This is a genomic window from Parasedimentitalea huanghaiensis (assembly GCF_009753675.1).
GTDB lineage: Bacteria > Pseudomonadota > Alphaproteobacteria > Rhodobacterales > Rhodobacteraceae > Parasedimentitalea > Parasedimentitalea huanghaiensis.
On sequence record NZ_WQLV01000001.1, the window covers coordinates 286062 to 343732 of the forward strand.

Genomic DNA, 57671 nt, shown 5'->3' on the forward strand with positions numbered 1-57671 from the left:
GGCGGGAAAGCTGGCAACAGTCGGCGTCATGGATATCTCCTTAGAATACTATCAAACTGGGTGGCATGGATTACTGCGTGTTAACAAGTGCACAATCGTCGCGATCTTCTGAATATTCAGACCAGACCTTGTGCAGGCGGGCGGGGCAGTGGATACATGCCAACACTTGACTTAGCGTGGCGTAGGGAGCGCAGCCTTGGATTTAGTTGATACTTTGGTTGAGCTGATTGACCTGCGATCGTTTTCCAATCTCTGGTTTTGGATTGCCCTTGCAGTCATGTGGTCTTCTGCCAGTCATTGGGTGCTTGGGGTACCCATTGACATGGTCTATCGCGCCAAGCGGCATGGTGGTCAGGCCGAACAGGATTTGGAAGATGTGGTTCGAGGCAATGTAAACCGTCTTATGTACATTATGCAGGTGTCTGGTGCTTGGTTGCTAGCTCTGGTTTGTTTTGTCTTGTCCGGATTGCTGGTGTTGGGGTTCTTCTACCATGTAGAATTTGCGCAGGCGGCCTTTTTACTGGCTTTCCCATTGAGTCTGGTTGGTGTTCTTACCCGAGCAACTGCGGGGCGAATTGTACGGGACGGCATTTCGGGAACCGAGTTACAACAGGTTTTGGTTCGGTGCAGGCTGTATATTCAGATGATTGGCACAGTATCGATCTTTGTTACCGCAATGTGGGGCATGTATCAAAACCTGCAACTTGGCTTCCTAGGTTAGCAGGCCATGAAAGAGGAGAAGCGCACAATGGTGCAGCGTGTTATCACCATGGGCGGTGCGCCGGAAGGGTTTGATGCCCGTTTGATCCTCAAGGAGGTGAGCAAATCTGGCGAACCCGTGCTCCATGTGGCACGCGATGACAAACGTATGGAGGCGATGCGGGCTGCGCTTGCGTTCTTTGCCCCAGACATGCCGGTGTTTGTGTTTCCTGGTTGGGACTGTTTACCATACGATCGGGTGTCGCCGAATGCTGACATTGCGGCCGCGAGAATGGCAACCTTGGCGGCGCTAGTCCACCAAATGCCGAGCGAATTTGTACTATTGACGACATTGAATGCAGCAACCCAACGGGTGCCGGCTCGCACCGTGTTGCGCGAAGCTGCGTTTTCGGCACAGGTGAACAAGCGTATTGATGAAACGGCATTACGTAATTTTCTGGTTCGGATGGGGTTCACACAAAGCCCAACAGTGATGGAACCGGGAGACTATGCAATCCGAGGTGGTATCATAGACATCTTCCCCCCAGGTCAAACTGGTCCGGTACGGCTGGATTTATTTGGAGATGTGTTGGATGGCGCTCGTCGCTTTGATCCAGTTAATCAGCGGACGATTGAAAAACTGGATCTGATTGAACTAGCTCCGGTTTCCGAAGTGATTCTTGATGAAGCGGCGATCACCCGGTTCAGGCAGAACTATCGGATAGAATTTGGCGCTGCTGGGACAGATGACCCATTGTATGAGGCTGTGAGTGCAGGGCGTAAGCATCAGGGTATTGAGCATTGGTTGCCGTTCTTTCATGAAAAGATGGAAACGCTCTTTGATTATATGCCGAAGGCAACAGTGACACTAGACGATCAGGTGACACCAGCTCGGTTAGCCCGCTGGGAAACTATTGAAGATCAGTATGAAAATCGAAAAATTGCGATGCAGTCCAAGGGGCGGATCGACACGGTTTACAAACCGACCCCACCAGGATTGCTATATTTGGATGACGCCACTTGGGAGAAGGTTATTTCTGACCAGAGGGTGATCCAATTGCATCCGCTCCCTCAGGCCACTGGGCCGGGTGTCCTGGATGCAGGTGGTCGAATAGGCCGGAACTTCTCTCCAGAACGACAGCAAGAAAGTATCAGTCTTTTTGGGGCCTTGGCAGACCATATTCGGGCGCGACTGATTGAAGGACCTGTTGTGGTTGCATCTTATTCCGAAGGTGCACGAGAACGATTGACTGGGTTAATCGAGGATGAAGGGCTTGCTGAAGTTATCCCGGTAATGAATGGCACCCGGATTGGGAAGTCCGGACTACATCTTGCTGTCTGGGCGCTGGAACATGGGTTTGTGACCCAGGACATGACGGTCATTTCTGAACAGGATGTCTTGGGCGACAGATTGATCCGGGCGCCGCGAAAACGGCGCAAGGCGGAAAATTTCCTGACAGAAACTCAGTCGCTTAGTCCGGGTGACTTGGTGGTGCATGTTGACCATGGCATCGGTCGGTTCCTTGGGTTGGAAGTTGTAACTGCAGCTGGCGCTGCACATGAATGCATCCTTCTTCAATACGCAGAAGCCGCCAAACTGTACTTGCCAGTTGAAAACATCGAGCTGTTGTCAAAATACGGTCACGACGAAGGCTTGTTGGACAGGCTGGGCGGTGGTGCCTGGCAAGCTAAAAAAGCCAAGCTGAAGGAACGTATCCGCGAAGTAGCTGACCGGTTGATCCGGGTGGCCGCTGAACGCGCCCTGCGGCGTGCACCTGTACTTGATCCGCCACCTGGCAGCTGGGACGCTTTTTCTGCGCGTTTTCCATATCAAGAGACAGACGATCAATTGCGTTCTATTGGGGATGTCATTGATGATCTTACATCTGGTCGCCCAATGGACAGGCTCGTCTGTGGTGACGTTGGTTTTGGCAAAACTGAAGTCGCAATGAGGGCTGCGTTTGTCGCAGCAATGTCAGGTGTGCAGGTTGCAATCGTCGCACCGACGACGTTGCTGGCGCGACAGCATTACGCAAGCTTTGCTGAGAGATTTCGGGGTTTTCCTTTAGAAGTCAGGCAGTTATCAAGATTTGTTACGGCAAAAGATGCTCAGGCGGCACGAGATGGAATTTCGCGTGGCACGGTAGATATTGTTGTTGGTACCCACGCGCTCTTGGCAAAGAGCATCCGGTTTAAAGACCTTGGCCTTTTGATAATCGACGAAGAACAACACTTTGGGGTTGGTCACAAGGAACAGTTAAAGCAGATGCGTAGTGATATTCATGTGCTGACACTGACGGCGACGCCAATCCCGCGCACCCTTCAATTGTCACTTTCAGGGGTGCGGGACCTGTCAATCATTGGAACGCCGCCTGTCGATAGATTGGCGATCCGAACCTATGTGAGCGAATTTGATACTGTTACCATCCGCGAAGCCTTGCTCCGCGAACATTACCGTGGTGGGCAAAGCTTTTACGTGGTGCCGCGCGTCAGCGATCTTCCGGATATCGAAGCCTTCCTGAAAGACCAAATGCCCGAACTCACCTATGTGATTGCACATGGTCAGTTGGCTGCAGGTGACCTGGATGAGCGCATGAATGCGTTCTATGATGGAAAATACGATGTTCTGCTTGCCACAACCATTGTCGAAAGTGGGCTGGATATTCCTACCGCAAATACAATGGTGGTGCATCGGGCTGATATGTTCGGTCTATCACAGCTGTACCAAATCCGTGGACGGGTGGGGCGTTCCAAAACCCGCGCTTATGCCTATTTGACCACCAAACCCAGAACCAAACTGACACCCGCTGCAGAAAAGCGGCTGAGGGTTCTGGGGTCATTGGATACTTTGGGCGCCGGCTTTACCCTTGCCTCGCAAGATCTTGATATCAGGGGTGCAGGAAATCTTTTGGGTGAAGAACAATCGGGCCAGATGCGCGACGTCGGGTATGAGTTATACCAATCCATGTTAGAAGAAGCGATCAGTAAAATCCGATCTGGTCAGATGGAAGGTTTGACTGAGAGCGATGACCAATGGGCACCGCAGATTAACCTAGGTGTTCCAGTCCTGATCCCAGAAAAATATGTACCTGACCTGGATGTTCGACTGGGCCTGTATCGACGCTTGTCATCACTCACCACCAAAGTAGAACTCGAAGGGTTTGCTGCCGAGCTTATTGATCGCTTTGGAAAATTACCCAAAGAGGTCAATACATTGATGTTGGTTGTACGGATCAAAGCGATGTGTAAGCGGGCTGGAATTGCGAAACTTGATGGCGGTCCAAAGGGGGCGACCATTCAGTTCCACAACGATAAATTTGCTTCACCTACAGGGTTGGTCGAATTTATTCAGGCCCAGGATGGGCAAGCCAAAGTACGCGACAACAAAATAGTTGTAAGCCGTGACTGGCGCAGTGATGGTGACAAAATCAAGGGCGCCTTTGCAATTGCCCGTGACCTCGCTGAAAAAGTGGTTGCTGCCAAAAAGAAGAAAAAGACCGCTTAACGGTGGAGCATCAATCCCCTGCAACGAACGAGCAGAGCTGCCAGTCTCCGTTGGCAGTTTTTGTCAAAGACGCCCGATAACCGACTATTGGCCAAAGGTAATCCCTGTGCATGTAACCTGTGCGACTGTCGCCAATTGTCACGTGTTGATACAGAGCGTTTTCGTCAAACTTAGCTATTGTCACAACTTCATGAGAAATCTGCTCTAGGATCGTCGCTTTGCTATCAGCCGACTGCCGAAGGGCAACATGGCGACCGTTTACAAAATAGGCTTCAAAAATGTCGATCTCGTCGGGCAGATCGATTTGCCAGTGAAATGGCATCAAGAATTCAGCACTGTCAGCGAAGTATCCTGGTTGCTGAAGTGTTTTTTGCAGGTTTTTCCAATATGCTTCACGCAGGGCGTCAGCCTGAGGCCTGTATTCTTCACTCAGACTTTCTTCGGGCAGTGTCAAATTGTGCCGGAATTCATCGTGGCCCCCATTGCCGCCGTGGCTAAGGTAAATCTGATTACAAGAGGCCGCAACGACTGCCTCAGTATCACGAGCAATGATGTCGGTGAGCAATTGGGTCCGAAAAATTGTAAGAGTTGGATCTTTTTCAGCCTGGTCGACCGGAGAGAGATGGATACGTTGGGCAACCAGTGGGCTTCCGAGGCCCACAAAACAAACGATAAGCGCCCTGATCATTCGTTTTCCTTCATTGCAACCTGTGCGCAGGCGCATGAGGCTGCGACCCGGTCTGCACGTGCCATAGCCAGGTCCAGGTTGTGCTTTACATGTTTGATCTCAGTGGTTTCTCCCCGAGCCTTAAGACAATCATGCAGTCCCTTGAGGCTCCAGACATTGCTGGGGTGTATTGATGCTCGTGATAAGGAGCCACCAAGCCCTAAATCCTCACGGTAAACAGCCTCGGCCTGTGCAACGTGACCCTGTTCAAACAGTAAGGCCCCCAGTGCATGACGTGTAGGCTGCATCCAACCCCAAGGTTCGTCGTAAGGTAAGTTGTCGTCCAACTCGACGGATCGTCTTAAATGTGCAAAAGCGACGTCATAGTTTTCTTTACGATATTCAATCTCACCACGTAACATTTCTGCTGCAATTTCAATTAGATCTATCACACGGTTGTTATGCATCAATCGCGTTTCTGGGATCCTAGCTTTTGCAGCTTGGAACAAAACCTCTTCTGTTTCTGCTTCAATAACACGTCCGGTCGCGGCAAATCCGATTGCGCGAGCGTAGTGAGTTGTGGCGGTCAGAGTGCGGTACAGATCCGGGTCCTTGGGCAACTCCAACGCCATCGCTTCGTCCCAGCGACCAAATCGGATCAGAATATGAGGGCCCATTGCCATGTAGCTTTCAAAATAGTCGGCCATCGGCGGGCTTTCTATGCGTAACATGTCTTCTGGAACCGTTTCCCACATGCCTAGATTGGCGCGCCGCGCAGGCTCGTATTGTCCCAGGAACATCGCGCCATAAATGATAAAGTGATAGTTATGTTGGCGGTATCCAGTGTAGATATTATAGGCGCCTTCGCGGTGGTAATATTTTATATCAGCTTCAACCGCTTTTTCGTTCCAGTGAACAACGTCTTTGTAATCGCCACACAGGACATCAATGTGAGTGGGCATATGGACCAGATGCCCGGCGTCTGGAACCAATGTGCGAAGGACGTCTCCGGCTTTCAGCGCCTTTTCTGGGCACGGCGACATTTCCATCAAATGTACGTAGAGGTGCAATAGACCTGGGTGTTGCATAGCTCCGGGTGCATGACTCATCGCCCATTCCAACACCTCTTGCGTCTCAAGCGTGGCGGCACCCTCTGCAGGCTGTCCGGTTTTCAAATCCCACATTTTCCATGGCGTTAGGTTGAGCAGGCTTTCCGCATAGATTGTTCGAAGATCTAGGTGATCGGGGCATTCGGCAAATGCAGCGCGCATGGCATCTGCAAAACTAAAATCCCATGCGTGCATGTCGTCGATCAGCTCGCGCTGCGGGTAACGAGCGGCTAGAGCATTTATTAGAGCAGCCTCTGGCTTGGTAACACCATCCACATGCGATACCGCCAGTTGCGCGGCATCAAAAGCAGTGCTTAGCGCTTTTTCTCGGCCTGGAACATCATGCAATTCCCAGGGCATATTGTAATTCGGACCAGAGGCAAAGGCGACTCCCCAATGTGCCATCGCGCAGTTGGGGTCATGTTCTAATGCCCGCTGAAAACAAACCACCGCTTCTTGATGATTATAGGCATAGGTCCAGACCAAGCCGCGATCAAACCAGAGCTGAGCATGGTTGGAGGTGCTGGTGATGGGGCAGGTATAGTTGCCCAAATCATAGTAGTCGCTCATTCAAAACTCCTCCCCGAGAATGCGGAGAGGTTAGGGTTTTCAATGTACTACGGCAAGAAGGTCGTAGGGACTATTCTGCTGGGAGGCGTGTTTCAACGCGCCCCATATGCAACATGAGCAAGTAAGCGGCGATGATCATTGTTAAAATGCCAGATGTCAGTGGTAGCAATGAGCCATCAAAGAACAACCCAATTGGCGCGGCAATGGCAGCCGCAAGCACCGTTGAAATGGCACCAATAACCGAAGCCGCCATGCCAGCAATGTGGCCCATGGGCTCCATCGCCATGGCATTCAAATTACCCAAGGTCAAACCCACCATAAAAAATAGGCTGGTTTGCCAGGCTACAAACAGGCCAAATTGGAATGTGTCCGGTAGACTGGTGTTACTGAGAAACAGCACGGCAGTAGAAAACAGGATCTGGCTCGCAAGCGACCAGGTGACCATACGGCGCATTCCTACTTTGACCACAACAGCAGCGTTTATCAGGCTCGCGCTTCCAGACATTAGCGCGACAAAACCAAACCAAAAAGGAAAGCTGTCGGCGCGACCAAAAATCACGTCATATACAGGCTGCACCATGGTCAGCATTGTGAACAGCGCGGCCATACAAAGGGTCTGAACAAAAATCGAAATACGTACCGTAGGATGGGCAAACATCTCGCGGATGGCACCGATCATCAAATGAAGCTGAAACGGGCGGCGATCTTCGCGCGCGAGCGGTTCTGGCAGGCGAATACCCATCCAGATCACTATAGTGATTGCAAATAAGGCAAAGGCGATGAAGATTGCACGCCAGCCCGCAAAGGCGATGATGACTGTCCCGAGCATGGGGGCAATAGCAGGTACCAAGGTGAAAATCATCATTGCGATTGACATGAGTTTTGCCATCTCACGACCAGAATAAAGATCACGCACGATGGCCAATGCCACTACGCGTGGTCCTGCGGCTCCGAGACCCATTGTGACGCGGGCAAACAGGAGTAGTTCCAGAGAGGAACTGGCCCAGGCTACCGCAGCGGATACAACATACAGTGATGCCCCGGCGATAATCACTGGTTTGCGGCCAAACGCGTCAGACAATGGGCCGGTGAAAAAGGTGCCGACCCCCATACCAAAGACAAAAGCAGTCAGAATGAGCTGCGCACGGTTGATATCGTCCGCGCTGAGAGCAGCACCAATTTCTGGTAAAGCGGGCAGCATTGCATCGATGGAAAAAGCGATGGTGGCAAACATCATCGCAATCAACGAGATAAACTCGACCCTGGACATTTGATGGGCGGCTGGGTTGGACATATATTACCTCAGGCGGCACTTCAGTAGGACCCGGAAATCGGATGCAATCTGGGAACCGCTAATTTTTGGCGCTATCATAGAATTTGGCGCGCATCCAGAAACTGCGTCGCACAGATGGGTGTGCATTGATGTTGACGTTACCTGAAATGGACGTGCATCCTTTTCAGGTATTGAATGTAGTTGCTTTAAAATGGGTCTATGAGTTGCTAGTTTCGACCTGATCCATGATCTCGGCTATGACCTTAAGCCAAAGCTCAGGAGGTTGGGCGCCGGGAACCGCATGTTTATTGTCGACAATAAATGTTGGTACAGAACTAACACCCATCTCTCGGCTATGGGCGTCGCGTGCTTTGATATCACCGGTGTCGTTGTCGGTAGAGAGTAGTTTTTGCACGACAGCAGCATCCATACCGATGCTGTCGGCAATATCTCCCAGTACCTCGGAGTCACCAATGTCGCGGGCATCGACGAAATAAGCCTGAAACAAGGCGTCCACAGCCTGTGTCTGTTTGTCTTCAATGCCGGCCCAATGGATCAGCCGGTGAGCATCCAACGTATTGGGGGTCCGCTTCATCGCTTCGAAGTTGATTGTGAGGCCCGCCTGTTGGGCGTGTTCGACGACAGGGGCGTATGCTTTTACAGCCCCATTTTGTCCACCAAATTTGGTCTCGAGATATTCTCGGCGGTCCATGCCTTTGGCGGGCATATCGGGATTTAACTGAAAAGGGTGCCATTCGATTACAAAAGGATGACTTGGCATTTGAGCCAGTGCTTTATCCAAATGGGCTTTGCCAATGTAGCACCACGGGCAGATCGGATCCGAAAGAATATCGAGTTTTACGGTCATGTTAGGTTGTAACCTTGAAGTAAGCGGGTAGGGCGCGGCGCAGCAGTTTGCCATTGGCCCCCTGCGGCAATGTGTTCAAATGAATGTAGACACGGGGTTGTTTGTAGCGGGCCAAGTGCTTGTTGGCAAAATCCCTTAGGTCGTCCTCGTTCAACTTTTGGGGACCGGTATAGAACGCAGCGATAACAAAGGTGTCGGGTTTGACCTCGACGGTTGCGGCGCCTACCTGGGTGATCCCAGGATGGACAGAGAGTGCACCTTCAACCTCTAGCGGGGAAACACGGAAGCCTCCGGCATTCATCATGTCGTCGGCGCGACCTAGATAACTGATCTGGCCTTCGGCAGTCATTGCCCCTTGGTCACCGGTCAAGAACCAGTCACCATGGTAGCGAGCTGCTGTTTCGTTTTCTGCATTCAGATAGCCAAGCATCAGCCCCGGATCGGACCGGTGGATGGCGATTGTACCTTCGTTTCCGATTGGAACAGGACCGTCGCTATCAACGATGGCAACGCGACGACCGATCTGAGGTTGCCCTAGCGCACCGTTTTTTGCGGGATGCTTAGGGCTGGAAGAAATGAAAGTAGAGCATTCCGACATCCCATAGGCCTCATACAGCTTAGTTTGTGTAACTTTGGTCCACTCCTGTTGTAGGTCTTCCGAGAGCTTTTCGCCGGCGCAAAGCCCGTGGCGAAGGTTTGGAAGGTCCGGAGGTGCATTACCTTGTAAAATTTTGCGGTAGACGCCAGGCGCAGCAGCAAAAATGCTGGCGCGATGGTCCCGCAGCAGTTCGGGGAGGTCAGAAATCGCTGTGCCTGGCGCTGGGATTAAGGCGGTTGCGCCCATGGTCCATGGGTCCATCAAGCCCGTGCCCAAGGTATAGGTCCAGTTAAAGGCACCAGCATGTAACAGCAGGTCATCCGAGTGCAGATCATACCAGCCTGAAATCATCATCTGTCTCGCCCATATGGCGCGGTGGGCATGTGCAACGGCGCGCGGATTTCCGCTGGTTCCCGAAGTGTAGACTAAATAGGCTAACCGCTCTGGGTCGCCCAAAGCGTACTGGCACGGGGGAAGGTCACGCATCGATAGAAGTGAGTCGGTTGTGATTTGATTCGGGTGTGAGCCGCAAGCCACATCGGGATCCCGCAGGATTGCCGCTGGCGCTAGGTCGGCAATCATCTTGACCGTTTCGGGGGCCGTCAATTGAGATGATGTTGGAACGGGAACCAATCCGGCTGCGATGGCTCCGAGATAGGCAATGGGAAACTCGACCGTGTTGCCCAATCTCATCAGAACGACATCACCTGCGACCAGCCCAGATTGCAGCAGTCCTGTTCCGGTTCCGCGCACTGCTGCCTCAAGTGCCCGGTAAGTCCAGTTCTGTGTCGCTGTTGGTGAAAGGACGGACAAAGCAAGTTTGTCCGGTGCGGTCGGGGCATGCCGCAATACATGGGCAGCCAAGTTAAAGGGCGCGGGGCAGGGTGCGAACGCGCCATGGTCAAAAATCGACAACATGGGGTGTGGCTATCGTGAGTGGTGCTGCGTTGCAAGCTGACTTGGGGCCGCTTATAGAGAGCGTATGACAAAACGAGATCCAAAATCGCTAATTTCCATTGCACGCAACAGCGGCGTCCAGAGCGAGGCCGAACCGCTGGATTTGGGAATGAGGGTACGTGAATTACGTAAGGCCCGTGACTGGACGTTGGAGCATGCTGCCAATCAGGCGGGACTGGCACGTTCGACCTTGTCGAAGATCGAAAATGGCCAAATGTCACCAACTTACGATGCATTAAAGAAGCTGGCTGTTGGGCTGGAGATTTCGGTCCCTCAACTTTTTACCCCCCCGCAACGTGGTCAGGTGAATGGTCGTTTAACCGTGACCAAAACGGGTGAAGGTGCCGCGCACGCAACCACGACTTATGAGCACGAGTTACTCGCAGATGGTTTGTCCAGAAAACAGATGTTGCCCTATCGGGCCCGCGTACGCGCTCGGTCGATGGAAGAGTTTGACGGCTGGGTGCGCCACGATGGCGAAGAGTTTCTGTACGTGCTGACCGGGGTGGTTTGGTTGTATACTGAATTTTACGAGCCAATTGAGATGCGACGTGGTGACAGCGCATATTATGATGCTGCGATGGGGCATAACGTTATCTCGTCAAGTGACGAGGATGCAACGATCCTATGGGTCACGTCTCTGGCTTGAATCAGCTACAGCGGTCAGCCTTCGACCTCGCGTAGCAACCCTTCTACGAATAGGAAGTCATCCACTTCTTCTTTAGCTTCCGTTAGGGTCAAATGATGGGTCTGAGCCAGATAAACCACAAACGCCTCCGGATCCTGTAACAACGAAGGCGCTAAGGCTGGTTGCAAATAGGGGAAACGGTTTTGGATACGCGGCAGGCAATTGGCCCAGTCCTTGGAAGCGTTCAAAACGGTCATAGCCAGTCCTCCCACCGGGCAACAACGGTTCTTTTGTCAGTTTAGTGTAACTAGGATTAATCAAAAAAGATACGGTCAAAAATTTGAAGGCTGTATCATGTTCCAATGTTTGGCTTAGAGGCCGTTTAGCTGGAGCACATAAACAGGCCTAGACCTGACAAGTTTGAAATTCAGGATGGCAATTGACTTGGTAACTTGGAGTGGAGTTTTCATTCGAAATAGGGGGGACAGTGCAAAGTGCTTGGGCCCTAACCAGCCGGTGTAACTATCTGCCCTTATACTCAGTGAAGTAGAAAGGCAGATACAGTAAGCATATCCCAAACGGGATAGAGGCGGCTCAGTTTGGCTGATACCACCAAACATCGGGCATAAAGCCGAGACGGTCACCATAAAGCGGTAATCTATCAGGAAATTGTAACTCTTTGGCATGGGCAATTCGACCCTTATCGAACTGCCAGATTGGAATCACATACCGTCCGGTTGTCAGTGCCCGATCTAGAGCCCGAACAGCCGAAATGAAATGCTCAGCACTGAATGCATTTAACATCTCAGGGATCAGAGCCTCTACGGCAGGGCTATCGACGCCCATTAAATTACGTGTCCCGGTTTGGGTTACACCACTACGGCCCCAGTAAAGGTACTGCTCATTTCCGGGACTTAATGACAGATCACGGCGATAGCGCGTCATATCAAAATCATAGTCGTTTTGCCTGGCGACATATTGTGCGTTATCAACCGTTTCTGTAGTGACAGTGATACCTAGACGTTCAAGAGAACGGGCATACATTTCGACAATAGTCTGCATTTCGCCATCGCCCTGGCGCAAAAGAACTGAGAATTCGAACGCCTCACCAGTTGAATTTTGCAAAACACCATCTTGCACTTCCCAGCCTGCATCGCTTAACAATTTTGTTGCCGTACGGAGGTTTTTACGATTGCGTTCAGTACCATCACTTACTGGCAAACTGTAGCCGTCCAAAGCACCTGGCAGCAGCGTATCCGCATAAGGTTCTAGTAGATCTCGTACACGACCTTTGGCTGGGCCGGGGTTCATGCCGAGAGCGGAATTGGAATAATAGGAAGTAATACGAGGCTGTGTCCCACCGGTTACTGTGCCGTTAATGTATTCGAAGTTGAATGCATAAAGGAGAGCTTCTCGTACCCGCCAGTCGTCAAAAGGTGCGCGACGGGTATTCATTGCCAAACCCGTGATACCCGAAGGGCGCTGGTGAGGTATTTCGGACTTCACCACATCTCCACTTTGAACTGCGGGAAAGTTATAGCCTTGGTCCCACTTGCCAGCATTGTACTCGCGCACAGCAGTCAATTCGCCAACCTTGAAAGCTTCAAACAGCACAGTTTGATCGCCAAAAAACTCAACTCGCATTTCGTCAAAGTTCTGTGTGCCCTTCCGAAACGGTAAATTCTCCCCCCAATAGTTGGGATCACGCTGCAAACTCACATAGCGGCCAGGGTCAGAGGCGGCGACGACATAGGCACCTGTACCGATGGGGGCTTCGCTAGGGCCACTGGTTGTGAAATCTTTACCTTCCCATTGTCCTTTTTTCAGGATGGGGCGCAGTCCTGCAATCAAGGCCAATTCCCGATCTTCGGTGTTGAAGACAATCCTAACTTTGCGAGGGCCGGTTTGCGTTATGCTCTCAATTTTTGACCAAAAGCCGCGGTACCTAAGGTGGCCAATTGTGCCCAAAGTCTCATATGACCAGATTACGTCGTCGACGGTAACTGGCGAGCCATCGGAAAACCGAGCTTCAGGGCGAAGGGTGAATTCAACCCATGAGCGATCGTCAGGGGTTTCGATTGATTCAGCAAGCAACCCATATAGCGAAAACGGTTCGTCCCATGATCGTCCCATCAAGCTTTCGTAACCCCAGAACCGAAGTTGCCATGGGGCAGTGCCTTTTTGTACAAATGGATTGAGCGTATCAAAGCCACCAGTATTACCAAACACCACTCGCCCACCTTTGGGGGCATCGGGGTTGGCATAAGGGAGGGATGTAAAATCCTCTGGCAGATCGGGTTGTCCGTACATGGCTATCCCATGTGCTGATTCTGCCGTAGCGTGATTAACGCTTAGAAGCAGGGTGATACCTGCCAGCGTTGAGGTGATTTTTGAGAAAAAGTTTGATCTCATTTGGGCAACAATCCTGCTCTGCCTATATTTCCTTGTGTTATCAAGCTAACCTTGCCGTCACGCCTTTTCAAACTTTTAGCTTGGATAACGTCAGATAATTGCGTATAACAGTGTTACTGCTCGATAGGTTTCTTGCCTGTATGAAACCTGCCTCAATAACTTGACGCCCGCTTCGCGCGGGCGTTTTTTTTGGTTTGGCTGTTTTTTGTTGTGGTGAGCCGTTCATATTTGAACGGCCAAGCGGTGAAAATTCGAGCTCACTGAAGCTTTTCACAAGTAGCCGAAGTTAAAGATATCTACAATGTTCGGCCAGCCAGATAAATTGTAAGAACAACAGGTGACGAGCGTTTTCTTTGCAGTTGCAGCATGCCACTATGCGCAAAATTCACATCCTAGCCATATCGTATAAAGGGAAGAGATTTATGTCTTTGCGAGGGAAAACTGCTGTTGTCACCGGATCCAATTCGGGAATTGGACTAGGCGTTGCACGAGAGCTGGCGCGTGCAGGCGCAGATCTGGTTTTGAACTCGTTTACAGATCGAGACGAAGACCATGCATTGGCAGAGGCCATATCAACGGAGTTTGGTGTGGTTGCCAAGTATGTCAAAGCGGATATGTCCGTGGGAGAGGAATGCCGTAGCCTAATAGAAGCTGCTGGCTCTTGCGACATTTTGGTTAATAACGCCGGCATCCAGCACGTCGCTCCTATTGATGAGTTTCCTAGAGATAAGTGGGATGCGATCATTGCCATCAATCTCAATTCCGTGTTCCACACTACTGCTGCTGCGTTACCGATGATGCGTGCGGCCGGGTGGGGACGGATTGTCAATGTCGCTTCGGCACATGGTTTGACGGCCTCACCTTATAAATCTGCTTATGTCGCGGCCAAGCATGGTGTAGTGGGAATGACCAAAGCAGTTGCATTAGAAACGGCACAAGAGCCGATCACCTGTAATGCAGTCTGCCCAGGATATGTGCTGACGCCGTTGGTTGAAGCACAGATACCCGACACTATGAAGGAGTACGGCATGGACCGCGAAACAGTCATCAAAGACGTAATGTTGGCGCGGCAACCATCCAAAGAGTTTGCAACTGTAGAGCAGCTAGGTGGCACGGTTGCGTTTTTGTGCTCTTCGGCTGCAACGCAGATTACTGGTACGACGCTAAGTGTCGACGGCGGATGGACTGCTCTATAAAAAGTGCAGGAGCGGGGCCTTGCCCCGCTTCCTTTGGATATTCGTTATATGAAGCTAACTTAGTCCGCTTCTATTTCAGCTGGTTGGCTTGGATCTTTGGAATTTGGGTAGACCAGCCCGGCTGAGATCACCAGCTTAGCGGCATCTTCAACACTCATCTCCAGCTCAATCACGTCTTCTTCCGGAAGGAACAACAGAAACCCAGAGGTCGGGTTTGGAGTAGTTGGTATAAAAATACTCATCAACTTCCCACTGGTTTTGGTATGCGCATAAACTTCGCCTTTGGCGGTGGTCGAGACAAAACCGATGGCCCAGATACCAGGGCGAGGATATTGAATGATGCAGGCTTTTTCGAAGCTGCGTTCGGACTGAGCAAATACGGTTTCCGAAATCTGTTTGATTCCAGAATAGATTGACCGCACCACTGGCATACGCTGGACAAGGCTTTCGGCGAAAGAAATCAGAGAACGACCCAAAATCCCTTTGGCGATCCAGCCAATGACGATGGTGAACAACAAAAAGATGATCAACCCGATGCCGCGCAGATTGATACCGATGTACTTTTCCGGAAGGATTGTTGAAGGGACTAGCGGCAACACCACACTATCAACCCAGCCCATGACTGACCATAAAAGCCAAATAGTCAGCCCAACCGGGGCGATCACCACGATCCCAGTCAGAAATGATGAGCGCAGGCGGGCAAACAGGCCCGGACGGCGCTGGGGTTCTTGGTCAAATGGCGTTGTCATGGTTCTTTTCGCTGTTGGTTCTGTGCAACCTAGGAAGTTTGAGAAGGCGCGGCAATGGCGCCTCTCTAATCTGTGTCTGTTAACTGCGAAGAGTGATCAGTTCTTTGGCAACATTGGAAGCTAGTCGGGCATTATTACGGACCAGTGCAATGTTTGCAGTGAGGGACTTGCCCTCAGTCAGTTCAAATATTCGCTGTAACAGGAATGGAGTGACGGACTTACCACTGATTCCTTTGATGTCGGCCTCTGTCTGAGCTTGGGCGATGATCGGTGCCAGGATTTCGGCAGCAATTTGATCCGCGTCTGGAATTGGGTTGGCAACCAGTTGGCCGCCCGGCAATCCAATGGCCTGACGTAGAACATGAGCACTGGCGATCTGCGCTGCGCTATCCAACCGTAACGGTGCAGCAAGGTCAGATTGTGCGGACCAAAAGGCCGGAAAACTATCTTGGCCATAAACTATGACAGGCACGCCATGCGTCTCAAGGACTTCAAGGGTTTTAGGGACATCCAAAATAGCTTTGGCACCGGCTGCAACAACTGTCACTGGGGTTGCAGCCAGTTCCAACAGGTCGGCAGAAATATCGAATGTTTGTTCAGCACCTTTATGGACGCCACCGATGCCGCCTGTTGCGAAAACTTCTATTTCAGAGAGTTTCGCCGCAATCATAGTCGCCGCAACGGTGGTTGCGCCGGTTCCGCCAGTCGCAAGGCAGGCTGCAAAATCTGCCCGTGACAGTTTAGCAACATTTTTTGCCTGGCCCAATGACAGCAATTGATCTGCTTCAAGACCAATATGCAAACAACCGTCAAGTACAGCGATCGTGGCGGGCGTGGCGCCAGATTCGCGGATGTCTTGTTCAACCTGTGCCGCTACTTCTACGTTCTGCGGGTAAGGCATTCCGTGCGTAATGATGGTGCTTTCCAATGCAACAATCGCAGTGTTGTTGGACCTGGCGGCCTGGACCTCGGCAGAGTACTTGATGTTGATCACAGTGGTGGTTCTCCTGAAACATAGGTAGCCGCAGCTTTAAGCGCTGATGCGAGGGCGATCTCGCGGGGCTCTCCGCGGGCCTCGGCGGCGATATGGGCTGCCATAAAGGTATCTCCGGCTCCGGTCACTCGGGCGACGGTTACGCGGGGCGGGGAAAGGGTGATTGGCGCGTCTGGACCTGCTTCGGTGGCTGAACTGCCGCCGTCAGTCACCAGAACACGGGAGGCGCCTCGATCAAGCATAGCCTGTGCGGCGGTTAGGCTGTCAGAGAATTCCGCCTGACACATCAAGCCGGCTTCTTCTAAATTGACGTAAAGCGTACCACGATTTCGGTTCAGGAATGGGCGTAAACGTTCGGCTTTACCTGGCGAGGCTGGTGCAACACGAAGATCAGCAGCGGAAAATTCTGGGGCGGCGGCGATGTCGTCGAGCAGGGACAAAGTCAGATTGCCATCTAACGCTACAAGACCAGAGTAGGGATGCCTCGATGAACCAAGGCTACCATCACGTAAGGGGCGCAGAATTTTGTCGCCGGCAGCTTCAAGTGAGTGGGCGTCAGCAATAGCTGCGATCAGTCCATTTGCGCCTTCTACAGCCATGTAACGATCGGTGGGCAGGTCTTCAGAACGGTAAATGTGGTCAGTCAACAAACCAAGTCGGAGGCAGGCATTGACCAACTCGTTGCCTTCTTCATCTCGGCCGATTGCGCTGAGCAGGGCAGGCTTTAGGCCAAAACGGGCCAAGGTCATTGCAATGTTCATGGCGACGCCGCCCGGTAGCCGGGTGATCCGGCCTGGCATATCAGAGCCGCGCTGCATTTCCATGCGCGATCGACCTATAATGTCCCAAAGCACTGAACCTATGCAAAGGATATTGATTTTGTCTGATTTGGAGTTCTGTATCATACGCCAGTACTGCCTATTTTTGAACCAGCTCGCAAGGCGCAACCGTTATTCGGGCACTGCAAATGTTAGGGCCGCCCAAAGGGTTTCCCAAACCTGTTCAACGTCGTCAGTTGCCGGTCGCAGAACAACCGCATCAACAAGATAAGTGAAACCAGGTTTTGTTGGAATGTTTGCCAGCCCTTGGGCATCTGTATGAAGTATGGAGACAGTGACGGCATTATCGCTGGCGCGTTCATACATTTCGATCTGCGCATGTGGTCGCACATTGCCCTGATAAAACAGCTGAACCATAAAGCCCTGTTCTAAATTGTCAGTGTATGGGTTGGCGTATGCAAGAAACTCGGTTTCGAGGCCCAACAAACGGTCACTGCCAATACCGGAGCCAATTGAAACCAATGCTTTAGCATGGCGTGAGTAAGACTCGGTAAATCCTTGTCTGGGCAAGCCTCTTGATTGATGTTTTTGGCCTATATCAGCAAAGCCTTTGTGGTCTGCAAACGTCTCAAATTTCTCCCAGGTATCGTACGTTAGCATTTCAGGTACAGTTTCATGGCTGATAATCAGCAAACCATCATCCATCTGATCAATTTGCAATGCTGGAAGGTCTCCCATCCGACCCTGATAAGCGGTACTGTGATCACCCAGGGTAACGTCAAAGCTGTGGGTGCGCCTTGCAAAGTAGACTAGCTTAGGTCCCACGAAGTTCTGCCCGCTGCGCAGGTCTGCGATTACCGGCATGTCTGATTCAACTTGATATTTCTGTGGTTCGATCCAAAACTCGTGAGAAAGCGCGGGTAGGGCGGTTAGAGACAGCCCGACAATAACAAAGACGAGACGGCGGTACAGGCAAGTGAACATAGACATGACCTTATTGAGGATAAGCCATAGGCTTGCATCTGTGTTTTTGATGTCAAGTCTTGCCTTGTTTGCTCTCGTTTCTACGGCGCGCGCCCATGAGGTTACGCCTACTATTGCAGATTTCCGCGTTGAAAATGACCAGATCGCCTTTGATCTACGGCTAAACATCGAGGCGTTTGTCGCCGGTATCAATCTCGATGGTATGAATGATACCAATGACGCGGCACAGGCCACGGATTACGATAGCCTGCGTGCGTTGGACCAAGCTGAGCTTGAACCAATGGTGCGCCAGTTCGCTGAAGAATGGCTGGAAACGCTTGAACTAACCGCGACTGGCAGCGTTCAGCTCAGTGTCACCGAAGTGGTAATCCCTGAAGTTGGGAATGTGGATCTTCCTAGGGCAACCTATCTGTTGCTGAATGGGAGTATTCCGTCCAGCGCGCGAAGTTTGACGATGACCTGGCCGAAAGGGTCAGGCAGTGTGGTGTTGCGGCAGAATGGGGTTGATGAACCCTATACAGGGTTCCTGCAAGGTGGTGAGACAACGCCACCAATTCCTTTGACTGGCGGGGCAGCATTGACACCATTGGAAGCCTTTGTGGATTATCTGCCCGTAGGCTTCGAGCATATCCTGCCCAGAGGCCTAGACCATATTCTGTTTGTGCTTGGGTTGTTCTTCCTCAGTTCTCGGCTGCGTCCACTAATTTGGCAAGTCAGCGCTTTTACTCTGGCGCATACAATCACACTGGCGCTGGGCGCCTTGGGGGTGGTGACTGTTAGCCCTGATATCGTTGAACCACTCATCGCAGCGTCAATAGTATATGTCGCGGTCGAGAATATCTTTACAAGACACCTTAGCCCATGGCGCCCATTGGTAATCTTTGGTTTTGGCCTCTTGCACGGGCTAGGATTTGCCTCGGTCTTAGGTGAGTTTGGATTGCCAAGGGACCAATTTATTGCTGCACTTGTTGGCTTTAATGTTGGCGTCGAGCTGGGGCAGCTATACGTAATTGCAGTAGCCTTTGCAGTTGTGGGTGTTTGGTTCAGATCTCACCCTAAGTACCGCGGTAGAATTGCAATACCGGCGTCGATTACCATTGCAGTGATCGGAGCTTATTGGTTTGTCGAACGGATGTTTCTATAGGACGGATGTCTCAGCCCATTGCAGTGGTCAAACGCTGCAATGCTGCAACGGGATCATCACCACGCCATATTTCATCACCGATCCCGAAAAAATCTGTGTAAGGCGCAATGTTTCGGATCAGGTCTTCTGTCAAACCACCTTCTGCAACCATCGGAACTTCGATCATTTCTGACCACCACTGAAACAGTTCTGTTTCTGCGGTGCCGCCATCGCCCAGACCCGAAATCCCCACAGGGCCAAAACAGACGTAGTCGGCACCGGCCTCAGCAGCTGTGATGCCGTCATGGTTTGAGGTCCCACAAAAACTTCCAACGATGGCATCCGCGCCCATCGCTTTACGGGTAGCACGCACTGAGCGAGCCGAGTCAGTTAAATGGACCCCGTCAAGACCGAGGCGCTCGGCCAGGATTTGGTGATCGGAAATTACAATAGCTACATCCCGTGCATGGGTGACTTCCCGAAGGGCATCACCAGCGCGGCTTAAGGTATCCTCGTCACGGCTGGCCATATCCAACCTTAGACAGGCAACGTCGACAGTATCTAGCACTCTGGCCAGTTGATCGGGAAACCGGCCCAGCTCAAAACTCGGTGGCGTGATCAGGTAGATCTGCGGTTTCTCGGGGCTATCCATGAGTTCGATCCTTGTGCTGTCATGCGGCTGTTTAGCGAATAAAGCCGCATACGCAAGTTTTATAGGCATGAAGCAGGGTAATTGAGACTCAGAGATAGTACCAGATCTTGCTCTGACGGCGATTGCGGACTAAATCGAGGAGAATTCTTCAGAAAGAGCAACATGCCCAGCCAGACCCCTCAACCTGCTTTTGTATTGGTGCGCCCACAGATGGGTGAAAATATTGGCGCCGCAGCGCGTGCAATGTGGAACTTTGGTCTGGATCGAATGCGTATTGTGGCGCCTCGGGATGGCTGGCCCAACCCTAAAGCTGTCGCTATGGCATCTGGTGCTGGGCGCTTACTGGATGAGGCACTGTTGAGCCCAGATGTCTCTGATGCGCTCGCCGATTGTTCGTTTGTCTTTGCAACCACTGCACGGCAACGCGGATTGACCAAACCAGTGTTCAGTCCAGAAGCAGCCATGAAATTGGCTGCAGAGAAAATTACGGCAGGTGAGAAGGTCGCTGTGATGTTTGGTCCCGAACGTGCGGGACTGGAAAATGAAGACATAGCCAAGGCCAATGCCATTATTTCGGTTCCGGTGAACCCGGCTTATGGATCGCTGAACCTAGGTCAATGCGTGTTGCTGACCGCCTATGAATGGCAGCGTCAGGTCGGAGAAATCGAACACGAAACGGTCGACATGGGCAAAGCCAGTTGGGCAACAGGTGTTGAAATCGAAAAACTATCCGAACATTACGAAGAGCGTCTAGAACAGGCCGGCTTCTTTTTCCCACCTGATAAAGCGCCAAATATGAAGGTGAATCTACGAAACCTGTGGAGCCGTATGGCGCTGACCAATGCGGATGTGCAGATGCTCCACGGAGTGATGCGCCAGATGGTCCGTTGGAAGCAGCGCGGTGAAGATTAAGCCGTCTGGACCTCTGCTCAACAGGGAACTAGCGTGGCCACAGATGAAGACGAGGCAAGCATGAGCAAGCGCAATATTTTTGAAGACGTGGAAGGCGATCGTTCTGTCGCTCCGAAAGTCCAGTCCGGACTGATTGAGCGTAACAAGAGCGGTGCACGTAGAGCAATCCGCGCCTGGCTGATGGTTCTGTTTGCGCTTGTAGTTGCAATGATCGTCGTAGGTGGACTGACGCGGCTGACTGACAGTGGATTGTCCATTACTGAATGGAAGCCAGTAACAGGTGCGGTGCCGCCGCTAAGCGAGGCTGATTGGCAGGCCGAATTCGACAAATACCAACAGATTGATCAGTGGCGTATCGAAAACCAGTGGATGCAGCTTGAAGATTTCAAAGCGATCTATTGGTGGGAATGGAGCCACAGACAATTGGGCCGGGTCATGGGGGTGATCTGGGCGCTGGGGTTTCTTGGTTTTTTGCTGGCCCGCAAAGTTCCAATTGGCTGGACCAATAGGCTTGCCTTGCCCGGTGTGCTAGGCGGATTGCAAGGAGGGATCGGCTGGTGGATGGTTGCGTCTGGTGTCACCCAGGGTGAGGGTATGGTCTCGGTCGCATCCTACCGTCTGGCTGTTCATCTAGGATTGGCCTTTATCATTCTGGGTTTCATAGCTTGGTATATTCTAATGCTATCGCGTGAAGATCGCGTTCTGATGCAGGCCCGCCGGGCAAAAGAAAAGAAGCTCTTCAGCCTTTCGACGGGTTTGATGCACTTTGCGTTTTTGCAAATTATTCTTGGCGCATTGGTCGCCGGGATAGATGCAGGCCGTACGTATACCGATTGGCCATTGATGGGCGGGCAGATAATTCCGCAAAACCCTCTTATGCTTGAACCAATGTGGAAGAATTTCTTTGAAAATCCTGGTCTTGTCCAGTTTATTCACCGTATCACTGGGTATGTTTTATTGGGTTTTGGAGTGATTGTTTGGCTCCGTGGTCGACATAGCGCACATCCAATTACGCAAAGTGCTTTTCATGTCGTGTTTGCAATTTTGCTGCTGCAAGTTGTTCTTGGCATCACTACCGTCATCTATGGCGCCCCTTGGCAAATTGCCATTCTACACCAGCTTTTGGCAGTCGTTCTTTGGTCAGCAGTGCTGCGCGCAAGGTTCTTGTCTGCCTACCCCATAACAACTTCGATCAAGGACATCTGATATGAGCGCATTTGACAAACTTATGGCATTCCAGCGCGACACTCAGGCGCTAGGGCAGATTGCCGGGCGATTGGGATGGGATCAGGAAACTATGATGCCCCGAGGTGCGGCCTCCCAGCGTGGCGATGAAATGGCTGCTCTTGAAGCTGTATTGCATGCCCGCCGTATGGCTCCTCAGGTCGGGGATTGGCTGGAACAAGCCACAGCCACCGATGAGGCTGGTGCTGCCCAATTGCGTGAGATCCGACGGAGTTACGAGCGGGCGAAGAAGGTGCCGGCGGACTTAGCCAAAAAACTGGCACAGGTCACGTCCGGAGCACAAGGAAAGTGGGCAGCTGCACGGGCAGATGAAGATGTCTCTGCCTTTATCCCAGTTCTTCGGGAAGTCGTGGACCTGAAGCGGGAAGAGGGGGCTGCACTTGCCGCTGGTGGTAACTTGTACGATGCTATGGTTCAAGACTATGAACACGGCACCACCAGCGCTCAGATTGCGGAAATTTTCGACGCAATGCGGCCCCGATTGGTTGATTTGCGGGCTACAGTTCTGGAACGTCCCACCCCGAAACGGTTGGAAGGGGTGTTCGACGAAGCCAAGCAGATGAAGTTGACCCGTAAGTTAGCCAAGACGTTTGGCTACGATATGAACCATGGCCGCGTAGACAAGGCCGTGCATCCGTTTAGCTCCGGCAGTGGACAAGATGTGCGCATCACAACGCGTACCAGTACAAGCGATCCATTTAGCTGTATCTATTCTACCATCCATGAGGTTGGTCATGCCTGTTATGAGCAAAACATTGACAATGACTATCTGTTAACACCGCTAGGCTGTGGTGTATCAATGGGCGTGCATGAAAGCCAAAGCAGGATTTATGAGAACCAATTGGGGCGTAGCCGTGCCTTTACCAGTTGGTTGTTTGAACAGATGGTTGAGGTCTTCGGGGATATTGGTGTTCCAGACGCCGATTCATTTTATGCTGCCGTCAATACTGTACACAATGGCTATATCCGTACCGAAGCTGACGAAATCCAGTACAATCTTCACGTCATGCTAAGGTTCGATCTGGAACGAGCCTTGATGTCTGATGAACTGCAAGTTGTTGATCTTGAGGCGGCCTGGAATGACCGCTTCAAAGCAGACTTTGGCTACGACGTCGATAAGCCATCAAATGGTTGTTTGCAGGATGTCCATTGGTCTGTGGGACTATTCGGTTATTTCCCTACCTATTCATTGGGCAATGTATATGCAGGGTGTTTACATCAGGCATTGCGGCAATCTGTGCCAGATCTGGATCAGCAGCTTTCAGTTGGCGACACCACTGCTGCAGTGAGTTGGCTTAAGAATAACCTGCAGCAATATGGCGGACTGCGGTCTCCTCTGGAGACTATTGCCCACGCAGCGGGTGCCCAGCCGACCCATGAGCCCTTATTGGAATACCTGGAAACCAAATTTGGCGATATCTACGGTCTCTGAAGTCGTCACTAGACAGAACTTAAATCCTCTGCCGGGAACGGCAGAGGGGTAAGCTGAGCCAGTTTAGATCAACTGGTCTCCAATGCTGTGCGCCTCTCGCTACTTCTTGGCAAACAGCACCCGTGTTGCCCTGTTCCCATTGAAGTCAAGGTTTTCTGGGAACGTTCTTTGTTATGTGGTCACTCAGAAGCAAATGAATTGCTATCCTACAAAGATTTGGCAGAACGCTCTTCAAGTGACGATCTAAGATCATTTTCTGATCTCTCATTTTCTACTCGATGTCCAAGCCCTCTAATGCTGCTGACCCAATGTTTATTGGATCAGCAGTCAGAAAAAAGCTCAGCTTCTAGAAACACACTGACAACCGTTAGGTCTCGTTTTCCTCGTCACCATTTTGCTCAGCGATCCAGGCAACCGAAACCACATCCTCGCCTTTACCCGTGTTGAACACTTTGACACCGCCGGCGCTGCGAGATCGGAAGGAGATTCCCTGAACTGGGACCCTGATCGACTGACCTTTAGACGTTGCCAGCATAATTTGATCAGCCAGCTCGACGGGGAATGTCGCAACAATCTCGTTGCCTTTCATCGCGGCGACCCCTTGTCCGCCACGCCCACTTACTCGGTAGTCATGCGAGGAAGTCAGATTGCCTGCACCACTTTTGTTGATGGTGACCAAAAGTTCATTTGCAGCCAGCATTTCTTGATAACGGTCCTCGGGCAATGCGCCTTCGATCTCGTCACCGTTCTCATCTTCGGTAACATCGCCACCAAGTTCCGTCCGGAACCGCTTGATAAAGGCACTTCGTTCAGATGGTTCTGCCTCAAAATGACGAATTACCGACATAGACACTACGCGGTTGTCATCATTCAAGCGGATGCCTCGCACACCAGTGGATTTACGACCCTTGAAGACCCGGACGTCGGTTGTTGAAAACCGGATAGCGCGGCCTGCATCAGATACAAGCATGACATCGTCGTCTTCCGAACAGATCCGCGCATTGACCATCTCAACCCCTTCGGGCAAGTCCATGGCAATCTTACCGTTGCGTTTGACGTTGACGAAATCGGACAATGCATTTCGACGGACATCGCCAGCCGTGGTGGCAAAGATGATCTGCAGATTGGCCCAATCATCCTCGGGAACGTCTACCGGCATAATAGCGGCAATCGATACTCCGGGTGGAATTGGCAGTATATTGACCACCGCCTTCCCCTTGGAGGTCCGGCCACCCTGAGGTAGGCGCCAGGTCTTCAGTTTGTAGACCATGCCATCGGTGGTAAAGAACAACAGCTGGGTATGGGTATTTGCAACAAAGAGGGTGGTGATGACATCCTCTTCTTTAGTCTGCATTCCGGACACACCTTTGCCACCGCGTTTTTGCGCGCGGAAGTCGGCCAGGGGCGTACGTTTGATATATCCACCTGAGGTCACGGTCACCACCATGTCTTCGCGCTCGATCAGATCCTCATCGTCCATATCACCGGACCAGTCGACGATTTCGGTGCGACGTGGAACCGCAAACTGTTCGCGAACTTCGGTCAGTTCATCCGCAATGATGCCCATGATGCGTTCACGGGAACCAAGAATTTCTAGATACTCTTTGATCTTTCCTGCAAGTTCTTCCAACTCGTCAGTGACTTCTTTGACGCCGATCTGGGTCAGACGCTGAAGGCGCAGTTCCAAAATAGCGCGGGCCTGGGTTTCCGACAGGTTGTAGGTGCCATCGTCATTGGCAGTGTGGGTCGGATCATCGATCAGGGCAATATACTGCAGGATCGGTTGGGCTGGCCACCGCCGGGTCATCAGTTTCTCGCGTGCCTCAGCGGCATCTGCAGATGAACGGATGGTGGCGACGATTTCGTCGATATTGGTTACGGCAACGGCCAGACCACATAGGATGTGACTGCGTTCGCGCGCCTTGCGCAGCAAATAAGCTGTTCGCCGTGCCACCACGTCTTCGCGGAAGTCGATGAACGAGGTCAGAAACCGGCGTAGTGTCAGAGTTTCCGGTCGACCACCATTCAGCGCAAGCATATTGCAGCCAAAATAGGTTTGCATGGGGGTGAACCGGAACAATTGGTTCATCACCACTTCGGCAGTCGCGTCCCGTTTCAACTCGATCACGACACGGACGCCGTTGCGGTCAGATTCATCCTGAACGTGGGCCACGCCCTCAATCTTTTTCTCGCGGACCTGCTCGGCGATCTTTTCGATCATAGCCGCTTTGTTCACCTGATATGGAATCTCGTCGATAATGATTGCGTAGCGATCTCGGCGGATCTCTTCGACACGGGTTTTGGAGCGAATGATGACGGAACCACGACCTTCAAGGTAGGCCTTGCGGGCGCCAGTCCGGCCCAACATTACACCACCAGTCGGGAAGTCGGGGCCGGGGACGTAGTCGATCAGCTGTTCGCTGGTCAGATCTGGATCCTCGATCAGCGCAAGGGTCGCGTCGATCACTTCGCCCAGGTTGTGTGGCGGGATATTGGTGGCCATGCCGACGGCAATACCGCCAGCCCCATTGACCAGCATATTCGGGAATCGAGCCGGCAGAACAGTTGGCTCTTGATCCTTGCCGTCATAGTTATCTTGAAAATCGACAGTGTCTTTGTCGATGTCACTTAGCAAAAATGCAGCCGGCTTGTCCATCCGGACTTCGGTGTAGCGCATCGCTGCAGCGTTATCGCCATCCATCGAGCCGAAGTTGCCCTGGCCATCCAGAAGTGGCAGCGACATTGAAAAGTCCTGCGCCATCCGAACCAGAGCGTCGTAGATAGCACTGTCACCATGCGGGTGGTATTTACCCATGACATCACCAACAGGTCGGGCCGATTTACGATACGACTTTTCGTGACTATTGTTGGTTTCGTGCATCGCATAAAGAATGCGGCGGTGCACCGGTTTCAACCCGTCCCGTAGGTCAGGAATGGCCCGGCTAACGATGACAGACATCGCATAGTCGAGATAAGAGGTCCGCATCTCGGATTCGATAGAGACGGAAGGACCATCAAAAATCGGCCGCGAAGGGGGTGTTTCATCCATATTTTCAGGAGTTTCCGGCGTATCGCTCACGTGTGCTGCCCGTTGTTATTGATGGGTCTATATCTTGTGTATGCACCCTAACAGAGAGGGTATATGGGGCGCAAGCAAGCAGAGTTTTTCAGTGCTATTTACACGTTAATAATTTCGTAACCTGCTGTTTTTGAGATAAATTAACATCTTTCGCGCTACCATTGTTTTGTACACTCTAATTATGGAGGTTTTTGATGGAGCGTAGCGAAACTGAATTGATGCTAAAGGGCTATGGCTTGACCACTGCGGAATTCACTTACCACATGCCTGATTATACCCATGTGTTGAACACTTATGTCTGGCAAGATTATGATTTGCTGCCAGATCATCCCAAACTGTTTGAGTTCGTAGAATTCTGGCAGCGGGAGATTGAGGGGCCCCTACATTCGGTGCGTTTTAGTCATCGAAAAATGATCAGTCCTGGTGAATGGCGTAATGTTAAAGGTGTGTTGACTTTACATTAAAATTGCCCGTCCAACTGGGAGGATGGAGCTAGGCAGAACAGCGGGCTCCACCTAGTACACAAAACTTTGCGCAGTGAGGGTGGTTCAAAGAAACATCCTGTTCTGCGCTAGCCAAAGTCTCACCTAGTTCAAATTCGGCTGTATAGGGCAACAAGGTGCAAGCAAGAACAGTCGGTCGTCTGGCACCTTTTCGTTTCACAACCATGCGAGAGGTTGAACACATGACATCTTTGGGTGACTTACCAAGAATATCCCAGCACGCAGTGGTGATTTCTGGAACTTCGATAGTATCATCCATTTCTGGAAATAGAACGGTTTGGCTGGGGTTCTGGGCGTCTATACAAAACCCATACTCAGCGAATAATTCTTCAAATCCGGCCCGAGAGGCCGTATCGTTTTTGCCCCATTGGCTACGCGCAGCAACGGCAATTTCGAAGCCATTTTCCTGCAACCAGCGCATACCCAGCAATGACTTTGCAAAACTGCCATGGCCACGCTCTGCGTCGTGTATGTCTTCACTAAAATGATCCAGTGAAATACGTAACACCATCTGTCCTGGGAAATCGATAAGTAGCTGTATCAATCCTGCCTGCATGGATTTTCGCATCATAGGTTGCATTGCGTTGGTCAGAATCAACACTTTATATCCACGCTCTAACGCAAAACGGATCATGCCAACGATCTGAGGGTTCATAAAGGGCTCACCACCGGTAAAACCAATTTCTTTGACCGGCCAATTTCTTGCTTCAATCTGATCAAGGTAGTCTTGGACTTCATCAGCGGTAAGATAGACCAGAGCATCGTTGCTTGGTGAACTGAGAATGTAGCAATTTGCACATTCAATATTGCAAAGGGTTCCAGTATTGAACCAAAGTGTTTCGGGATTACTGAGTGCTACGCTCGCTCGTTCGTCTCCGTTGGACGTTAGATAGCTATCTTGAAATTTTCCTTGGTTGGCCGCAGGTTGAGGCAAGTCTTTCATCAGGTAATCCCGGGTGGTTTTTTCATTTGGGTCTAGCCTATACTCATAGGCGAGTTAAAGTCTGTGAACAAATATATGATCAGGTCGTGATCCAGAGACATACTAAAATTGGAATGCGTTATACGACGCGGTAGGTAAGGGCAAAGTATGGTTTCGCGCGTCATCCCAGTGGATTTGTTCGATCTGGTAATTTTTGGTGGCACCGGAGATCTTGCGCAACGCAAGATCTTACCTGCATTGTTTCGTCGGTTCTGCGGTGGACAGATGCCTAACGGCGCCCGCATAATTGCAGCAGCGCGGGCGGATTTGTCTCAGGCTGCTTATAAGGCTATGATATCCAAAGCTATTCATACCTATGGTGGCAATTTTGCGAATGACTCTGTTGCACTAGACGCATTTCTTGATTGCCTCACCTACTCCCGCGTGGACGCTACAGGTGATATCGGTTGGCCCGAGCTCACCACGTTGATGGAGCAAGGGCAGGGCGCCCGGGTTACAATCTTCTATTTTTCAGTTGGTCCCAACCTGTTTGGCCCATTGGCCGAGCGTTTGCACAAACATGGCTTGGCTCAAGAGAGCAGCCGAATTGTTGTAGAAAAGCCCTTTGGTCGCGATCTTGAGTCTGCTCGCGCCTTAAACGCCACGCTTGCGACCCATTTCTGCGAAGGCCAGATCTACAGGATAGATCACTATTTGGGTAAAGAAACCGTACAAAACCTTATGGCGATCCGATTTGGCAACATGTTGTTCGAACCTTTGTGGAACAGCCAGTACGTTGACCATATTCAGATTACGGTTGCTGAAACTGTCGGTATTGCAGGCCGCGAGGCTTATTACGACCGGTCAGGTGCCATGCGGGACATGATGCAAAATCATTTGATGCAATTGTTGTGCCTCATCGCGATGGAACCACCGGCAAAATTCGACCCAGACGCGGTGCGTGATGAAAAACTAAAGGTAATTCGGGCGCTGGACACTGTTGAGCCACATCACATTGTGCGGGGACAGTATCAGGCTCAGCAAGGCGCTGATGATCGGCACGACGCTTATCGCGAAACTGTTGGTAATCTCCGGTCTACTACCGAAAGTTACATCGCTCTGCGTGCGCATATCAGTAATTGGCGTTGGGCGGGCACACCGTTTTACTTGCGAACTGGTAAAAAACTGGTTGCACGATCCTCAGTGATCAATGTGTTTTTTAAGGATGCGCCGCATTCGATTTTTGGAGAAGATGCGGGGCGGCATGCCAATCTGTTGTCCATTCGCTTACAGCCAAATGAAGGTATTACTTTGAAGGTAACAATCAAAGAGCCTGGGCCTGGTGGTATGCGATTGATGGATGTGCCTTTGGATATGACCTTTTCGGAAGCATTGGGGGCTGCAGGGGGTAACCCTCCGGACGCCTATGAACGCCTGATCATGGATGTGATCCGCGGCAATCAAACTCTTTTTATGCGCGGAGATGAAGTCGAAGCAGCCTGGGCCTGGACCGATCCGATCATTGCGGGTTGGCAATCCCGTGGAGATGTGCCCAAACCCTACGATAGTGGCAGCACGGGACCAGATGATGCCGACCTTTTAATGAGACGCGATTTACGTGAATGGCAAGGGATAAATCCATGAATACTATAGAATACCCTGATCGTGACATGCTGGCGATTGATGTAGCCAATCGATTAGCCGGAGATCTTGAAACCCATTTGTTGAACCACGAAAGCGCCTCTCTTGCCGTTGCAGGCGGCACTACTCCAGCGCCCATATTTGATGACCTCTGTGCCGCTGATCTCGATTGGTCCCGGGTTCGGGTGTTGGCGACTGACGAGCGATGGGTGTCTGAGACCAGCGAACGCTCTAATGCACGGATGATTTCCGAGCGCCTGTTGGTTAACCGTGCAGCAGCAGCCCACTTTTTACCTTTTCATGTTCCAGATCAGGTCCCCGAAGATGTAATTGCAGAAGTTGAAGCGATTATAGCGCCTGAATTGCCTATCTCTGTTCTGCTATTGGGTATGGGGTCGGATATGCATACGGCTTCGTTGTTTCCTGGTGTGCCAGGACTTGAGGCCGCGCTGGAGGCGTCAGCACCGGTATTAGCAATACTGCGACCAGACAGTCAGCCTGAAGCCCGTATAAGCCTGTCAGCAAGGGTTCTGGATGCCGCTATTTCGAAGCACTTAGTGATTTATGGTGATGACAAACGAAAAGCGCTTGAACAGGCGATGTTATTGCCGCCTGAAAAAGCCCCAATACAAGCGGTGTTATCCGAAACCACCGTTCATTGGGCGCCATAAGGCAAGCTAAAGATGCGCGATGTTTGCCTGAAGCACGAGCGCTTCATGGGATTTCAGCGCTCGCCGAGCAGTTGGGTAATGGTAGTCTTGGCACTGGAGTTCCGGAAACAGGTCAACAAGTTCCTCGCGTTGTTTTGCATCCATACCAACGAGTGTCTGGTCCCCAGGCTGAAAACTTTCACTCCATGTTCGATCTGCTTGAATAAGTTCATGCTGGTCAAACAGAAGGTGGATGTAAGTAACAGCTTTAGAGGTTGCACGTAAAATATTATGGTCATTGATTAAGTGCAGCGCTGGAACCAATACTTCTGGATCCCCGAACAGCAATTCAGACAGAGCACCAGTGATGAGCATTCGGTGTTGAGGTGATACGTACATATCGCGCTCTGGTATACCGTTACCTAGGGCATTTGCCCGAATTTTTACTGGTGCAAACTGAGGTTTGATCGAAAGGTCGTGTTCATTCAGATTGCGTCGTCCGATCCAACGAATTGCTTGATACCCATTATCGCGTGTAAGTACTTTGTCGCCGACGGATAGCTGTTCAACCGGAACCTCGCCGTGTGCTGTCAGAATTAATGACCCTGGTGTGAAGCAGGCGATGACCTCCTCTATATTGGAGAAGGTGAGGCTGCCAGTCACATTTCCTAACTCATCCAGAATCTCAACTGTTCCAGATCCGTTGTTATCGGAATCGTAAATGATATTGGTGCGGCTAGATCCACCAAGCGCGCTAATATCCAGTTGGTCGTGATCATCGCCTCCCTCACCACCGTCGACGACATCGCCATCACCGGCAATAATCAGGTCCCGGCCATCGCCCCCTGACAAAGTGTCAGCGTCATCGCCACCAATCAGGGTGTCGTTTCCAAAGCCACCATTGATTCTATCGGAACCAGAACCCCCAACCAGGTAGTCATTTCCAGACCCACCATTCAGGGTATCTCGACCCTCATCTCCGTACAGGGTATCGTCTCCGACCCCGCTGTTCATATAGTCGTTACCTGTGCCACCTTCGCCATAAAACGAAGACCCAGCTGACGCGCCATCAAGGAAGTCATTTCCTGCATCGAGAAAAATTCGATCTGAGTCTTCGTGGACACCTATGAATACAAGGTCATTTCCGTCGCCACCGTGTATTTCATCATTCCCTTGGCTACCTGCAAGGGTGTCATTTCCGTCGCCGCCATAGACTGTATCCACGCCCATGCTACCAATCAGCGTGTCATTACCTTCTTCGCCAAAAATCAGATCATCTTGGTCGCGGCCAAATACGTGGTCATCGCCAGCGCCGGCATAGATCAAATCGTTGCCATAAAGCCCTTCAAGACGGTCATTACCATCGCCACCCAAAAGGGTGTCGTCGCCCCAACCACCAGTTAGGGTGTCGTTGCCGCTGCCACCCGAGATTAGATCATCGCCATCACCGCCACTGTGGTAGTCGTGTCCGTCACCTCCATAAAGGGTATCATTGCCGTCGCCCCCTAAAATGGAGTCGTTACCAAGCCCACCGTTAACAGAATCGTTTCCGTCGCCAGCAAGAATTGTATCATCACCGTCGCCAGCAACAATTTCATCGTCGTTTGATCCATCTAAAGCGTCATTGTGGTCGACTTTGTCACCTTCAGGATCACCCAGATAAGATGTATCAATTAGGTCAGATCCATCTGTTCCTTCGACAACGTCGCCAAGAGCATCGGGGATGGAAAAGCTTAGATCAGAGAGGCCAGCAGCACCTGAGATCGGAGCGTCGGCTCCATTGCTTAAGGCCAAGGTCAACTGTGAGATAGGACCTGGCAAAAGAACAGTGATGTTAGCGGGGTCGACGCTTTCCGCCTCAATCGAAACAGATCCATCTGGATTAACTGAGATAACTTGATCCGTCACGCCCCCAAGGGACGCAATGACAGTATCCGACGGTATTAGAACACTATCAGCGTCGTACACCCACAGGGTTAATTTATCATCGAGCGACGAGCTTGTTGAGTTAACATGCTCGAGTTGGAAACTCAGGTCGGTGACCGGATTAGAAAACCCAAAACTTGCAGTTACCGGATCGCTGGCCCCAAACGAACCGAAATCAGAGACGTTATTACCGGATTGGCTTGCATCCCATGAAGCCTCTGAAAAGGTCCCAGTAACAGTTGTGCTGTTGCCGCCGTCTTCCAGCACCATACTGGCGCTCTCAGCTGTACCGTCTGATCCAGTGAGCCAAATATCGTTGTCGAGGCTGATCATATTTGAAAACTCTTCTTGGAGTTATTGAACATTGCAGGGCCCCAACTGTTTAAATTCTGCATATTAGGAGCCTCAAGGTCACAATGATTTGGCCTGACAAAAATGTATTCTCGCCACATGATGAAGTTTCTTTCACGTCAAAGAGACCATGACACGACCGAGGTAAGGTCAACCAGCGCCCGTAATATGGTGAAACTGTGACCAAAATTATTTGATCAGCTGTTTTTTAGGGGCTGTAATGGAATGGAGCGACCATATTGGAGCTTGCCCGAGTTCTATTGCAGATCAAGGTATTCTAAGAACAAACGGACTGACGATGTCTCTGCTCGTGCATTGGGGTAGATGCAAACATAGTCCTTTTTCATGGGGAGCGAGACGCTGGAGGGGGAGACCAATGAACCTGAAGAAAGAGCAGAGTTTACAAGAATTGAAGGTGCTAGAGCGATACCGGCTTCCTGTTTTGCAGCCGAAATTGCAAGCGACGTATCGCTCAGAACTAACCCAGGACTTGTGAGGGCTGCGCCGCCAGTGCCCGCTTCACGACGCCAGTCTAACCAGACCGGTTCGCTGGCGTAACTCGGGCCCCATTTGTTATGAATAAGCTTAGCGTCAGGAACATTGGTGAGCATTCCTTCAGGATCGGAGTGCTGTGCCCAAAATGACGGTGCACAGACCGGAATTGCAAAGTCAGAAAACAAGGCGGTTTGGCGGTATTCCGGATAGAACACCGAGCCAAATGTCAGACGAATATCAATCGCTTCTCGCTCGAAATCAATTGGATCTTCCTGCACACGTATATCTAAGCAGATACCCGTCTTGTCACTGAATCCTAGCGCTTTCGGGAGAAACCAAAGCTCAGACAGGGCAGGGAGTACACTGACCACCAACTGACGAGAGCGTTTGTTGCTGCGAACGATTTGGGCTGCATCAGATAACTCGCTAAAGGCATGCGCAAGTTTCGGGTACATTTCCTCTCCTGCATCGGTCAGAGAGATGCGGTTTCCTTTGCGCAGGAAAAGCTTTTTACCCAAGTGATCTTCGAGACTTTTGACCTGCAAGCTGACGGCGGCGGAGCTGACGCCAAGTTCATCGCCTGCCAGCACAAAACTGCCGCATCTGGCGGCGACCTCAAATGCTCGCAGTCCGTTCAATGAAGGTAGGTTTTGCATCTACACCCTGGTTTTTCTTATGGTACCCAATAATTGATCTGGTTGTGGTCGTCCAGCGCTTGCGTTCAATTGAGACAATGGAGGACGCGATATGAACCAGTTTATCGATCTTGAAAAATACCCATTGGACCGCCCGGACAGTGCGGCATATGCCAAATTGGTCGAAAAGTGTCAGGCTGACCTTGCCAAGGACGGAATGTTCAATCTGCCGGGTTTTTTAAAGTCTGGAGTGGCACAAGCTGCGGCAGATGCTGCCAAACCGGCAATGGACAACGAATCATTCCGGCATGCCCGGCGTCACAACGTCTATTTCAGAGACACGATGCCGGGTATCACCGATGACCACCCGGCAATGAAGAAAATTGAGACCGTGAACCACACACTCTGCGCCGACCAGTTGGAAGGTAATCCGGTGATTGATGTATATAAGTGGGCACCTTTTGCAGCGTTTCTGGCCGCAACCAAAGGCAAAGAGAAGCTATATCAGATGTCCGACAAAATGGCCTGCGTAAATGTGCAGGCGACCCGTGATGGCGAAGGGTTGAACTGGCATTTTGACCGGTCTGAATTCACCACAACGATCCTGCTTCAGGCCCCGCAAAAAGGCGGGCAGCTAGAATTTCGCAAAGACCTGCGTTCGGCTGATGATCAAAACTTTGACGGCGTAGCGGCGGTGTTGGCAGGAAACGACCCTGAAACCAAACAAATAATGCCCGAACCGGGAGCCCTGAATGTTTTTCGGGGTGTGAATACACCGCACCGTGTGGTTCCCGTAGAAGGGCCAACCGACCGCGTGATTGCCATCTTTTCCTTCTATGAACAACCCAACGTAGTCTTTTCAAGCGAGGAGCAGCGGGGATTCTACGGGCGCTCAGTTGTTTGACGCTCTCCGCTCGCCCTCTGAATATTCCGGTACGGACTACAACAAAACATGACGACAGGGTCTCCACATTATGGTGGGAGCCAGTACTTCATTACAGGATGTCACAATGACTCAATCCCAGAGCGTCTTTAAAGATGACCGTAAGCTGACGTATTTGAATGGTGACGGCGCAGATAGACCGCTGATTAGCCCGGTGCCTCAGACAACGTTGGACAAAGCTCGTTCTTACCGCTTGGGACGTTTGCGAGAGCAAATGGCGGTGCATGATGTGGCAGGGCTTTTGCTCTATGACCCAATCAACATCCGATACGCATTTGACAGCTCAAACATGCAAGTCTGGACTGGTCATAATCCAGTTCGGTATGCTCTGATCCTAGCCGACGGACCGGCGATCCTGTGGGAGTTTAAGGGATGTGAACATTTGAATGATGGCTTAGATGGTATTGACGAAATTCGTACTGCAGTCTCATGGATGTTCATGACCAAGGGCGATAAGGCACCAACTGGCGTCAATATTTGGGCTGATGAAATTGCAGATGTTTTGCGTCAACATGGTGGCGGAAACACTCGCTTTGCAGCAGATAAACTGGATGGCCCCGGTTTGCATGCTCTTGAAAATGCCGGTTTCACCTTTGTTGAGGGTGCAGAGCTTACCGAACGCGCCCGGTCTATCAAGTCAGTTGAAGAAATTGATTTGATGCGTTGGACAATCCGCGTTTGCGAAGCTGGTATGGCACGGATCTACGACCACTCTGTCCCTGGCGTTACCGAATGTGAACTCTGGGCTCATCTTCACTTTGAAAATGCACGTTCTGGCGGTGACTGGTTAGAAACCAAACTATTGGCTTGCGGACCGAACACTAACCCTTGGTACGCCGAGTGTTCCGATCGGATCTGTCAGAAAGGGGAAATGATTTCTTTCGACACTGACATGATCGGCCCATACGGCTATTGTGCGGACCTTTCGCGCAGTTGGACATGTGGCTATACGCCAATGAACAGCACGCAAAAACGGATATATTCAACGGCGTTGGAGCAAATCAATCACAACATGTCCATCCTAAGCCCGGGGATGAGTTTTGCCGAGTACAATGATAAGAGTTGGCGTATCCCTGAACAACATGCCGATTACCGTTATTCCCTTGCTGTACACGGGGTTGGGATGGCCGATGAATGGCCCGTAATACCTCTGCATGTAGATTTTGACGACACAGCTACTTCGGGGCAGATCGAACCCGGCATGGTGTTATGTGTCGAGAGCCTGGTTGCTGAGCAGGGATCCGAAAGCGTTAAGCTGGAAACGCAGGTTCTGATTACGGAATCTGGTTATGAAAGACTGGATAGTTTTCCGTGGGAAACCATTTGATCCGATGGATTTCAACGCGTGACAATCCTATATTGAAAGTGAGCTATGGACAAAGTTTCCCACCTGCCGACCGGCGGTCCAATTGTGCTGAACGGGGTGTCTCTGACCTGCGAACAGCTGGTTGAGGCGGTACAGCAGAAATCAAGAGTGACGTTTACGCAAGAAGCCAGACAGCGGATAAAAGAAGGTCGTGAGGTCGTACAGGAAGTCGTGGCCAGCGGTGTCCCCGGTTATGGGATCACCACTGGCGTCGGATCGCAAAAGGATTTCATGGTCGCAGCAGACGGTGTACTGGATTTTAACCGTCGACTGGCTCGGGCACATGCAACCCATGTCGGTGGTGCAGTGCTGCCAAAAAGCCGAGTCCGGGCTGCTTTGATAATCCTCGTCAATGAGTTTTCACTTGGTTTATCCGGTGTTTCGGAACCTTTGGTTCAATTGCTCACTGACAAGATCAACACCGCAAAAATGCCCGAGGTATCGTCGTACGGCACTGTGGGTGCGGCGGATCTCATACCGATGTCTCAGATCGCGAATTGGCTGCAAAGCACGCCGGAAGCTCAGAAACTTGGCATTCCCGGCCCAAAAGAGACGTTGTCTCTTATCAATACCAACGCGATCACCCTGGCTACCGGAGCTGAAGTTCTGATGGAAGCGCGCTCGATCTTGGACTTGGCAAATCTGTCGTTGGCATTTTCGCTTGAAGCGTTTCGCGGTAATCTAGATTCAATTTCAGAACAGGTAAACCGTGCCCATCAACGTCGTGGGCAGGCGCAAGTCAGTGAGAAGGTGCGCGATCTTCTATGCAACAGTAAACTTTGGAATCCGGATCAAGCCCGCCGCATTCAGGACCCGCTGAGTTTTCGTTGTGCATCGCAGATCCATGGTGCGCTGTGCGAGTTGCTCGACCGAGCGATTGAGATTTGGGATCAAGAGCTGAATTCCGTAACAGACAATCCGATTGTCGATACTGTTGCTCAGTGTGTCCGCTCGCACGGCAATATGGATTCAACCCGCATGACTCTGGCGATTGATGGGTTACGGCAAGCCTTTGCCAAAACATTGGATATCTCTGGTGAGCGGCTCCACAAGCAACAATGGACCGAGTTTTCCGGACTACCCACTGGTTTCGCCGATACCAATAGCCCGCTGGGCGGCGTGCAATTCTTGAATCTTGGTCATTTGGCAGCGTCCCTTATCACATCCACCAAGATATGGGCCGCACCTTCGTTGCTTTTATCTGTAGGCCAACTCGCTGACGGAGTAGAAGATACCGCAGGTCATGCATTTCACTCGGTTGCCGATTTTGAACGTATTCTTGAAGCTGCCCGTCAGGTTTTGACCATAGAAATCATAGTATCTGTCTGGGCAATCAACAAACGTGAGCTACCAGTGTCAACGCTGGGTGAAGGTCTACGGGACTATGCTGCGAGAATTACCCCGTTATTGCCAATCGGGACTGAAGGAATGGATGTTTTTTCAATCGTACCGATCGTTGAAGCCCTGCGTAGTACCCCATGCAAAACTGAAATTCCATGTCAAGTTTGATGGGCAATAATCCAACAGAGGCAAAAGGCATCCTTTTGCGGCAATAAAACCTGTTTTCCACTGCTCTCGACTACTGGCTTTCGGAGGGGGCGCTGACAGATTTTACATTTCAATAGCTTAGCTTGCCGCTATGGGGCGGCGCAGGGCCGGTTAAAATCACCGTTGTGGCCTCAAACTAGCTCATCATCAAAAATCGATCATCCAATCCCATTGGACAAAAAGGTCCATTGAGCGGACTAAGCAGTCGTCGCCAAGAAAGTCTCAGATGTCCGGCTTTCTGGTAACAAGCCCAGATCTGAGGTCAATCCAAGTTTCGGCCTGCAATCAGGTTATTGAAGTGCTTCTTAACATCAGTTTCGGGTTCCACTCCCATGAACTTTTGTAGCGCCACCTCCGTGCCTTCCGGCCAGTTTTCTCGACGCCATACAGACAGAGCTTTGAGCGCCATAATCCTATTTCTCACAACTGGGCTCTGCAGGCCTGCTTCGACAAACGCCCAACCTTTCCCAGGATAGTCGCCCAAATCCCGCAAGATGAAGTCGAGTGCAGTGTGCGAAGCATATTCAATGCCAAGTCCCAGCTTGTTACTTGGACCGGTAGCGATGTCGTCGAGAGGAATTTTCTCCATCCCCAAAGCTAAAACTTCGTCAATGCGGCTTGGGTCAGATCTCCGCATCAGGTCCCACCAGTAATCTTCACCCGCCTTGGTCCGGTTTACGAAATGTGGCCAAGGGTCGACCCCGAGCTTTTCGCATGCTCTGCTGGCATCCCAGAATGCTTGCCGATCTCCGTGTTTCAAGTCGGCAATGATCACCTCTTTCCAGTCGCGACATGAAAGCAATTTATCGAGCTTTTCGGCGATTTCTTTAGCGTCTGACTGCGACCAATCCTGTTCGATTTGCCGTTCGCCAGACAGATATTCACCAACGCGCTCTTTAAGTTTCCAAAGAAACCGGTAGTGGGACGCTGTAGAAAACTTGCCTTCACCGTGAGCCAGTAGTCGGCTCACGGCAGCGCAACCATGTTCATAGTCGGCCAAGCCTTCGGCGGGACCTCCTTCCCCAGAAACAAGTGTGTCGATAAGTTCAGATGCAGAGTTAAATAGCTCAGAATCTATTTCATCACGCTGTAACGCGAGATGAAGTTCACCCGCACGAGCACAAATGCAGGCCAAATACTCATACATAATGCTATTCTTGAAGCCGCTCCGTAAAAGCCAGTCTTTGATCTCTGGGTTATTCGTATCCGTAAGTCGTTCGACCGTACTGATACGACCCCACCCTTCGACAGACTTGGCCAATTGCCAAAGAACTTCGTCGTTGTAAGATTCGTTGTTTGATATTGCTACAGCCGAAAAGAGTGTAAATTCATCGTGCCTTCCCAGTGTCAGGAAGACTTTTGAGTCTTCGACTTCGCGTAACAAACCAAGCAACGCCATCGATAATTTCACCGGTTCTCGGTCAGCCGCCTTCGTCGTGAACCAGTAGACAATCTCTCGAATCCGACCTCCGTTGATTACTTGCTGTTCATGAATGCGCTTGACCAGCGGGTCGACTACCTCGAGTGCCGAGCTGTCTTTGAACATTCTGTACAAGGAGTGAACGTTACGATCCGAAGCGTTTTCACAGGCGGACATCAATGCTGCATGCAGGTCTGAAACAATTTCGTCCTGTATCTTTGAGGAGCCGTGATGGCCGAACATTCCGTCCATCGCTCCGGAAGCAAAAGATATGGAGTTGGGGTCGGCCTCAGGCTCATCCGGGAGGCGGTAACCTCCCTCTGATAGGTCCTCATGGCGCTCGGGGTTGATGTGTTCAGCGATATGGTCGTAAATTGACTTTCTGTCCCCCCAAGGTGGATTTTTGAAATTTGGTGGCCATACTGGTTTCTTAAAAAAATTGAACATAATGGGTTCACTCTAACTATGCTGAGCTGCGGAGCACTCGTTACCTCCGGCGATATTGGTACATTTTTAAAAAATGGTCTTAAGGACTCAATCGACTTGGTCACGTCTACAAAAGTACACAGTGAGTACTATAATTCCATTTCTTTAGGGTCCTAACCTCTGCGCACCGTACGAATGATGGCATCACAGATTGCCGACCTGGCCTTAGCTGGGCGGGAGAGGCTATACCAAGCTGCGAGCCTATTGCCTAGAGAAACAGCAAATATGGACGTGGCGCCAATCGTGAGAAGTTCCGAGATAGTGGTAGTCTTTGGCTTACGGACTAAGGGAAGGACAGGGGTGATGGCTATGCTTGTCCGGTGACTTATCCGAATACCGCACGCGACGTGGCAGCTACCCCTCGATGTTATCTTGCATTGTATGGCGCTCTCCCCTGTGTTCATGATTAGTCCTTTAACCTCGTTTGAGGCCATCGGTGGGATGTCGCCTCTCAACCCATGGAAAAGACTTTATTGATGGGCAACATGCCACTCAATAGACAAGGAACCAACAAATGAACTGCGCTGTCTGGAAGCCGGTGGGCGCTTTTTGTCTCATCTGACATTGGCACAGGGGGCTAAGATGCCGAAGAAACCCTGCGCGCATTTATAATGTTATCAAAGGGAAAGGCGCAGTAATATTTTCACTATGGGGTTCTTCCCAGTTACCGAATTTCAATCGAGACCAGATAGTCTGGATGAGTGGTTTCACACCCGACCATTCACCGAACCAACTCCAATGCTCTCAAATAGATAGTGTTCTCTACTGGGGAATGACTGACGAATGAGTTCGACATCTTGATATGGAAGGGAGCCAAATACGCCTTTTTGATGTGTTCGAGCTATATCAATATGCAGCAGGTTTAAACGTCGCAGAGCGCACTAAAAAGCGCTAGTTTTCAGCAAAACAATAGAACAGACCAGTCCCGCCTGAACCCTGAAGTTTCGTTTGGCTACACCCCCATGTCACATGGGCTGAATTCCACTGTTTGGGACGTGCACCGCCACCAACGCGATCATGATGGCCAACCAACGCCTTACCTTTCCCGTTTGTTGTCCAATTTGAACATGTCAGGTTGTATTCCAAATTTGCCGTCCCGTCCGGTAATGATCCAGTGAGAATATCGTGCATGTTGGGTTTGTCCCCCAGACCATTCACAACTTCACCTTTTTCGGTCAAGGAGGTTTGCTTGCTAACTCCGGTATCTTCACTGTGCAGATGATCCAGATCGCGCGCTATCATCACACCAGTTGAATTGTGCCACGGGCCGGTTCCAATACGATCCCGTGCATTCACAGCATCATCACCAGAAGTGCTTAGATAGGCCCGCCAAACCTTTCCTGAAATACCCGCAGCTTCTGCAAGCTGGGTACAATGCGCGTCCGCCCCCTCAAGCCCACCCAGATTTGCACCTTCTCCTTTGCCTTCGCTCGTTATGAAAAAACTGGTATTTTCATCAGCGGCATGGGCCTGAGCAGCTATAAGAGTTGGCAAGAAAATCGCTGTCAAAACAGCCCATAAAGCAACCATATGGCCAATGTCTCGACGGTAAACCAGTATCATTTCATATCCCCGTGAGTAATTAATTTTCATGCGTTTTCAACGAAGGTGACCCGTTGCTATTACGCGGCACCCATAAAGGCTTATTGATATACAAATACGATCATCTACGTGGCGACATATGTGCCTGATGTTCGGCTGGCAAAGTTTGCCATTTGATTCTAACCGTTAAAACAAGTTATACTGGTTACATGAGCATTGCAACAAACCATCCTTCTGACCGCGAATTCACTCTTATTGGTGGAGTGCTTTGTCTGGATTTTGCCAATACCTGCAGCGGAAGGGAGGGGGCGTTTTATGAAGAGCGTATTCTTACACTTTCAAATTTGATTGCTTGGTCGCTGCAGTCAGAATGTCTGGATTGGGCGGAAAACAAGATCGAAAATGCCGTTAATGGGTTAAACCAGCGACAATCAGCGTCGCTTGTTCGTACAGCGCGTTCAATTCGAGACAATATATACGCCGTGATGTCGGCCATTAGTAGCAATGAAACACCATCGGCAGACCGATTGAAAGCGTTGCAGGATCACTATGTCGCGTGCCTGCGCGTCGCCAGATTTTCTGTTCAGGCCAGCGATGGATGCTGGGATTGGCGCGAAAGCAGCGTGCTGGGAGCAGCAATATTCGGACCCATATTGCAGTCCTTTTTTGAATACCTGTCAAAGATAGATAATGCGAGATTGAAGTGCTGTCCTGCGCTCGATTGCAAATTTATTTTCCATGATTTTTCTAAAAATAAGTCCCGACTGTGGTGCGACATGGCAATTTGCGGCAACCGGGCAAAAAGCCGACGGTTTGGCGAAAAGAATTAACAGTGAATGCTAAGCCACTCAATAATTTGAAAACTGTCCTGCTTTTAGTTAGTGCTTTGCGATTGGTAAAGACTGACAAATGTCGAGAAGATGCCCGAACATTGTTAGCGATGTGGGGTTATCCCCAATCATCAGTTATCTTGCCAGGAAGATCGTAACAGCGGCGCAGAACGCGTTTTTGACTGATCCAAGAACATCCACTTCACATTGGGTTGCGCTTGATCTGTTGGTCGCGATATGGGGCTCAAATTTCTTTGCCGGTGTTGATTACAGGTTGGCCTGCAAACATGTAGTCCAGAGTATGCACCATAATTGTCGATCATCCGCCAATCCTTTGGGGTGGCGGATGATCAAAAGCATCCAGGCTTAGGTTACCAATTCAGGGTAGGCCTTCAGGGCCGTGATATTGCCGGTCACAACCTTGCTGCCTGCTTTGGCAATAGCGGCATATGTCTTTGCTGCCTTGGCCATTCCGTCATGTTTATCGCTGCCCGATTCATTCATCGGCTGATATGCAGAATAGGCGGCCTCAAGGCGGTCAAGAATATACTGTTGTGTCTCAAGCCGATCCAGCACTGCTTGATGTCTGTCGGGAAGATCCTTGGCCACGCCTTCTTCGCTTTCGGCCGCTTTTGCACTGCGGGCCCCGTCGAATTTTGCGGTTTGGCCCCAGTCAGGTACTTGGGCGAGATTGGCAAGAAGGCGGTCAATGGCTGGGGTGGACGTGCTGGCTTCGTTTAGCAGAGGTGTCGCCGACTTCCGCGCTGTCGCCTTGAACATCGTCCAGTTCGCCAGTTCCAAAGCGGGCTTGCCCGGTGCCCATTTGTTATCTTTTTGGTAATCGACAGCAAGAACTGTTGGATCGTCGGCAAGTTCATTTTCAAGGTATGCGACAAGCCGCACACAGATGTCTTTGTCATTTTGCAAGGCAGTGACTGTCAAACCAGTGGCCTTTATCGCCTGTTTGGCGGCAGTGTCCCCCTGAATGGCCGCACCATAGGCGATACAACACTTGGCGAGGGTACTATTCAACCTTAAAGCCTTTCGTGCAGCCTTTCGGTTGCCCGGATTGCTGCGCGCATCCTTATAAGCGGCCCAGCCAATTTTGATTTCGGCTTCTTTTTGCATCTTATAGGCAAAATCCACCACTGCTGAAGCCATACTTGCCCCAGCGGACACAGCCGTCGAAATGCCAGAGGGATCAAACATACGGGCCACGTCAGACGAGGCTTTTAGCGCGGACAGAATGGCCACAATTGCCGCCTGGGAAAGGTGGATTTTGGCATTGCGCACGGTGTTTTGGATCGCCGCCGCTGCGCCACCTTGCCCGGCCATTGCCACATCCATGCTATCGCACCAAGTGTTATGAACCTCGACGCATTTGACCAGCGTATAAATATCGCGCACCAGTGCCTGCATTGAAGCGACAGCGCTGGCACCAGGAACCAGCGCTACGATTACGCCAGCGGCCCCACCAGACAAACCGTTGATCAGGGCTACTTTTTGGCGCAGAGCTGCCGTGTTGGCCATCGCCCTGTCAATGGCATCTTCGGCGTCAGCAATTTCTTGCGGCGTTCGGGATGTAATCCCGGTGTCGGGGAAGGCCTTGGAGTAGGTTTCTTCAAAGGCGTCGACTTCGGCATCAACGTCGTCGAACATTGCCTGAACCACTGCAGGACTAAGGGCGTCTTTCAACTCCTCCTCTGCCAGTTCCTGTTGTTTCGAATCGACTTCGGCATCTATGAGCTTCTGAAGCTCCTCTACCGAAGCCGGGTCCATCGCTGGAAGGTTCGGTTTGATCTGCCCCATGTTGATCTTTTGAACGCCTGAGACCGAACTGCTGATCGCATCCATCGCCTTGGCAGCTGCTTTGTCCTGATTTGCCTCCTGATTGGCTCCTGTGGTTTCTAGGTAGTCGCCTTCAATGGGGGTGTCAGACACCTGACGGCGAAAGTTTTCTTCTGCACTAACATCTTTGTGCATCGCGTCAAAAATGGCCTCGGATGAAGGAGCAAGTGCAGCAGCAACAGCAGCGCCTCCAAGCAGCATTCCCAATGCCTTGGTATCTCCGCGTTTGTAGGCAGCAACAATTGCTGGGCCATTTCCAGCCTGGGTGATGGCCACCTTTAGTGCATTGGCCAGCAAAGCAAGCTGGGCTTTACTGTCCTTATCGGCCTGCTTTTGTTTCGCCTTTTCGTCGGGTGTTGCGTTCGCGTCAACGGTGTTGATTTGCGAAGCCGCTGCGTTGATACTGTCGGCGACAGCCCCAGCAAGTGTCCCAACCGCCGCGGCAATCATGGCAGCCCTTTTGGCTTCATCTGGTTCTTTCCAGATGGCGTAAGCCGCCGGAACCAAACGTGCACCGGCAAAACCTGCATTCAGAGAACAAGTAATACAGGTAACAAATCCGGCTTCGGATTTGCCTCCATCTTTGGAACCCGCTAAAATCCCTGCTGTTGCGCTCTTTACCGCCATGCCCTGCGCAATTTCCAGCCCTTTTGACAGGGTTTGCGCCCATTTTGCCCACTTGTCCTGGTCTTTAGGTGCATTTTTATGTTCGATTGCAACCTCAGTTAGCGACAGACCACCGTTCAACAACGCTGTGCCCGCGTCGATGTACTTGGGTATGTTCTCCAGCTCTCTCACTTGCTTGTCTTTTGCTGCAATTTGCGCGTCAACAGCTGATGTATCACCCGGAGGAACCTGATTTTTCAGGGCTTCTTTTTCCCCTTTCAGCTCGTTCAATTCGGTTTTGCCAGCCGCGACGTCGGTGGCATTTTTCATCTGAAACGACCCGGACACGATGGCCCCGGTCACGGTGATCGTCTCTTTGGCTATGCGCAGACCAAAGGCCAGATTATCCTGTGTTTTGGTATGCGTAGCCGTGTATGCCGACAGTTTATCGGCATACAGATCCTGTGCGCCTTTGAAGGCGATGGCATGTTCGGAAAAATCGTCAGGCACCATATTTTCAGGGATCAGTCCGGATCGAACCAAAGGTGTCCAAAGTTCATTACGGATGTCTTCATCTGAAAAAAGCGGATTGCCTTTGTTATCGAACTGCAACCGCATGGTCTTTTCCATCTCCTTGATCCGCTGAAAAGAGTCCGTCAGCGCGATCAAGTCTTTTGGATCGATGTTTTGAGTTTTCTCGTTGATATCGGCAATCGTATCGACTTCCACGTCGGCCCGCAGTTCATATTTTGACAACAGCCCCGTATTGGTGTCGTTGTCGTCAGCGCGCCATTTCATTTCGCCAGAATTGCTGCTCAGCTTTCGCCAGAGAATATTCTTGTCTTTCGGATCTTTGATTTTCTTAACAACGATGTCCTGCGCCTTGTCTATCTCGTCGCGCACATCATCCAGGCGTTGGCGAATGTTTTCGTCAAGAACCTTTTGTTTTAAAACGTCATGAGCGATCTGATCATTGACCGCTGCAATGTCGATTTTCTTGCCTGAGATCCACTTGATCCAATTGGCTTCATCTTCGCTAAAGGACATCTGTCAGACCCCAATTAAACTGGTTGTAATTTTGTAAGAACATCTACGTCAAAACTGTGTAGTGCCGAGGCAAAGCCGTCCCATGACTTGTTCGAGAACGGGTTGCCGCGATAAACTTTGAGTGCCGGATGCGCGTCCATTTCGGTGCGTATTCTACGCACTTCCGCTAGGGCCTTTTCCCTAACTAAGGCCAATGCTTTCTTGCGGGTCACAGCGTTTTTGTCCGCAAGGGCTGCGGCCGCCTCAGTAGCAATGTTTTTGTCCAGCGTCAGGATTTTTTCAAATTTGGAATAAGTGACTAACCCAAGAGTCTCGGCGACGTCCGAAGCTGCATCTTTCAACTCTTCCAGCACCTCATCTTCCTCAGCCACACCCGAGGGTTCATATTTTGCCTTGTCGATAATGCTGGCTGCGACATTCGACGCTGACTTTGAGATATTTTCCATTTTGGTCTTCAGCGCATTTTCCCATCCAGGGAAATCAGGGCCCGTTGCCTTGCCTGATTTGATGACAGAAAGGTTCTGAAGCTCGTCATCCAATTGCTTTGCACTGGAAATTTGCGGTTTGATCTGAGCCACCCCCTGTTCGGGATCAGTGATCTTCTTGGTCGCATCAAACTGCGCTTTCATGCTGTCGTATACGTTTTTGTATTCGTTGTAAGACGTGAGAGTAGCTTTCTCTTTCTTTAAAGTCTCGGCCGCACTTTTCAGAGATGCCTCGACTTTTTCCTTACCACTTTCAAATTCGGCGACAGCAGCCTTGCGGTCAGACGCGCCCTTGGCTTCTTTCTCAAGGAATTTTGCAAAGTCCTCCAAAGCTTTAAGGCCGTTACTCGAAGGATCAAACTCGGCCATCTTGCCATCTATTTTTACTTCTATCGCTTCGGCTTTTGCCTTGGCTGTTCGAATGCCGGTTTCCGATTTGGTCTCGAGCGTCTGACGCGCCGTATTGATATCGGATTTAAACTCTCCCTCGAGTCCGTTGCTGTCCAGAGCCGGGCCGATATCTTCCAGAGCCTTTTTCATGCGGGCGAGCAAATCTTCTGCTTCCTCAAGTTCTCCGGGGGCACTGGTGTAGCCAAGCATTAAGGCTCCGGGTCCTTCTTTAATAAGGTCACGCAGCTGATCTGCCAGGTTTGGTTTAGGTGCTTTTTTCCCACCAGCCAGCTTTGCTTCTACCCGTTTTACGACGATCTCAGCATCGTCGTATTCTTTGGACAAAGCTGTTGCAGCCTCCTTCTTGGCTTCGAGCGCCGCGTGCAGCTCATCCACTTTTAGCTTGGCCTGCGCCGGCAGGTAGCTGGTGATATAGTTGTCTTTGAAATTCTCAAACTCGACCTTCAGTTCGTACAGGCCGTCCGGAACCCAGGAAGAAAAACGTTTTTCAGCCAGGAGCTTATCGCATTCCTTAACCTGCTTCGCCACATAATCATAGTCGGGGCCACCTTTCGATATTGCCGCAAGATCGGCCTGACCCTTAGCAACAGCGGCTTCAATTTCAGCGAAACAATCCGGGGACTGGCTTTGGGCAAGCAGCTCCAACATTGTGGCCTGTTCAAGCAGCAGGTCCATAGCTTCGCGTGGAATATGCTTGTCGGAAACCTTGTCTTGTGTTCCGCCGCGCTCTGTCTTTATCTCGAAGTATTTTGTGACACCGTCTTGCTTTATGACCAACAGTTTGTCCGAAGGGACATCCGCCAGCTGGGCTTCCTGTAGCTCCCTTGTATTATACATGGATAGGAGGCCCTGCAGGATCTCGTTCTTTGCATCCTGCGCCCGGTCTCGGGCCAATTGGTCACGCAGCTGCGGCACATACTCAGCAATTGCCTGTGCCAGTGCCTTATCAAAGCTATCAGCATGGGCCTGAATATTTGCAACATCAGGTACGTCTTTTGCGACTTCAATATCCCGTGCTTTGGCAATTTTTTTAAGTTGGGTGCGTAGAGTGTTTTGATCATCCCCTCCGCGCCCCCAAAAGCGGTCGAGCTCCACATTAAGCGCCGTGAGCTGTTTGTTCAGCTTTTCAATCTCAGACAACGGCGGATCCTGTGCCGGCGGCAGCGCCATCCGAGCGGAATCGCGAAAGATCTGATGCAAACTGCGCGCTTTGATAAAGGCAAATTCTGCTTCCGGGTTTTTACCCTCTTCGGCAAGTCTTTTACCTTCGTCGATGATGCTCATCAGGATTCTGAACTGATCGTCATCAATATAGGTGATTTCTTTTTCTTCAGGAAACAGCTTTGCGTCCAGGAGAATGCGCTTTCGGTCAGTTTCATATTGATTGGCTTGATTGAAATACATCCCGCCATCACCAATGAGCAACTCCAATGATGGCTCACCGGGGGGCTTCAACTTCGTTCCCTGATCAGCCAGCAGTTTGGTAACAGTCTCTGCCGGGTCTACAAACCACTCCCACAACTCATTCTCAGCCTTGGCGATCTTGGCTGCGTGTTGGGCCATCAAGGCCTCATAAGCTTCGAGGCGGAATTTGCGGGCGTTAAGTTCGTCCAGTTGCTCTTGACCTTCGTGAAATGCTGTGGCGGCCTCTCGTTTGGCAACTCCAGGCTTGGCCTTAGCAAAAGCACTGCGCAGCGAGGTAACCTCCTCTTCCAACGCTTCGGTCTGTCGGCTCAACGTTTTCAGGCTTTCGGTGATAATCTTGGCGCGCTGCATCTCTCGTGCTGCAACTGGACTGCCATCTGCCATCAGTTGAGCAATTTTATCGTGCGCATGCCCGTTAATTGCAATGATCAAACTCTCAATTATGGGTTGGCGGTCGCCCTCGAGTTTATCAACCAGATCCCCAGCCGATGAGACAAAGCCATTTCGCAGAGAAGCCTTATCAGGGTTTTGGGCATCAACGATCATCGCATCAATGCGATCAAAGCATTTTTGGCACATTAAGTCATGAGCGGTTACTGCTTGGGACCGCTGTTGCTCCGCAACCTCATCCGGCAGTTTCATTCTTACAATGCTCTCTGATAACAGCTTGGTGTCTTCAAACTGTTTCAGTGATTGAATTTCGGCGCGCTTCCTGAACAGAACTCCGATTGTGCCATCTTCTATAATTTTGGGCTGATCAGGTATTTTGGCCTTCAAGTATTCAAGATTTATTTGGTGTGTGCCCAGACTTCTCGCGCCTTGCACGAATTCAGGGTTTTCAGAATCCGCGTTTGACAAAGAAACGTGGATACCATCCACTGCATTCTTGATTGTCGTAAATGATTTAGTCAGGGAGACAACTGTTTCACGAAAAGCCAGGACCTCATCGTTAACTTGCCCTTTGGGAATAGCCTTCAGAGCTTGGCTGCACTGACCTAACATGGCCCGAATTGCGTCAAGCAAAGAGTCTACTTCAGATTTTTTCTCTAAATAACTCTGATATTCCTGTTTGATCCGTGTGTTATGCTCAAGTTCTGCATCTCGCTTTTTTTGCTTGCGCTTGAATGAACTTGGGGAAGGTACAACGTGGAGATAATTTGCTAGGAACGTCAATTGGGTCGAAGTCAATTCAGTCATTAGAACAATCCATTACTGGCAATTCGCGAAACTCTTTAGAAACAATTCCTAGTTAAGTTAAACCGATGTTGAGTGCGATATTGTGTGTCAACAAAACGGGCTCTTAGGACATATATGGCTTCCAGAGACTTTAGCTGAGATAATATAGTGAGGTGAAGCGAGCGGCAACGACGCCATGTGTCAACCACGTCCAGATAGCGGAGAGCTGCCGAAACAGAAATTGGCTACCTCTCTTTGCTACCATATTGTCGGTTGTTAACATTAGGCCGCGAGAACCTTGTCAATTTCGCCAAGTGCAGCGCGCGAAGTGGAGGCGACAGCAACATCCGCAAACCCGTTCCCCTGATCGACGTCTTTGAAGAATGGGGTGTTGAGCTCTTTCTGATATTCATTCACCAGCAAACGAGCCTGTTTTTTCGCGGCTTCGCGCTGCTCGCCTTCTTGTGAATTGACGATCTCATCGAGTTTAACTTCAAGTCGGGCATCTAGTTTTTCAATATAGCCGGTCAGATTACCAACTTTATCGCCAACCTCTTTCAAATCATTGTTTCCTGCGCAGAATTTAAGAATGGCCGATTGCAGTTTCTCGATTTCCGATTTGAGCACATCGCGTGTTTTGTTCCAGTTAAGGCGGGAAATCGCGAAAGGCTGAACGTCTGACGGAACTTCCGACTGTTGGGCAGTTTCCTCCAGAGAAGCTCCTGCTGCGATCATCTCTTCTGCAAGCTTCAGTTGGGTCCAGGCCTTAGCATGATCTGGGCCCGACACCAGCTCTACCGCAGTGTTGAACAGAATACTCAGCTTATTTGGGTCCGCGACTTTACCCGAAGACATGGCCGCCACAAAATTGGGCATTACCCGATCTATCGCAGCCTGCAACTTCAGTGCTTCACGTACTTGGTCCAATCCACTAACTGCCGTCTTGATCTCGCCGCCGGAAAGATTGTTCTGTATCTGGTCAAGCTGCGTGATCAGCGATGATTGCACATCGCCTGATGGCAGCGCGTTAACGTTTTCGCGCACTGTATCAACGTCGGCCAAAATCGTCGAAACACGCGGATCCTCCTCGGTTTTGGTTGCTGAGTTAGCCGGATCGGCTCCTACAAGTTTATCCAGAGCGGATTCGATTTTCGACAGGCCGGTTTCGGCAGCGGCTGCATCCTTTTTCTTGATACTGGCCGCGACCCCCATCAAAGCCTTTTGTAACTTTTCTGCGGTAACTTTCGGCATTTCCGAAATGCGCAGCTGCAACGCTTTTAGACGAGTGATCAATGCGGCCAGGTCCGCGTTTGCCTGCTGCTGTGCAGTCGTCTCAGAGACCTCATTCGGCTCGGAATTTCCGCCAGCTTTCGCCAATGCGGTCTCTATCTGATCCATTACCGCGCGAGCAGGACCCAATTCACCCCGTTTGATTTTTTGAACAACGTCTGCCAGCGCCAGTTTGAGCTTGTCACTTACTTGTTCCGGGGCTTGCTTAAGCAGCGGTTGAGCGACTTTGATCCGGGCAACTAAATCGGAAGAGTCTTCTGCGTCAGCGGCCTCAGTCGCAGTACTAGGCTCTGCCGGTAGCTTGTCAAGTGCTGCCTCGATCCGGTTCAATCCCTGATCGGCGGCGGTAAACTCTTGCGCTTTGATCTGTGCAACAACGCCATCAAGTGCGGATTTAAGTTTTTTGGAGAAGGGCGCTGGAACTGCGGCAACACGAGGTTGCGCGGCCTTAATACGAGCTACGAGTCCTGCAGCGTCGCCTTCTTTGATATCAGCTTGGTTTCCCTCATCCTGCAGGCTGGGGTCGCTAGGTAGATCTTCGATGTCTTCTTCCAGCACATTTCCGTCGGCATCTAGAATCCGGACGTTCAGCGATATTTTGTTGGCCTTCAGAAATCGCTTGAGCATGCGCGCCAGGGCAGGGACCGCACGCTCGCACGTCAAGGACATTAACTTTTCTTCAACGACGCACATACCAAAGGCGACTTTAGCACCTATGCCTTCTTTCTTAGCAGCTTTGCCTAAAATCTCGGCCGAGCGTTTCCGGTGCATAGCGAAGTAGTGCTCGGACTCGTTCTTGCCGGGATTAAATGCAAACGGCAACGGTCCTTTCTGCGCCAGTTTTATCATTTTCTTCAGCTCGGGGCCTTCGATCTTGAATTCTGACATGCGGTCCTCTGCAATGATTTTCTAATTTGCAGCAAGCTAGCGCACTGCATAATGGTTGTATAGACATCGTTAACATATTACTTAAACGATTTCCAATATGGCTAAAATGGTTTCCGAAAGTTGCTGCAGCAATGATACGTCGAAAAGGGCGGGGCGCCGACTTTAGCTGTGGAGTGGATCGTGGGCAGTAATCTGCAAATTGCGATTTTTGCAATGTCTCTAAAACTCAACTTACGCGTTAGGGGGGTCAGGCAATCACCCAACTAAAATCAGTCATTCAGCTCAATACAGTATGCGCCCCATCTAGGGCGGAACCCAATATATTTCTTTGTCAGCAGATCGTCGAAGATGAGGAAAAATTCAGCGGTTTGGAGAACTGGTTTTGTCACCTCTCAACCTTCCTTCAATTCGCGAATGGGCTGCTTGCTCTGGGCTTGAACCAAGCACCTATGGCACCCGATCCATGCGTCGCACCAAGATGGATAACTTGTCAGATACCTCGGAGTTGTATTGGAGAATATGCCGACGATCTCAGAAGGGGAGAGGTCTGAACCTCCAGCTATCTTAAGGGGCGCTCACCGCACGAAATTTGGAAAACCATCGTTAAAAAGAAGCTGTAGAACGTGGCATCTGCTCTGGACGTTCGGTCTTGGCTCCGCTTAGTTTTCTCAGAGAACAGTCGCTCTGCTCCTGCCGCCTTTAGCGCGTCGGACTGAGCGTCAAGATTCTAGCCTGCGATTGAAAACGCTAGTATATCCGATGGTCATGCCTGATGATGACAAAAATACCTTTCCCTCCAAAAAATGCGTTTTGTCACAGATTTTTGTAACGACTAATAGCTTGATAACTCGTTCGGAGATTGAGCGTGACAAAAACGACTGTCTCAGATAACGCTCGACGAACTTTTTGGCCAAAGGTGTGACGTGAAGATTCTTGTCGGAGTTTTTGTTTATTTTTCGTTTTCAATTATATTGTGGGTAAGCACAGAGGTTTATTTTTATTATATTGCGGTCGCTTCTTCTACCCGTGGATTGACATCAGCACTATTAGATGCACTTGTTCTTGTAATCCTTGTGTCGATTGCTAGAACCGTATTGTGCTTTCTTTTTGTAAAGCCCGGTTACCACACAACGTATTTCGTTGCTGCTGCAATATGGACAATCGGCTGGTTCCTGCTCAAAATAGGGATGCCGCGAGGGGCCGGCTTCCAATTTTTTGCTTACGGCCAAACTTTGATAGAAAATGGAGAAATAACTGAGAGCGGTTGCGCCATATATTTGGCGATATTACTCTCAAGAATAACGACGATTTTAGTGACTTTTTTTGGCGCAACCTTGGCTTCATCATATTTCGTAAGGAACACACAATGACGACTTGGTCTTACAATAGTGATGGAACGATATCTTTTAATACCAACGACCTCGGAACTATAACTGTTGGCGTCGGGCATATTGTTGGCACCCCTTTAGAAGGCATCAACACCAACCATGTTTGGTACCATGAATACGATGAAATTAGCTCTCTTGGAATACCTGTTGGATCAATAAGTGAGCAATTTTTGTATGATTCACTAGCGGCGTACCCAACACCGTTTGGGCCTGATTTTGCTGGTCCAGGTTGGGTCACGCATGAACAAATTTCAGACACGATGATTGTCAATTACACCGCGACATCAACCGTGTTGGGAATAGAAGTTCCAGCTCACGGTCTCACGCCGGGATTGGTGGTTAGAGAAATCATCGAAGTTGATGGTGTGTACGCCATTCGAACGTATGGAATGGGACAAGGAGTCTTTCCTAGTTTAAATGAAGATTTGGCGGATGCTGTTTGGACCTATGCCGATTCCGTACTTGTAGATGATCTCGTCAACAGAGCGGGAATTAGTATTTTTGACGCTATGACAACTGACGAAAGTTTTGTTACAAGTTATGTTGGTCGGCAGTTTATCGAAAGTACCGCTCGTCTCATTGTCGAGAATGCAGGCATTGGGAGTAGTGCGTTAGATACTTCGAATGCAGCAACAATTCTATCCACCTCTATTCGTGCAATCATTCTGCAAGGTGGGGATGTAACCACTGAAGACTTGGCTGCTATCGTTGCGCGAATGGATGAGCTTGTTGACGCTGGTTTGCCTGTGGGGTGGGGAGCCACTGTACTATTTAGAGAAATATATGATACCTATAACGCGGGAAATGGAACCAATTTTGATTCCTGCTTCGGTCCGGAGGTTCCCATCGACATGTGGCCGATTGATCCTGATCTCAAACCCGGGCCAGATGGTATTTATGATCAAGATGAAGTTCTCTCAAAGGTGTGGAAGAAGCCTATTGAACTGATCGAAGTCGGCGACATCGTAATGTCCTTTGACGAGAACGATAATCTCGTCCCTGGCCCTGTGACCAGAACCTTCCAAAACGATGCCAAAATCTTGTTGAATTTCCACGGCACTCGCGTAACTCCCGGCCACGTTTACTACCGCCCAGACAGCAAGAAGTCGTACAAATACGAGATGCTGATTGATGTGCTGCGCGATGATGGCGTGATCAAGCATCAAGACGGTACGCTGATCCGCGCTGCGACCAACGTGGCTGTCGATGATCCACGTGATGGCTTTGTCAAAGCAGTTGCTGGAAACCGTAAAACAGACGGCACCTTTGAACAGTTAGACGAAGGCCGAATCCGCCTTGGTACCCGCTTCCTTGTAGGTCGTGGCAAAGAGCGCAAGTCGTGGTCAGCGGCTGACTTGATCGCGCTTGGCGGCGGTGTCGTCGGCGACGATGAGCTGATCCGGGTTGGCGAAGGCGAACCGCTACCCTTCCTCTGGGATTTTGGCGAAACGCTGCCCAAGCCTGAAGATTTTGTGCTGGCCAGTTCCGGCACGACACTCGAAGACATCTACAAAGCCGCTGAATGGGAAAGCCAAGGCCCGCGTCTTGCTGCACCCATGGTGTTGGATCGCGGTCCTGTTCAACCGCTCAAGGGCGCTGCACTGTCGGCCATGCCCCGCAATGAACCGCTTGAAGTGGTGCATTCGCTAATGGCCTCGGTAAAACCGAAACGGACCTTGAACCGCAAACAGCGTAAAGCGAAGGAAGTGCAGCGACGCAAATCAGCAAAGTCACGCAAACAGGTCGCGCTATAAAACGATGAGCGTCAATGACATCAAAAAGGGTGATGTTGTCGAGTACACAGAGGTTTTCAGCCACAGTGATTATAGGCTCAGAAATGAGTGGGTCAAAAAGCCCACTTGAATTCCTAAGCCACGAAGGCAGATTTTTTACGGGGTCGAGTGCGCAGATAAGCACTACAACCCAGCCCCGTTTTTTGTCGCATCTGCGGCAGTACAACAGTCGACTTAACTAGGTGAGCCTGCATTGCCAAGTCCGTCAGCGTTGAGCTGAAACAGGCATGGTTTCGTGGTTGAAAACACTCTGGGGATTGGTCTAGGAGGAGATACCCCCCCAACAAAAAACGTTCTCTCTATCTTCCAAATCCAACATTCCAGAATTCCGAACTCTTATCCAACAGCACATCTTGGAGTTTTGGAAATACAAGGTTTAATTTTGGAGGCTTATGGAGCGGGTAACGAGAATCGAACTCGTAACTTAAGCTTGGGAAGCTCGCGTGATACCTTTTCACCATACCCGCACACCAAGGGTTGGGTATTCCGGCTGAGATGTAGCGTCAATACCAGATCCCCGAATTGTTTATTCTCGGCGTCGGCGACGCTTGCGGCCTCCGGGCTGATCACCCCCGCCTGTGTTGAAGTTAACGTCAGGTAGCGAAACAATGCTATTTAGGATAGGAAAAGGTTCTGTGGAGTTCGGGATCGCCGACGCGTTGACAAAGTGCTCTTGAAAGCGTGACTCAACTGCGGTTTCAATTTTTTCAATCCGGCGCACCGTGTCTTCGATTTCGGTTCGGGCTTTGGTGTTTAGCAATGCGATACGGGCGCCGGTTCCGGCGGCATTTCCTGCACTGGTCACCTTTTCCAGAGGGCAATCCGGGATCATCCCTAAAACCATGGCGTGTTTTGCAGAAATATGGGCACCAAAGGCACCGGCAAGAATGACTTTATCAACGGTATCAACACCAAATTTATCCATGAGCAAACGAGCGCCAGAATATAATGCTGCCTTGGCCATCTGAATTGCACGGATATCCGGGTTTGTGACAGTGATATTGGGGCCGCCTTCTTCGCTGCCATCCCAAATGACGTAAGAATTGGTGCGCCCATCAGCTATGCACCGCGAAGTTCCTGTTTGTTCGGCTGATCCAATGAGGCCAGAAGCATCTAACAGCCCGGCAAGACGCATCTCAGCGATGGCTTCGATAATGCCTGATCCACAAATACCAGTGACGCCGGTGGTGGCAATAGCATCGGCAAACCCATCTTCGTTTGACCAAATATCTGATCCAATCACCTTAAAACGAGGTTCCTTGGTTTGCGGGTCTATCTCGATCCGTTCGATGGCACCAGGAGCTGCGCGCTGGCCGGAGCTAATCTGTGCGCCCTCAAAGGCTGGACCAGTAGGAGAAGAACAAGCCAGTACTTTGTTTGTGTTACCCAAAAGGATTTCGGCGTTGGTGCCAACGTCAACCACCAGCATCAGGTCTTTGGATTTGTCGGGGGCCTCAGAGAGCGCCACAGCAGCGGCGTCCGCCCCGACATGCCCTGCAATACAGGGCAGAATGTACACACGGGCAGTGGGATGGATCTCTAGATCCAGTTCTTTCGCATAAAGAGATAAGGCACCGGACGACGTCAGCGCAAAAGGGGCTTGACCCAACTCAAACGGATCAATGCCAAGAAAGAGGTGGTGCATCACAGGGTTGCATACGAACACAGCGTCGACAATCAGTGCTTTGTCAATTTCTGCTTCGTCGGCTACCTGCGCAAACAGTGTATTCATTCCTTCACGGACGGCCTGCGTCATCTCCTGATCGCCGCCTTTGTTCATCATCGAATAGCTGACACGGCTCATCAGGTCTTCACCAAACCTGATCTGAGGGTTCATGATACCCGATGAGGCAACAACATCTCCGGTTTGAAGGTCACACAGGTGCGCAGCGATAGTTGTTGATCCAAGATCAATAGCTAGCCCGTAGATCGAGCCATCATAAAAGCCGGGCCAAATATGCATGATTGTAGGCGGGTGAATTTCATCACCTAAATGTACGGCAACCGTGACTTTCCAGTCTCCCTTTCGCAAAACGGGCTGCATGGATTGCAATATGTGCAGGTCAGCTTTGACGTCTTGCAAGTCCCACTGGGTTTCCAGCGCTTCAATCAACCGTTCCAGATCGCCACTGGGCTTGTGCATGTCGGGATGTTCAACATCGACGTAATACAGCCGGGTTGATGGGTTCATAGTGATATCTCGGACCTCAGCCCGTTTGCGGACCACTTGCCGGTGGACCTGACTTTCTGGAGGAACATCAATCACGATGTCGCCTTGGACCAAAGCCTGGCACCCCAGGCGCCGTCCTTTTGTCAGTCCTCGTATATCATCATACCGTTGCTCGACTTTGTTCCATTCACTTAGTGCAGCCTCTGCGACTGTAACTCCGTGCTTTGGGAACTCTCCATATGATGGGGTGATTTGGCACTTGGAACAAATGCCTCTGCCTCCACAGACCGAATCCAGATCAACACCCAACTGCCTTGCTGCAGTCAGAACTGGTGTTCCAACCGGGAAGTGGCCGCGTTTACCTGAAGGGGTGAAAAGGACGAGAGGATCGGTGGTCATGATGGCGTCTTCTTGTTGTGTAGGTAAGGCGGAGAATATTGGGTTTTTCTAGGAGCGAAAGGCAGGTTACGCCATTTTCAGGCCTTGCGGCGGCATTTTGTTGTAAACATGTGAGTCAGATGCTGATTTCTGCAGTCAGCGAGTGGAGAACAAACCACTTTCGGCAGCTCCTTGTCGTTTTTTGCGACAGCCCCTTTCCCCCGATCAACATCCATGCGATAGGGTGGCCGCCAAACGGGGCTTTGCATGGGGACAAAAAATGCAGATTCGTGAGGCGTTCACCTTTGATGATGTTCTTTTGGTGCCGGCGGCGTCGAGCGTACTACCAAGTACGGCCGATACGCGTACCAATGTAACGCAATCTATAACACTGAATATTCCGTTGCTGAGTTCAGCGATGGATACAGTGACCGAGGCTCGTATGGCAATTGCCATGGCACAGGCTGGTGGTATGGGCGTTATACACAAAAATCTTGACGCTGATGAGCAGGCCAAACAAGTTCGGCGGGTCAAACGGTTCGAAAGTGGAATTGTTTATAATCCAATTACTTTGACGGCGGATCAAACGCTGGCTGACGCCAAATCACTGCAGGAACGCTATCGGGTTACCGGTTTTCCCGTTGTGGACGCACAGGGACGGGTGGTCGGCATCGTTACCAATCGAGATATGCGGTTTGCTTCGGATGATAAAACACCCGTCTCAGTGATGATGTCGTCCGATAATCTTGCGGTATTGCAGGAGCCCGCTGATTTGGCCGAAGCCAAATCCCTCATGGAGGCTCGACGGATTGAAAAACTTTTGGTCACCGATGGCGAGGGTAAACTAACCGGGTTGCTGACCTTGAAAGATATTGAACAAGCCGTGCTAAATCCCACTGCCTGTAAAGATGATCTTGGTCGCCTGCGCGTGGCGGCAGCTAGTTCTGTCGGAGATTCAGGTTTTGCCCGCACCGAGGCATTAGTGGACGCGGGCGTTGATATCGTTGTGATTGATACAGCGCATGGTCACTCGGCCGGCGTGATAGAGGCAGTAACACGAGCCAAAGCATTGTCGAG

General features: G+C 50.8%; 41 protein-coding genes and 1 tRNA gene (2 of these 42 cut by a window edge). 18 read left to right on the plus strand and 24 right to left on the minus strand.

The window, feature by feature from the left end:
* On the minus strand, positions 1 to 30 hold the 5' portion of the coding sequence (gene hemB / locus GO984_RS01340; protein WP_157020787.1) for a porphobilinogen synthase. The gene continues 969 nt to the left of window position 1, outside the view; the window shows 30 of its 999 coding nt (coding positions 1-30); it begins with the start codon at positions 28 to 30; its stop codon lies off the left edge, out of view.
* 166 nt (positions 31 to 196) lie between these two features.
* On the opposite strand from hemB, the gene GO984_RS01345 reads away from it, so the two are divergent.
* Entirely contained in the window at positions 197 to 721 is a 525-nt protein-coding gene (locus tag GO984_RS01345; protein ID WP_157020788.1) for a component of SufBCD complex, read from the plus strand.
* 27 nt (positions 722 to 748) lie between these two features.
* Entirely contained in the window at positions 749 to 4204 is a 3456-nt protein-coding gene (gene mfd / locus GO984_RS01350; RefSeq protein WP_157021186.1) for a transcription-repair coupling factor, read from the plus strand.
* A 10-nt stretch (positions 4205 to 4214) separates the two neighbouring features.
* Here mfd and GO984_RS01355 read toward each other — a convergent pair whose 3' ends face one another.
* The 5 genes from GO984_RS01355 to GO984_RS01375 all read right to left on the minus strand — a co-directional run bounded on the left by GO984_RS01355 (position 4215) and on the right by GO984_RS01375 (position 10207).
* Positions 4215 to 4892, minus strand: a complete 678-nt coding sequence (locus tag GO984_RS01355; protein ID WP_157020789.1) for an SH3 domain-containing protein — start codon at positions 4890 to 4892, stop codon at positions 4215 to 4217.
* Positions 4889 to 6550: a tetratricopeptide repeat protein gene (locus GO984_RS01360; RefSeq protein WP_157020790.1), complete on the minus strand. Its 1662-nt coding sequence runs from the start codon at positions 6548 to 6550 to the stop codon at positions 4889 to 4891. Before GO984_RS01360 ends, GO984_RS01355 begins: the two co-directional genes overlap by 4 nt.
* Before the next feature lie 70 nt (positions 6551 to 6620).
* Positions 6621 to 7844 (minus strand): multidrug effflux MFS transporter, encoded by a 1224-nt coding sequence (locus GO984_RS01365; protein WP_245230949.1) that lies wholly within the window; start codon positions 7842 to 7844, stop codon positions 6621 to 6623.
* Between the two features lie 196 nt (positions 7845 to 8040).
* Positions 8041 to 8691 (minus strand): DsbA family oxidoreductase, encoded by a 651-nt coding sequence (locus GO984_RS01370; RefSeq protein WP_157020791.1) that lies wholly within the window; start codon positions 8689 to 8691, stop codon positions 8041 to 8043.
* A gap of 1 nt (position 8692) precedes the next feature.
* Positions 8693 to 10207, minus strand: coding sequence for a class I adenylate-forming enzyme family protein (locus GO984_RS01375; RefSeq protein WP_157020792.1), 1515 nt, complete (start codon positions 10205 to 10207; stop codon positions 8693 to 8695).
* A gap of 64 nt (positions 10208 to 10271) precedes the next feature.
* Between GO984_RS01375 and GO984_RS01380 the strand changes: the two genes are divergently transcribed.
* Entirely contained in the window at positions 10272 to 10895 is a 624-nt protein-coding gene (locus GO984_RS01380; protein ID WP_157020793.1) for a helix-turn-helix domain-containing protein, read from the plus strand.
* A gap of 14 nt (positions 10896 to 10909) precedes the next feature.
* On the opposite strand, the gene GO984_RS01385 is transcribed toward GO984_RS01380, so the two are convergent.
* Together GO984_RS01385 and GO984_RS01390 are read right to left on the minus strand one after the other, a co-directional pair.
* A complete protein-coding gene (locus tag GO984_RS01385; RefSeq protein ID WP_157020794.1) occupies positions 10910 to 11131 on the minus strand; it encodes a hypothetical protein in 222 nt (73 codons plus the stop codon).
* A 337-nt stretch (positions 11132 to 11468) separates the two neighbouring features.
* Positions 11469 to 13286: an extracellular solute-binding protein gene (locus GO984_RS01390; RefSeq protein ID WP_157020795.1), complete on the minus strand. Its 1818-nt coding sequence runs from the start codon at positions 13284 to 13286 to the stop codon at positions 11469 to 11471.
* 422 nt (positions 13287 to 13708) lie between these two features.
* On the opposite strand from GO984_RS01390, the gene GO984_RS01395 reads away from it, so the two are divergent.
* The gene (locus GO984_RS01395) at positions 13709 to 14482 is read left to right on the plus strand and encodes a 3-hydroxybutyrate dehydrogenase (RefSeq protein WP_157020796.1); all 774 of its coding nucleotides are present in this window, start codon (positions 13709 to 13711) and stop codon (positions 14480 to 14482) included.
* 59 nt (positions 14483 to 14541) lie between these two features.
* Here the strand turns inward: GO984_RS01395 and GO984_RS01400 are convergent, their stop codons facing one another.
* From GO984_RS01400 to GO984_RS01415, 4 genes are all read right to left on the minus strand, one after another.
* On the minus strand, positions 14542 to 15231 hold the full coding sequence (locus GO984_RS01400) for a DUF502 domain-containing protein (RefSeq protein WP_157020797.1): 690 nt from the start codon (positions 15229 to 15231) through the stop codon (positions 14542 to 14544).
* 79 nt (positions 15232 to 15310) lie between these two features.
* Positions 15311 to 16225, minus strand: a complete 915-nt coding sequence (locus GO984_RS01405) for a pseudouridine-5'-phosphate glycosidase (protein ID WP_167740178.1) — start codon at positions 16223 to 16225, stop codon at positions 15311 to 15313.
* Positions 16222 to 17130 (minus strand): PfkB family carbohydrate kinase, encoded by a 909-nt coding sequence (locus GO984_RS01410; RefSeq protein WP_157020798.1) that lies wholly within the window; start codon positions 17128 to 17130, stop codon positions 16222 to 16224. Before GO984_RS01410 ends, GO984_RS01405 begins: the two co-directional genes overlap by 4 nt.
* A 45-nt stretch (positions 17131 to 17175) precedes the next feature.
* Positions 17176 to 17994 (minus strand): DUF4198 domain-containing protein, encoded by an 819-nt coding sequence (locus GO984_RS01415; protein WP_245230951.1) that lies wholly within the window; start codon positions 17992 to 17994, stop codon positions 17176 to 17178.
* A 43-nt stretch (positions 17995 to 18037) separates the two neighbouring features.
* Between GO984_RS01415 and GO984_RS01420 the strand changes: the two genes are divergently transcribed.
* Positions 18038 to 19132, plus strand: coding sequence for a HupE/UreJ family protein (locus tag GO984_RS01420; protein WP_245230953.1), 1095 nt, complete (start codon positions 18038 to 18040; stop codon positions 19130 to 19132).
* Positions 19133 to 19142: 10 nt separating this feature from the next.
* Here GO984_RS01420 and GO984_RS01425 read toward each other — a convergent pair whose 3' ends face one another.
* Positions 19143 to 19763, minus strand: coding sequence for a thiamine phosphate synthase (locus GO984_RS01425; RefSeq protein WP_157020800.1), 621 nt, complete (start codon positions 19761 to 19763; stop codon positions 19143 to 19145).
* Positions 19764 to 19925: 162 nt separating this feature from the next.
* Here GO984_RS01425 and GO984_RS01430 point away from each other — a divergent pair, with 162 nt between their 5' ends.
* Genes GO984_RS01430 through GO984_RS01440 form a run of 3 tightly spaced genes read left to right on the plus strand, consistent with a single transcriptional unit; the run spans position 19926 to position 23352 of the window.
* The gene (locus GO984_RS01430) at positions 19926 to 20675 is read left to right on the plus strand and encodes an RNA methyltransferase (RefSeq protein WP_157020801.1); all 750 of its coding nucleotides are present in this window, start codon (positions 19926 to 19928) and stop codon (positions 20673 to 20675) included.
* Between the two features lie 60 nt (positions 20676 to 20735).
* On the plus strand, positions 20736 to 21881 hold the full coding sequence (ctaA, locus tag GO984_RS01435) for a heme A synthase (protein WP_157021190.1): 1146 nt from the start codon (positions 20736 to 20738) through the stop codon (positions 21879 to 21881).
* A 1-nt stretch (position 21882) separates the two neighbouring features.
* Positions 21883 to 23352, plus strand: a complete 1470-nt coding sequence (locus GO984_RS01440) for a carboxypeptidase M32 (protein ID WP_157020802.1) — start codon at positions 21883 to 21885, stop codon at positions 23350 to 23352.
* A 367-nt stretch (positions 23353 to 23719) separates the two neighbouring features.
* Here GO984_RS01440 and gyrA read toward each other — a convergent pair whose 3' ends face one another.
* The gene (gene gyrA, locus GO984_RS01445) at positions 23720 to 26401 is read right to left on the minus strand and encodes a DNA gyrase subunit A (protein ID WP_157020803.1); all 2682 of its coding nucleotides are present in this window, start codon (positions 26399 to 26401) and stop codon (positions 23720 to 23722) included.
* A 224-nt stretch (positions 26402 to 26625) separates the two neighbouring features.
* On the opposite strand from gyrA, the gene GO984_RS01450 reads away from it, so the two are divergent.
* Entirely contained in the window at positions 26626 to 26895 is a 270-nt protein-coding gene (locus GO984_RS01450; protein ID WP_157020804.1) for an usg protein, read from the plus strand.
* Positions 26896 to 26923: 28 nt separating this feature from the next.
* Here the strand turns inward: GO984_RS01450 and GO984_RS01455 are convergent, their stop codons facing one another.
* Positions 26924 to 27877 carry a radical SAM protein gene (locus GO984_RS01455; RefSeq protein WP_157020805.1) on the minus strand — a complete coding sequence of 318 codons (954 nt, stop codon included), beginning with the start codon at positions 27875 to 27877 and terminating at the stop codon, positions 26924 to 26926.
* Between the two features lie 147 nt (positions 27878 to 28024).
* Between GO984_RS01455 and zwf the strand changes: the two genes are divergently transcribed.
* Both zwf and pgl read left to right on the plus strand, forming a co-directional pair.
* Complete coding sequence (zwf, locus tag GO984_RS01460; protein WP_157020806.1) at positions 28025 to 29500, plus strand: glucose-6-phosphate dehydrogenase; 1476 nt, start codon at positions 28025 to 28027, stop codon at positions 29498 to 29500.
* Positions 29497 to 30168: a 6-phosphogluconolactonase gene (pgl, locus tag GO984_RS01465; RefSeq protein WP_157020807.1), complete on the plus strand. Its 672-nt coding sequence runs from the start codon at positions 29497 to 29499 to the stop codon at positions 30166 to 30168. The genes zwf and pgl overlap by 4 nt, the downstream gene beginning before the upstream one ends.
* 6 nt (positions 30169 to 30174) lie before the next feature.
* Here the strand turns inward: pgl and GO984_RS23785 are convergent, their stop codons facing one another.
* A complete protein-coding gene (locus GO984_RS23785) occupies positions 30175 to 32406 on the minus strand; it encodes a Hint domain-containing protein (RefSeq protein WP_157020808.1) in 2232 nt (743 codons plus the stop codon).
* 275 nt (positions 32407 to 32681) lie between these two features.
* Positions 32682 to 33575, minus strand: a complete 894-nt coding sequence (locus tag GO984_RS01475; protein ID WP_157020809.1) for a LysR family transcriptional regulator — start codon at positions 33573 to 33575, stop codon at positions 32682 to 32684.
* 91 nt (positions 33576 to 33666) lie between these two features.
* Here GO984_RS01475 and GO984_RS01480 point away from each other — a divergent pair, with 91 nt between their 5' ends.
* From GO984_RS01480 to GO984_RS01490, 3 genes are all read left to right on the plus strand, one after another.
* A complete protein-coding gene (locus tag GO984_RS01480) occupies positions 33667 to 34458 on the plus strand; it encodes a HalD/BesD family halogenase (RefSeq protein ID WP_157020810.1) in 792 nt (263 codons plus the stop codon).
* Between the two features lie 106 nt (positions 34459 to 34564).
* Entirely contained in the window at positions 34565 to 35824 is a 1260-nt protein-coding gene (locus GO984_RS01485) for a M24 family metallopeptidase (RefSeq protein WP_167740180.1), read from the plus strand.
* A 45-nt stretch (positions 35825 to 35869) separates the two neighbouring features.
* The gene (locus GO984_RS01490) at positions 35870 to 37372 is read left to right on the plus strand and encodes an aromatic amino acid lyase (RefSeq protein ID WP_157020812.1); all 1503 of its coding nucleotides are present in this window, start codon (positions 35870 to 35872) and stop codon (positions 37370 to 37372) included.
* Between the two features lie 301 nt (positions 37373 to 37673).
* Here GO984_RS01490 and GO984_RS01495 read toward each other — a convergent pair whose 3' ends face one another.
* Both GO984_RS01495 and GO984_RS01500 read right to left on the minus strand, forming a co-directional pair.
* On the minus strand, positions 37674 to 39278 hold the full coding sequence (locus GO984_RS01495) for a hypothetical protein (protein WP_157020813.1): 1605 nt from the start codon (positions 39276 to 39278) through the stop codon (positions 37674 to 37676).
* Between the two features lie 930 nt (positions 39279 to 40208).
* On the minus strand, positions 40209 to 40910 hold the full coding sequence (locus GO984_RS01500) for a hypothetical protein (protein WP_245230954.1): 702 nt from the start codon (positions 40908 to 40910) through the stop codon (positions 40209 to 40211).
* Positions 40911 to 41068: 158 nt separating this feature from the next.
* Here GO984_RS01500 and GO984_RS01505 point away from each other — a divergent pair, with 158 nt between their 5' ends.
* A complete protein-coding gene (locus tag GO984_RS01505; protein ID WP_157020814.1) occupies positions 41069 to 41689 on the plus strand; it encodes a CGNR zinc finger domain-containing protein in 621 nt (206 codons plus the stop codon).
* Positions 41690 to 42055: 366 nt separating this feature from the next.
* On the opposite strand, the gene GO984_RS01510 is transcribed toward GO984_RS01505, so the two are convergent.
* The 3 genes from GO984_RS01510 to GO984_RS01520 all read right to left on the minus strand — a co-directional run bounded on the left by GO984_RS01510 (position 42056) and on the right by GO984_RS01520 (position 50865).
* A complete protein-coding gene (locus GO984_RS01510) occupies positions 42056 to 45190 on the minus strand; it encodes a hypothetical protein (RefSeq protein ID WP_157020815.1) in 3135 nt (1044 codons plus the stop codon).
* Between the two features lie 14 nt (positions 45191 to 45204).
* Entirely contained in the window at positions 45205 to 48288 is a 3084-nt protein-coding gene (locus GO984_RS01515) for a hypothetical protein (protein ID WP_157020816.1), read from the minus strand.
* 681 nt (positions 48289 to 48969) lie between these two features.
* Positions 48970 to 50865, minus strand: coding sequence for a hypothetical protein (locus tag GO984_RS01520; protein ID WP_157020817.1), 1896 nt, complete (start codon positions 50863 to 50865; stop codon positions 48970 to 48972).
* A 923-nt stretch (positions 50866 to 51788) separates the two neighbouring features.
* On the opposite strand from GO984_RS01520, the gene GO984_RS01525 reads away from it, so the two are divergent.
* Positions 51789 to 52235, plus strand: a complete 447-nt coding sequence (locus GO984_RS01525; protein WP_157020818.1) for a hypothetical protein — start codon at positions 51789 to 51791, stop codon at positions 52233 to 52235.
* Positions 52232 to 54007: a hypothetical protein gene (locus GO984_RS23555; RefSeq protein WP_245230956.1), complete on the plus strand. Its 1776-nt coding sequence runs from the start codon at positions 52232 to 52234 to the stop codon at positions 54005 to 54007. The genes GO984_RS01525 and GO984_RS23555 overlap by 4 nt, the downstream gene beginning before the upstream one ends.
* A 432-nt stretch (positions 54008 to 54439) precedes the next feature.
* On the opposite strand, the gene GO984_RS01535 is transcribed toward GO984_RS23555, so the two are convergent.
* Both GO984_RS01535 and GO984_RS01540 read right to left on the minus strand, forming a co-directional pair.
* Positions 54440 to 54513: transfer RNA gene (locus tag GO984_RS01535), tRNA-Gly, on the minus strand.
* A 59-nt stretch (positions 54514 to 54572) separates the two neighbouring features.
* Positions 54573 to 56615, minus strand: a complete 2043-nt coding sequence (locus tag GO984_RS01540; protein ID WP_157020819.1) for an ASKHA domain-containing protein — start codon at positions 56613 to 56615, stop codon at positions 54573 to 54575.
* A gap of 259 nt (positions 56616 to 56874) precedes the next feature.
* Between GO984_RS01540 and guaB the strand changes: the two genes are divergently transcribed.
* A protein-coding gene (guaB, locus tag GO984_RS01545; protein WP_157020820.1) for an IMP dehydrogenase crosses the window boundary here: on the plus strand, positions 56875 to 57671 show its 5' portion. Its footprint extends 652 nt past the window's final position; the window shows 797 of its 1449 coding nt (coding positions 1-797); the start codon lies at positions 56875 to 56877; its stop codon lies off the right edge, out of view.

Excerpts from the sequence above, each read along its gene's own strand:
- GO984_RS01365 (WP_245230949.1), bottom strand. The coding sequence starts at position 7,844 with ATGTCCAACCCAGCCGCCCATCAAATGTCCAGGGTCGAGTTTATCTCG.
- pgl (WP_157020807.1), top strand. The coding sequence starts at position 29,497 with ATGAATACTATAGAATACCCTGATCGTGACATGCTGGCGATTGATGTA.
- GO984_RS01485 (WP_167740180.1), top strand. The coding sequence starts at position 34,565 with ATGACTCAATCCCAGAGCGTCTTTAAAGATGACCGTAAGCTGACGTAT.
- GO984_RS01540 (WP_157020819.1), bottom strand. The coding sequence starts at position 56,615 with ATGACCACCGATCCTCTCGTCCTTTTCACCCCTTCAGGTAAACGCGGC.
- GO984_RS01450 (WP_157020804.1), top strand. The coding sequence starts at position 26,626 with ATGGAGCGTAGCGAAACTGAATTGATGCTAAAGGGCTATGGCTTGACC.
- GO984_RS01495 (WP_157020813.1), bottom strand. The coding sequence starts at position 39,278 with ATGTTCAATTTTTTTAAGAAACCAGTATGGCCACCAAATTTCAAAAAT.
- zwf (WP_157020806.1), top strand. The coding sequence starts at position 28,025 with ATGGTTTCGCGCGTCATCCCAGTGGATTTGTTCGATCTGGTAATTTTT.
- GO984_RS01475 (WP_157020809.1), bottom strand. The coding sequence starts at position 33,575 with ATGCAAAACCTACCTTCATTGAACGGACTGCGAGCATTTGAGGTCGCC.
- GO984_RS01385 (WP_157020794.1), bottom strand. The coding sequence starts at position 11,131 with ATGACCGTTTTGAACGCTTCCAAGGACTGGGCCAATTGCCTGCCGCGT.
- gyrA (WP_157020803.1), bottom strand. The coding sequence starts at position 26,401 with ATGGATGAAACACCCCCTTCGCGGCCGATTTTTGATGGTCCTTCCGTC.
- GO984_RS01430 (WP_157020801.1), top strand. The coding sequence starts at position 19,926 with ATGCCCAGCCAGACCCCTCAACCTGCTTTTGTATTGGTGCGCCCACAG.
- GO984_RS01490 (WP_157020812.1), top strand. The coding sequence starts at position 35,870 with ATGGACAAAGTTTCCCACCTGCCGACCGGCGGTCCAATTGTGCTGAAC.
- GO984_RS01410 (WP_157020798.1), bottom strand. The coding sequence starts at position 17,130 with ATGATACAGAACTCCAAATCAGACAAAATCAATATCCTTTGCATAGGT.
- GO984_RS01380 (WP_157020793.1), top strand. The coding sequence starts at position 10,272 with ATGACAAAACGAGATCCAAAATCGCTAATTTCCATTGCACGCAACAGC.
- ctaA (WP_157021190.1), top strand. The coding sequence starts at position 20,736 with ATGAGCAAGCGCAATATTTTTGAAGACGTGGAAGGCGATCGTTCTGTC.
- GO984_RS01390 (WP_157020795.1), bottom strand. The coding sequence starts at position 13,286 with ATGAGATCAAACTTTTTCTCAAAAATCACCTCAACGCTGGCAGGTATC.
- GO984_RS01355 (WP_157020789.1), bottom strand. The coding sequence starts at position 4,892 with ATGATCAGGGCGCTTATCGTTTGTTTTGTGGGCCTCGGAAGCCCACTG.
- GO984_RS01415 (WP_245230951.1), bottom strand. The coding sequence starts at position 17,994 with ATGTCTATGTTCACTTGCCTGTACCGCCGTCTCGTCTTTGTTATTGTC.
- GO984_RS01480 (WP_157020810.1), top strand. The coding sequence starts at position 33,667 with ATGAACCAGTTTATCGATCTTGAAAAATACCCATTGGACCGCCCGGAC.
- GO984_RS01520 (WP_157020817.1), bottom strand. The coding sequence starts at position 50,865 with ATGTCAGAATTCAAGATCGAAGGCCCCGAGCTGAAGAAAATGATAAAA.
- GO984_RS01455 (WP_157020805.1), bottom strand. The coding sequence starts at position 27,877 with ATGAAAGACTTGCCTCAACCTGCGGCCAACCAAGGAAAATTTCAAGAT.
- GO984_RS01400 (WP_157020797.1), bottom strand. The coding sequence starts at position 15,231 with ATGACAACGCCATTTGACCAAGAACCCCAGCGCCGTCCGGGCCTGTTT.
- GO984_RS01425 (WP_157020800.1), bottom strand. The coding sequence starts at position 19,763 with ATGGATAGCCCCGAGAAACCGCAGATCTACCTGATCACGCCACCGAGT.
- GO984_RS23555 (WP_245230956.1), top strand. The coding sequence starts at position 52,232 with ATGACGACTTGGTCTTACAATAGTGATGGAACGATATCTTTTAATACC.
- GO984_RS01370 (WP_157020791.1), bottom strand. The coding sequence starts at position 8,691 with ATGACCGTAAAACTCGATATTCTTTCGGATCCGATCTGCCCGTGGTGC.
- GO984_RS01500 (WP_245230954.1), bottom strand. The coding sequence starts at position 40,910 with ATGAAAATTAATTACTCACGGGGATATGAAATGATACTGGTTTACCGT.
- GO984_RS01360 (WP_157020790.1), bottom strand. The coding sequence starts at position 6,550 with ATGAGCGACTACTATGATTTGGGCAACTATACCTGCCCCATCACCAGC.
- mfd (WP_157021186.1), top strand. The coding sequence starts at position 749 with ATGGTGCAGCGTGTTATCACCATGGGCGGTGCGCCGGAAGGGTTTGAT.
- GO984_RS01375 (WP_157020792.1), bottom strand. The coding sequence starts at position 10,207 with ATGTTGTCGATTTTTGACCATGGCGCGTTCGCACCCTGCCCCGCGCCC.
- GO984_RS01510 (WP_157020815.1), bottom strand. The coding sequence starts at position 45,190 with ATGTCCTTTAGCGAAGATGAAGCCAATTGGATCAAGTGGATCTCAGGC.
- GO984_RS23785 (WP_157020808.1), bottom strand. The coding sequence starts at position 32,406 with ATGATCAGCCTCGACAACGATATTTGGCTCACTGGATCAGACGGTACA.
- GO984_RS01440 (WP_157020802.1), top strand. The coding sequence starts at position 21,883 with ATGAGCGCATTTGACAAACTTATGGCATTCCAGCGCGACACTCAGGCG.
- GO984_RS01395 (WP_157020796.1), top strand. The coding sequence starts at position 13,709 with ATGTCTTTGCGAGGGAAAACTGCTGTTGTCACCGGATCCAATTCGGGA.
- GO984_RS01505 (WP_157020814.1), top strand. The coding sequence starts at position 41,069 with ATGAGCATTGCAACAAACCATCCTTCTGACCGCGAATTCACTCTTATT.
- GO984_RS01420 (WP_245230953.1), top strand. The coding sequence starts at position 18,038 with ATGTCAAGTCTTGCCTTGTTTGCTCTCGTTTCTACGGCGCGCGCCCAT.